General features: G+C 60.5%; 52 protein-coding genes (2 of these 52 cut by a window edge). 17 read left to right on the top strand and 35 right to left on the bottom strand.

The annotated features are described in order from the left end of the window. From tssK to tssA, 16 genes are all read right to left on the bottom strand, one after another. A protein-coding gene (gene tssK, locus DXT77_RS04960) for a type VI secretion system baseplate subunit TssK (RefSeq protein ID WP_085708838.1) crosses the window boundary here: on the bottom strand, positions 1 to 47 show its start. Its footprint begins 1285 nt before the window's first position; the window shows 47 of its 1332 coding nt (coding positions 1–47); the start codon lies at positions 45 to 47; its stop codon lies beyond the left edge, outside the window. 2 nt (positions 48 to 49) lie between these two features. Next, positions 50 to 550, bottom strand: coding sequence for a type VI secretion system lipoprotein TssJ (gene tssJ, locus DXT77_RS04965; protein WP_085731356.1), 501 nt, complete (start codon positions 548 to 550; stop codon positions 50 to 52). A gap of 5 nt (positions 551 to 555) precedes the next feature. Continuing rightward, positions 556 to 1749 carry a type VI secretion system-associated FHA domain protein TagH gene (gene tagH, locus DXT77_RS04970; RefSeq protein WP_119426829.1) on the bottom strand — a complete coding sequence of 398 codons (1194 nt, stop codon included), beginning with the start codon at positions 1747 to 1749 and terminating at the stop codon, positions 556 to 558. 18 nt (positions 1750 to 1767) lie between these two features. Then, on the bottom strand, positions 1768 to 1908 hold the full coding sequence (locus DXT77_RS04975; RefSeq protein WP_003229566.1) for a hypothetical protein: 141 nt from the start codon (positions 1906 to 1908) through the stop codon (positions 1768 to 1770). A gap of 93 nt (positions 1909 to 2001) precedes the next feature. After that, positions 2002 to 3522: a sigma-54-dependent Fis family transcriptional regulator gene (locus DXT77_RS04980; protein ID WP_119426830.1), complete on the bottom strand. Its 1521-nt coding sequence runs from the start codon at positions 3520 to 3522 to the stop codon at positions 2002 to 2004. 10 nt (positions 3523 to 3532) lie between these two features. Continuing rightward, positions 3533 to 6190, bottom strand: coding sequence for a type VI secretion system ATPase TssH (gene tssH, locus DXT77_RS04985; RefSeq protein ID WP_119426831.1), 2658 nt, complete (start codon positions 6188 to 6190; stop codon positions 3533 to 3535). Positions 6191 to 6201: 11 nt separating this feature from the next. Beyond that, on the bottom strand, positions 6202 to 7209 hold the full coding sequence (gene tssG / locus DXT77_RS04990) for a type VI secretion system baseplate subunit TssG (protein ID WP_085708833.1): 1008 nt from the start codon (positions 7207 to 7209) through the stop codon (positions 6202 to 6204). Beyond that, a complete protein-coding gene (gene tssF / locus DXT77_RS04995; RefSeq protein ID WP_007954380.1) occupies positions 7173 to 8960 on the bottom strand; it encodes a type VI secretion system baseplate subunit TssF in 1788 nt (595 codons plus the stop codon). Before tssF ends, tssG begins: the two co-directional genes overlap by 37 nt. A 46-nt stretch (positions 8961 to 9006) precedes the next feature. Next, complete coding sequence (locus DXT77_RS05000; protein ID WP_119426832.1) at positions 9007 to 9441, bottom strand: hypothetical protein; 435 nt, start codon at positions 9439 to 9441, stop codon at positions 9007 to 9009. A gap of 3 nt (positions 9442 to 9444) precedes the next feature. Then, positions 9445 to 9870, bottom strand: a complete 426-nt coding sequence (locus tag DXT77_RS05005; protein WP_119426833.1) for a hypothetical protein — start codon at positions 9868 to 9870, stop codon at positions 9445 to 9447. A 2-nt stretch (positions 9871 to 9872) separates the two neighbouring features. After that, complete coding sequence (locus DXT77_RS05010; RefSeq protein WP_119426834.1) at positions 9873 to 10805, bottom strand: DUF6402 family protein; 933 nt, start codon at positions 10803 to 10805, stop codon at positions 9873 to 9875. Positions 10806 to 10874: 69 nt separating this feature from the next. Next, complete coding sequence (locus tag DXT77_RS05015) at positions 10875 to 11399, bottom strand: PAAR domain-containing protein (RefSeq protein ID WP_119426835.1); 525 nt, start codon at positions 11397 to 11399, stop codon at positions 10875 to 10877. Positions 11400 to 11410: 11 nt separating this feature from the next. Continuing rightward, complete coding sequence (gene tssE, locus DXT77_RS05020) at positions 11411 to 11818, bottom strand: type VI secretion system baseplate subunit TssE (protein WP_102688426.1); 408 nt, start codon at positions 11816 to 11818, stop codon at positions 11411 to 11413. Positions 11819 to 11827: 9 nt separating this feature from the next. Continuing rightward, positions 11828 to 13303: a type VI secretion system contractile sheath large subunit gene (gene tssC / locus DXT77_RS05025; protein WP_085708829.1), complete on the bottom strand. Its 1476-nt coding sequence runs from the start codon at positions 13301 to 13303 to the stop codon at positions 11828 to 11830. Positions 13304 to 13331: 28 nt separating this feature from the next. Continuing rightward, positions 13332 to 13835, bottom strand: coding sequence for a type VI secretion system contractile sheath small subunit (gene tssB, locus DXT77_RS05030; RefSeq protein ID WP_003229587.1), 504 nt, complete (start codon positions 13833 to 13835; stop codon positions 13332 to 13334). 32 nt (positions 13836 to 13867) lie between these two features. Then, the gene (gene tssA / locus DXT77_RS05035; RefSeq protein WP_119426836.1) at positions 13868 to 15430 is read right to left on the bottom strand and encodes a type VI secretion system protein TssA; all 1563 of its coding nucleotides are present in this window, start codon (positions 15428 to 15430) and stop codon (positions 13868 to 13870) included. 717 nt (positions 15431 to 16147) lie between these two features. Between tssA and tssI the strand changes: the two genes are divergently transcribed. The 3 genes from tssI to DXT77_RS05050 all read left to right on the top strand — a co-directional run bounded on the left by tssI (position 16148) and on the right by DXT77_RS05050 (position 21008). Then, positions 16148 to 19507: a type VI secretion system tip protein TssI/VgrG gene (gene tssI, locus DXT77_RS05040; protein ID WP_119426837.1), complete on the top strand. Its 3360-nt coding sequence runs from the start codon at positions 16148 to 16150 to the stop codon at positions 19505 to 19507. Continuing rightward, a complete protein-coding gene (locus DXT77_RS05045) occupies positions 19500 to 20168 on the top strand; it encodes a DUF2931 family protein (RefSeq protein ID WP_119426838.1) in 669 nt (222 codons plus the stop codon). Before tssI ends, DXT77_RS05045 begins: the two co-directional genes overlap by 8 nt. 168 nt (positions 20169 to 20336) lie before the next feature. Beyond that, positions 20337 to 21008 carry a DUF2931 family protein gene (locus DXT77_RS05050; protein WP_119426839.1) on the top strand — a complete coding sequence of 224 codons (672 nt, stop codon included), beginning with the start codon at positions 20337 to 20339 and terminating at the stop codon, positions 21006 to 21008. A gap of 43 nt (positions 21009 to 21051) precedes the next feature. On the opposite strand, the gene DXT77_RS05055 is transcribed toward DXT77_RS05050, so the two are convergent. The 5 genes from DXT77_RS05055 to DXT77_RS05075 all read right to left on the bottom strand — a co-directional run bounded on the left by DXT77_RS05055 (position 21052) and on the right by DXT77_RS05075 (position 24945). Then, on the bottom strand, positions 21052 to 22359 hold the full coding sequence (locus DXT77_RS05055) for a type II toxin-antitoxin system HipA family toxin (protein WP_119426912.1): 1308 nt from the start codon (positions 22357 to 22359) through the stop codon (positions 21052 to 21054). Next, positions 22359 to 22733, bottom strand: a complete 375-nt coding sequence (locus tag DXT77_RS05060) for a helix-turn-helix transcriptional regulator (RefSeq protein ID WP_114886394.1) — start codon at positions 22731 to 22733, stop codon at positions 22359 to 22361. Before DXT77_RS05060 ends, DXT77_RS05055 begins: the two co-directional genes overlap by 1 nt. A 406-nt stretch (positions 22734 to 23139) precedes the next feature. Next, positions 23140 to 23415: an HU family DNA-binding protein gene (locus DXT77_RS05065; protein WP_003213368.1), complete on the bottom strand. Its 276-nt coding sequence runs from the start codon at positions 23413 to 23415 to the stop codon at positions 23140 to 23142. Positions 23416 to 23607: 192 nt separating this feature from the next. Beyond that, positions 23608 to 24756: an NAD(P)/FAD-dependent oxidoreductase gene (locus DXT77_RS05070; protein WP_119426840.1), complete on the bottom strand. Its 1149-nt coding sequence runs from the start codon at positions 24754 to 24756 to the stop codon at positions 23608 to 23610. A 21-nt stretch (positions 24757 to 24777) separates the two neighbouring features. Beyond that, entirely contained in the window at positions 24778 to 24945 is a 168-nt protein-coding gene (locus DXT77_RS05075; protein WP_007954349.1) for a rubredoxin, read from the bottom strand. Between the two features lie 199 nt (positions 24946 to 25144). On the opposite strand from DXT77_RS05075, the gene DXT77_RS05080 reads away from it, so the two are divergent. Further along, a complete protein-coding gene (locus DXT77_RS05080) occupies positions 25145 to 25696 on the top strand; it encodes a chorismate lyase (RefSeq protein ID WP_119426841.1) in 552 nt (183 codons plus the stop codon). Then, positions 25696 to 26586, top strand: coding sequence for a 4-hydroxybenzoate octaprenyltransferase (ubiA, locus tag DXT77_RS05085; RefSeq protein WP_119426842.1), 891 nt, complete (start codon positions 25696 to 25698; stop codon positions 26584 to 26586). Before DXT77_RS05080 ends, ubiA begins: the two co-directional genes overlap by 1 nt. A 63-nt stretch (positions 26587 to 26649) precedes the next feature. Here ubiA and DXT77_RS05090 read toward each other — a convergent pair whose 3' ends face one another. Further along, entirely contained in the window at positions 26650 to 27033 is a 384-nt protein-coding gene (locus tag DXT77_RS05090; protein WP_119426843.1) for a hypothetical protein, read from the bottom strand. 151 nt (positions 27034 to 27184) lie between these two features. Here DXT77_RS05090 and phoB point away from each other — a divergent pair, with 151 nt between their 5' ends. The 3 genes from phoB to DXT77_RS05105 all read left to right on the top strand — a co-directional run bounded on the left by phoB (position 27185) and on the right by DXT77_RS05105 (position 30687). Beyond that, on the top strand, positions 27185 to 27874 hold the full coding sequence (phoB, locus tag DXT77_RS05095; protein ID WP_003229608.1) for a phosphate regulon transcriptional regulator PhoB: 690 nt from the start codon (positions 27185 to 27187) through the stop codon (positions 27872 to 27874). 74 nt (positions 27875 to 27948) lie between these two features. Continuing rightward, positions 27949 to 29235 (top strand): phosphate regulon sensor histidine kinase PhoR, encoded by a 1287-nt coding sequence (gene phoR, locus DXT77_RS05100; RefSeq protein WP_240789170.1) that lies wholly within the window; start codon positions 27949 to 27951, stop codon positions 29233 to 29235. Between the two features lie 111 nt (positions 29236 to 29346). Further along, positions 29347 to 30687 (top strand): hemolysin family protein, encoded by a 1341-nt coding sequence (locus DXT77_RS05105; RefSeq protein WP_007954342.1) that lies wholly within the window; start codon positions 29347 to 29349, stop codon positions 30685 to 30687. Between the two features lie 6 nt (positions 30688 to 30693). Here DXT77_RS05105 and DXT77_RS05110 read toward each other — a convergent pair whose 3' ends face one another. The 8 genes from DXT77_RS05110 to DXT77_RS05145 form a co-directional block, all read right to left on the bottom strand. Next, entirely contained in the window at positions 30694 to 31590 is an 897-nt protein-coding gene (locus tag DXT77_RS05110) for a M23 family metallopeptidase (RefSeq protein ID WP_119426844.1), read from the bottom strand. Positions 31591 to 31797: 207 nt separating this feature from the next. Further along, on the bottom strand, positions 31798 to 32754 hold the full coding sequence (locus DXT77_RS05115; RefSeq protein ID WP_114886407.1) for a response regulator: 957 nt from the start codon (positions 32752 to 32754) through the stop codon (positions 31798 to 31800). Between the two features lie 177 nt (positions 32755 to 32931). Beyond that, the gene (phoU, locus tag DXT77_RS05120) at positions 32932 to 33693 is read right to left on the bottom strand and encodes a phosphate signaling complex protein PhoU (RefSeq protein WP_007954334.1); all 762 of its coding nucleotides are present in this window, start codon (positions 33691 to 33693) and stop codon (positions 32932 to 32934) included. Positions 33694 to 33758: 65 nt separating this feature from the next. Further along, entirely contained in the window at positions 33759 to 34592 is an 834-nt protein-coding gene (pstB, locus tag DXT77_RS05125) for a phosphate ABC transporter ATP-binding protein PstB (RefSeq protein WP_065258233.1), read from the bottom strand. Between the two features lie 82 nt (positions 34593 to 34674). Continuing rightward, positions 34675 to 36345, bottom strand: coding sequence for a phosphate ABC transporter permease PstA (gene pstA / locus DXT77_RS05130; protein ID WP_119426845.1), 1671 nt, complete (start codon positions 36343 to 36345; stop codon positions 34675 to 34677). Positions 36346 to 36360: 15 nt separating this feature from the next. Beyond that, on the bottom strand, positions 36361 to 38643 hold the full coding sequence (locus DXT77_RS05135; RefSeq protein ID WP_119426846.1) for an ABC transporter permease subunit: 2283 nt from the start codon (positions 38641 to 38643) through the stop codon (positions 36361 to 36363). A 174-nt stretch (positions 38644 to 38817) separates the two neighbouring features. Further along, on the bottom strand, positions 38818 to 39819 hold the full coding sequence (locus tag DXT77_RS05140) for a phosphate ABC transporter substrate-binding protein PstS (RefSeq protein ID WP_085708814.1): 1002 nt from the start codon (positions 39817 to 39819) through the stop codon (positions 38818 to 38820). A gap of 231 nt (positions 39820 to 40050) precedes the next feature. After that, the gene (locus DXT77_RS05145) at positions 40051 to 41349 is read right to left on the bottom strand and encodes an MFS transporter (RefSeq protein ID WP_119426847.1); all 1299 of its coding nucleotides are present in this window, start codon (positions 41347 to 41349) and stop codon (positions 40051 to 40053) included. A gap of 379 nt (positions 41350 to 41728) precedes the next feature. Here DXT77_RS05145 and DXT77_RS05150 point away from each other — a divergent pair, with 379 nt between their 5' ends. Together DXT77_RS05150 and DXT77_RS05155 are read left to right on the top strand one after the other, a co-directional pair. Beyond that, a complete protein-coding gene (locus DXT77_RS05150) occupies positions 41729 to 42133 on the top strand; it encodes an acyl-CoA thioesterase (RefSeq protein WP_003229628.1) in 405 nt (134 codons plus the stop codon). A gap of 59 nt (positions 42134 to 42192) precedes the next feature. Then, on the top strand, positions 42193 to 43092 hold the full coding sequence (locus DXT77_RS05155; RefSeq protein ID WP_119426848.1) for a D-hexose-6-phosphate mutarotase: 900 nt from the start codon (positions 42193 to 42195) through the stop codon (positions 43090 to 43092). Positions 43093 to 43219: 127 nt separating this feature from the next. Here DXT77_RS05155 and DXT77_RS05160 read toward each other — a convergent pair whose 3' ends face one another. From DXT77_RS05160 to DXT77_RS05180, 5 genes are all read right to left on the bottom strand, one after another. Further along, on the bottom strand, positions 43220 to 43756 hold the full coding sequence (locus DXT77_RS05160) for a DUF3299 domain-containing protein (RefSeq protein WP_064379774.1): 537 nt from the start codon (positions 43754 to 43756) through the stop codon (positions 43220 to 43222). 90 nt (positions 43757 to 43846) lie between these two features. After that, a complete protein-coding gene (locus DXT77_RS05165) occupies positions 43847 to 44092 on the bottom strand; it encodes a GlsB/YeaQ/YmgE family stress response membrane protein (protein ID WP_065260866.1) in 246 nt (81 codons plus the stop codon). Positions 44093 to 44204: 112 nt separating this feature from the next. Next, positions 44205 to 45287 carry a 5-(carboxyamino)imidazole ribonucleotide synthase gene (locus DXT77_RS05170; RefSeq protein ID WP_114886417.1) on the bottom strand — a complete coding sequence of 361 codons (1083 nt, stop codon included), beginning with the start codon at positions 45285 to 45287 and terminating at the stop codon, positions 44205 to 44207. A 10-nt stretch (positions 45288 to 45297) separates the two neighbouring features. Continuing rightward, a complete protein-coding gene (gene purE / locus DXT77_RS05175) occupies positions 45298 to 45789 on the bottom strand; it encodes a 5-(carboxyamino)imidazole ribonucleotide mutase (protein WP_007954291.1) in 492 nt (163 codons plus the stop codon). A 212-nt stretch (positions 45790 to 46001) separates the two neighbouring features. Further along, complete coding sequence (locus tag DXT77_RS05180) at positions 46002 to 46910, bottom strand: LysR substrate-binding domain-containing protein (RefSeq protein WP_119426849.1); 909 nt, start codon at positions 46908 to 46910, stop codon at positions 46002 to 46004. A gap of 180 nt (positions 46911 to 47090) precedes the next feature. On the opposite strand from DXT77_RS05180, the gene aspA reads away from it, so the two are divergent. The 7 genes from aspA to DXT77_RS05215 form a co-directional block, all read left to right on the top strand. Continuing rightward, a complete protein-coding gene (aspA, locus tag DXT77_RS05185) occupies positions 47091 to 48515 on the top strand; it encodes an aspartate ammonia-lyase (protein WP_085708808.1) in 1425 nt (474 codons plus the stop codon). A gap of 499 nt (positions 48516 to 49014) precedes the next feature. Continuing rightward, positions 49015 to 50460, top strand: a complete 1446-nt coding sequence (locus tag DXT77_RS05190) for a sodium:alanine symporter family protein (protein ID WP_119426850.1) — start codon at positions 49015 to 49017, stop codon at positions 50458 to 50460. Positions 50461 to 50630: 170 nt separating this feature from the next. Then, complete coding sequence (locus DXT77_RS05195; protein WP_119426851.1) at positions 50631 to 51635, top strand: asparaginase; 1005 nt, start codon at positions 50631 to 50633, stop codon at positions 51633 to 51635. Between the two features lie 87 nt (positions 51636 to 51722). Further along, complete coding sequence (locus DXT77_RS05200) at positions 51723 to 52721, top strand: AraC family transcriptional regulator (protein ID WP_119426852.1); 999 nt, start codon at positions 51723 to 51725, stop codon at positions 52719 to 52721. A gap of 132 nt (positions 52722 to 52853) precedes the next feature. Beyond that, positions 52854 to 53879: a histone deacetylase family protein gene (locus tag DXT77_RS05205; RefSeq protein ID WP_114886422.1), complete on the top strand. Its 1026-nt coding sequence runs from the start codon at positions 52854 to 52856 to the stop codon at positions 53877 to 53879. Beyond that, positions 53876 to 54976: a polyamine ABC transporter substrate-binding protein gene (locus DXT77_RS05210; RefSeq protein ID WP_119426853.1), complete on the top strand. Its 1101-nt coding sequence runs from the start codon at positions 53876 to 53878 to the stop codon at positions 54974 to 54976. The genes DXT77_RS05205 and DXT77_RS05210 overlap by 4 nt, the downstream gene beginning before the upstream one ends. A 164-nt stretch (positions 54977 to 55140) precedes the next feature. Next, positions 55141 to 57671, top strand: the 5' portion of a protein-coding gene (locus DXT77_RS05215) for a hypothetical protein (protein WP_119426854.1). 2038 nt of this gene lie beyond the right edge of the window; only the first 2531 of its 4569 coding nucleotides appear in the window; its start codon is at positions 55141 to 55143; the stop codon falls past the right edge of the window.

A 57671-nucleotide genomic window follows, 5' to 3' on the forward strand; every position in this document is an offset into this window, starting at 1 on the left:
GGACGCAGCAGCATGCCTTCCTGCCAGATGACTTTATGGGTATTCATGATCAGTCATCCGCCTTGGCGAGCACTTCGTTGGTCTTGCGGATACCGGCCTGATCCAGGGTCAGATCGGCTTCGGTGACTTCCAGCGGCGTGATCGGGAACGTGTGGCGCCATTTGGTTTCCGGCAGGTCACGGTACGCGGCGAGGATGCCGATGTAGCGGCTGCCCTCCTCCACGCTGAGTTTCAGTTCCACGGTTTCACCCGGGCGCAGTTCGAGTTCTTCGCTGGCCACAAGATCCGGGTTGAGGGATTCCTTGGCGCGCTCGTAGAGGCTGAAGAAATCGGCGTTCTCGAAAGTCACCGGGTGCTTGAGTTCGAACAGGCGCACCACGATCGGCGACGGACGACCGTTGAGGTCCGGGTTCAGCTGATCGCTGCCGGTCAGCTTCAGGTTGATCTTGGTCACTTTCGAATACGGCGACAGCGACGAGCAACCGGCGAGCAGCACCAACAGGGTGAGCGCGGTCAGCGTCTTGAAAAAAGCGGTCGAGCGGCGAGACATGCGCATCATCCTTGGTGGTCGGTGTGGAGGGTGGAGATCAGGCGGATCTGTTCTTCGTAGGCCTGGGCGAAGTCGCGGGCCAGCAGGCGCTCGCTCCAGTCGTCGTCCTGACGCAGCGCATGGTGGTAGCGGTTGAACGCTCTCCAGCGGCCGCCGGCGGTGGCGAGCAACGGCTTGTTGTCGCGCTCGAAACGCAGGGTCAGCTGCTCCGGCGAGAAGTGCTCCAGGGTGCCGCGCACCGCCGCGCGGCTGGCGGTCAGCAGCGCCACCTGATGCGCCTGCAAGTCGCGGAACGCACGGGAGATCGCCTGCTCGGCCGGCAAGTGGCCCGGCTTGTGCGGCTGCAACAGGATGTCCAGCGCTTCGCTCGGATCGACGGCGAATTTCAGCGGATTTTTGTTGGTGCCTTGCACGGTGGTCTGGGCCAGCCGCAGTTCGTTCTTAAGCTCCGAACGGGTGCGCAGGCTCTGTTGCAGACCACCGATGCTCTGGCGCAGCAGACGTGCAGCATTGACCGCCAGCGCCTCGCGCTCGTCATGGCTCAGGCCTTTCAGATCGACACCCAGTGCCGCACCGAAGTGATCCCAGAAACCCTGTGGCTGACGCTCGACTTCTTTCGGAGCCGGCGCAGGTTCCGGCTTGGGCTCGACGATCAGCTCCGGCACCATCAGGCTTTCCATGTCGATGCGCGCGTAGTCGGCGCGCTGACGGGAGTCTTCCGGGTCGGTGGTCGGCGCGAGCATTTCCTCGAATTCCGAGTACACGCGCTCTTGCTGCTCCAGCGATTTCAGCGGGTCGAGGTCGAGGAACGCGTCATCCGGAATGATGGTGCCGGCGGCCCGTGGCAGGCCTGCTTCACCGTCAAAGGTCGCCGGATCGCGCACCAGTCGCGCACGAATCTCGAAGTCGCCCAGCACGTAGGTGCTGCCGTGCTCGATGCGCACCGGTTCGCCCTTGTGCAGGCGTGCGCCGCTGTCGCCGTCCTGGACACCGTTGCTGCTGGTGTCGGTCAGGAAGAACGTGCCCTCGCGATAACTCACGATGGCGTGGTGGTTGGACAAGTGACGCTTGCGGTCAGGGATGATCCAGTCGCAGTCCTCACCCCGCCCGATCACGCCGCCGGCCTGTTTGAAGGTCCGCTGGCACAGCTCGGTGGGCACGAACTGCTTGGTGTTCAGCATTTCGAAAACCAATTCCATGTTTGATGCTCCTTGCGGTCACTTGCCGCGATTGACCGCCTGCGGATCACCCAATGGGCGGTAATCGTTATCGTTGAATTTGTAATTGCCGCTACAGCCGCCGAGGCCGCATAGAACGACGAGGGTCAGCAGGACAGCGTGCCAGTGACGAACAGACATCAGAGGGTCTCCAGGTGTAGACAAAGCACAAAGCGCCGACCCTTTCGGGCGGCGCTGATAGAAGCGGACGAGGTGAAACCGACGGACTTTTGCCTACCCATCGAAGTCACCCAGATTGATGTTCAAACGGCCGAGCCGATACAGCAGCGTGCGCCGGGGCAGGCCCAGTTCGCGGGCGGCGAGCGTCTGGTTGCCGTCGTTCTTGCGCAGGCAATCGAGCAGCAACGTGCGCTCGACTTTCTCCAGGCGTTCGCGCAGGTTCAGGCTGCTGTCGTCCTCCAGCATCGGTTCCATGCGCAGGGCAAAATGCTCGGCCAGCAGCTCGCCGCCTTCGCACAGCAGTACGGCACGCTCGACCAGCGCCTTGAGTTCACGGACGTTGCCGGGAAAGGTGTAACCGGACAGATGCTCGAGCGCCGAATCGGACCAGCGCACCGGGTCCCGCTGCAAATAGGCACAGGCCTTCTCGGCGAAATGCTTCGCCAGATCGAGGATGTCGCCTTCGCGTTGACGCAGGGCCGGCAGGACAATCGGGAATTGCGCGAGGCGGTAATACAGGTCCTCGCGGAATTTGCCTTCGCTGACCAGCACCGACAGATCGCGGTGGGTGGCGGCAATGATGCGAACGTCGATCTTGTGGGTATCGTTGGAACCCAGCGGGCGGATCTCGCCTTCCTGCAACACGCGCAGCAGTTTCGATTGCAGCGATAGCGGCATGTCGCCGATTTCATCGAGCAACAGCGTGCCGCCGTTGGCTGCGTCAAACAGCCCGGCGCGGTCGCGGTCGGCGCCGGTGAACGCACCTTTGCGATAGCCGAACAGCTCGCTTTCCAGCAGGTTTTCCGGGAACGCCGCGCAGTTCTGCACAATGAACGCCTGGGAACGGCGCGGCCCGCAATCGTGGATCGCCCGCGCGACCACTTCCTTGCCGGTGCCGGTTTCGCCGCGCAACAGCACGGTGTACGGGCTGTGCAGGACCTTGCTGATCAGTGAATAGGTCTGGCGCATGGCCGCGCTTTTACCGATCAGGCCGTAGCCGCTGATGCTCGGCACGCTGCGAACCGCCGGTGCAACGGTGTCCACCGGCTGACGCAGGCGTTGCAGCAAATGCAACTGACCGAGCACGAAGGAACCGAGTTGACCGAGGGAATCGGCGAAGCCTTGCAGGTCGGTATGACGACGGCTGGCGCACAGCAACAGACCCTCGACGGCCTTCTGCTGATTGACCAGCGGCACGCACAACAGCGACTGCCACGGCGTGGCCGACGCCGGCAGGAAACTGGTTTCGTGCAGGCTGCCGCCCAGGTCGTCGAGGCACACCACGCGGTTCTGGCACAGGGCGAACTGCAGCAACTGCTCGCCGTTGTAGTCCGCCGGCAGGCTCGCCGCGCCGCGTGGTTGCAGCAAGCCGTCGAGGCACTCGGCGTTCATCCCCAGGCACGTGTGGGTGGCATCGAGCAGATACAGTTGCGCCAATTCGCAGCCACTCAACCCGGCCACGCCGCGCACGAAGTCACCCAGCAGCGCAGCACCGTCCGCCGAACGCGACAGGCTGGCGAACTGCGCCAGCAACGCTTCGGCATAGAGCAGTGGCTGCGGCACTTGAGTGAACATCACACTCACCTCAGGCGAACTCGCAGGTCACGCTGGCTTCACCATCGAGCGTCGCATGCACACGCTTGAGGCTTTCACCGGTGGCCATGGCGTCGAGCAAGCGGTCGGCCACCAGCGGCAGCACGTGCTGGTCGAGCAAGTGGTCGATCAGACGCGCACCGCTTTCGCTCTGGGTGCAGCGCTCGGACAGGTGATCGACGAGGTTCTGGCACCAGCTGAAATCCAGCTGACGACGGTTCAGGCGCTCGCCCAGACGACCGAGTTTGATCTCGATCAGTTCGCGCAGCACCGGGCCGCCCACCGGGTAGTACGGCACCACTTTCATCCGCGCCAGCAGCGCCGGTTTGAAGTGTTTGCTGAGCACCGGGCGAATGGTTTCTTCCAGCACTTCGGCGGTCGGGCGCGCGCCGTCTTCGCAGAGGTCGCTGATCTTGTCGCTGCCCAGGTTCGAGGTCATCAGGATCAGCGTGTTGCGGAAGTCGATCTCGCGCCCTTCGCCGTCGTTGGCCACGCCTTTGTCGAAGATTTGGTAGAACAGGTTGAGCACGTCCGGGTCGGCCTTCTCGACTTCATCGAGCAGCACCACCGAGTACGGCTTCTGCCGCACGGCCTCGGTGAGCATGCCGCCCTCGCCGTAACCGACGTAGCCCGGCGGTGCACCGATCAGGCGGGAAACGGTGTGCTTCTCCTGGAACTCGGACATGTTGATGGTGGTGATGAAACGGTCGCCGCCGTACAGCAGGTCGGCAAGTGCCAGGGCGGTTTCGGTCTTGCCGACACCGCTCGGGCCGACCAGCAGGAACACGCCGACCGGTGCGTCAGGCTTGTTCAGGCCGGCAGCGGTGGCGCGCATCGAGCGATCCAGCGCGTGCACGGCTTGTTCCTGACCGCGGATGCGGGTGCGCAGGTCGGTGGCGAAGCTTGCGACCTTGGCGTTGTGTTCGCGGGCCAGTTGCGCCAGCGGCACGCCGGTCCAGGCGCTGATCACTTCGGCCACCAGACGCGGGCAGACTTCGAAGCTGACCAGACGTTCCTTGACCTGAGCGGCGGTCAGGGCGCTGTGGGTTTCGTTGAGTTGGGCTTCCAGCGCTTCGACGCTTTGGCCTTCTTCAACCTCAGCGACCACGGTTTCGATCACCGTGCCTTCGGCGTCTTCCTCGACGCTGACGGTTGGCTCGATGGCGGCAGCTTCACGAGCCTTGGCCAGTTGCTGACGCAGCTCCAGCAGGCGCTCGGCCAGTTGTTTCTGCTCGGTCCACAGGGTTTCCAGTGCGACCATTTCGGTTTCCGCTTCGTCCAGACGCGCTTCCAGTGCCTCCAGCGCTTCGTGGTCGATCAGCAGACCGGCTTCGGCGTCGCGGCGCAGGGCCTGACGCTGACGGCCACCTTCAGCCAGTTCACCACGCAGGCGCTCCAGGCTTTCCGGGGCGGCGGCGAGGCTGATGCGTACGCGGGCACAGGCGGTGTCGAGCACATCGACGGCCTTGTCCGGCAGTTGCCGACCAGCGAGGTAACGGGCGGACAGTTCCGCTGCCGAGACCACCGCGTCATCGCGCAGGTAGATGCCGTGGCTCTTCTCGTAGACCTGAGCCAGGCCACGGAGGATGGTCACCGCCTCGCTCACGGTCGGTTCGTGCAACTGAACCGGCTGGAAACGACGGGCCAGCGCCGGGTCTTTCTCGAAGTATTTCTTGTACTCGGCCCAGGTGGTGGCGGCGATGGTGCGCAGTTCGCCACGGGCCAGCGCCGGCTTCAGCAGGTTGGCCGCATCGGAACCGCCGGCATTGCCGCCCGCACCGATCAGGGTGTGGGCTTCGTCGATGAACAGGATGATCGGCTTCGGCGAGGCTTTGACCTCGTCGATCACGCCTTTCAGACGACGTTCGAATTCACCTTTTACGCTGGCGCCGGCCTGCAGCAAACCCATGTCCAGCGACAGCAGTTCAACACCTTTCAAGACCTGCGGCACTTCACCGGCGGCGATGCGCGAGGCCAGGCCTTCGACGATGGCGGTTTTACCGACACCGGCCTCACCGACCACGATCGGGTTGTTCTTGCGGCGACGGGCGAGGATGTCGACCATCTGACGGATCGCGCCATCGCGGCACAGCACCGGGTCGAGTTTGCCGTCGCGGGCCTGTTGGGTCAGGTTGTGGGTGAAGCGCTCCAGCAGCGATTCGCCCTGGGCGGCCGGTTTGCCGTTGGCCGCGGCCTGAGGCTGTTGCGACAGGGCAAATTCTTTCAGGCGATCGATGTTCAGTTTGGCGAGCAACGGCTGGTAGCGGCTGCCGGCGTATCGCATCGGGTTGCGCAGCAGCGCGAGGATCAGCGCCGCGTCTTCCACCGAGGTCTGGCCCAGTTCAAGGTTGGCCACCAGCAGTGCGTCCTGCAGCCATTGCACCAGCTCCGGGGCGAACACCGGGTTGCGCGAAGCGCTGTGCTCGACCCGCGATTGCAGCGCGGCGCTCAGTTCGCCAGCGTCAACGTCGGCATCCTGCAACGCGCGGGAGAGCAGACCGTTCGGGCGCTCCAGCAGGCCGAGCATCAGGTCTTCGACCAGAATCTTGCTGCCGCCACGGGCGACGCAGCGCTCGGCCGAACGCTCCAGATCGCGACGGGTTTCGGCGTCCAGCGCCTGGATGAGTTGTTGCAGGTCTACGTTGATCATGGCTCACGTCCTTAATGAATTTTGCTGCCCAGGGTCACCACGCCGTCTGCTTTTTCGCAGCCCAGCCAACTGGTCCAACCCAGGCGACAGTCGTTCTTCTCGCCAATGCGCAGTTCGCGGATTTCTTCCGGGCGCAGCACCAGGCGAATGTCGTAATCGAGCGGGTCACGCAAGGTGAACCGCACCAGCGCGCAGAGCGGCTGGTAACCGAAACCGATGGGCAGGAATTCGTGGAAGCGTTCCCAGTCGAGTTCGGTGATGTGAATGCGGAACTTGCCGCTGCGGTCGCGCACGTGCTCGCCCAGCACCAGGTCTTCACCCAGCACGCTGTTGGCGAAGCCGAGGCGGTTGCGCTGTTCTTCGAGGATTTCCACGCGGCGCTCGATGCACTGCTCGATGACCAGGTCTTCGTGTTTGAAGTAGTAACGCAGCACCGCTTCGATCAGCGCCGCCGAGTGGGCCCGCAGGCTGAGCAGGCCGAGGTACGGCAGCAGGCGTTTCCAGTTCAGCTCCTTGGCCCGACGAATCTCGTCGCCACCGAGGCCGATCAGCGCAAACAGCTGCGACGAAAACGGATCGACCGCGCCGCTCTGGAAGCTGGCGCGATAGCGGTATTTGCGCCAGATCGGCAGCATCAGCCGTTGCAGGCGATGGTGGAACAGATCGAGGAAATTGCGCGTCGGGTTGCCGTCTTCGCTGTCGCCCAGGGCTTGTTCGCCGTAGAACGCCGGCAGCGGCGAACCGGAACCGACCAGGCCGATCAGGTTGAAGCGCAGGCGCGCACGCATCTGCCCGTGCTCTTCGAAAAACTCCACGCGGTCGACATCGCTGCGCGGAAATCCAAGGCTCGGGTTGGCCTGGAATTCCACCTGGTCGTACAGATCCTCTTCGCTCAGGTACGGGTGCGCCTCGCGCAGCCGGTCGATCACCAGCAGCACGGCCTGAAACAGCGAGTACTCGCGTATTACCTTCGTCAGCCCGCTTAAAGCAGGGGCTGCAGGCCCATACGTGGTGTCCATTGGTACACCTCTCCCTGTGTGCTTTTTACCCGCAGCTCGTGGAATGAATTGAGACTGGCGTAAAGCGCGAAAAACTCGTTGAGAACCGAGGCGAAGACGAACAGGTCGCCCTCGCCGATATACCCTTCCGGGTCGATGGTCAGTTCGGTGCGCAGACCACGCACCGGCAGGCCACGGTGCAACCGGTCGACGTGGTGATGCTTGATCAGTTTCAGACCGCCGAGCAGGCGTTTGCTGACCTTCTCCGCGTGCTGGTCGTAGTAGCGCGGCAGGTCGTAGGTTTCGAGAATCACCTTCAACGCATTGACGTCGGCCAGCGACAGATAGTTGAGCGACATGTTGCTGATCAGCTTCCACAGGAAGTCACGGTTCAGCGGCGGCGCGAAACTGGAAGTGGCCGGGGTGATGTTGCGGAAACTCAGGAACTCCGGGGTCTCTTCGCAGGCCATGCAGATCTGCCCGAGCTTGAGCTTGCGCGGCAGGTTCTGGTTGGTGCAGACCAGCTCGATCGACAGGGTTTCGTGCGCTTCGGTATGGCGAATGCCGAAGGACAGGTAGGTGTCGAGACCGTCGTGCAGCAACGACGAACGCTGGCGGATGCTGTAATGCGGACGGCTGTTGGGCACGTCGAAACTCGGGTCGTGCTCGAAGGATTCGAACGGCACGTACTCCTGATAACCGAGGCCGCCGGGCTTCCAGCCGGTCACGGTTTCCACCGAGAACACGCCGCAGTTTTCCAGATCGAATTCCGCCGGCAGCAGCAGGTATTCGTCCTGCTTGCCGTCGAGGCGGATCGGCAGTGCGTCGTGCTTGAACAGGTTGACGATCGGCGTGCAGAACAGCTTCACGTTATCCGTCGTCGGACGCATGCGCATGATGCCGCTCTTGCGGATATCGAAGCGCAATTCCAGACCGCGCATCTGCTTGAGGGTGTCTTCCGGCAGCGCCTTGAGAATGTCCAGACCGTGGACATCGACGAACAGGAACTTGTCCTGGAAGGCGAAGTATTCCTGCAGGTAGCGATAGCCCCGGAAGGTGTTCAGCGGATACGGGATCAACGCTTCTTCTTCGGCAAAACCCACCGGTTTGACCCGGTCACCCGGAATCTTGAACGCCATCGGCTTGCCGCTCACGCCGTCGATTGGCTTGCCGGCGCCGTCGAGGGGGATAAGTTCGATACCGTCGAGGTTGCGCAGCAGGCTCAGGTAGAGCATCTGGCTGATGTAGCGCTCGCCGGCAAAGTGCAGGCGCAGTTTGCTCAGCTCCAGCTCGCCGAGGTGGCCGTCGGCACTCATCTCCAGGCGCAGGCTGAGCAACGAGCCGTCGCCCTTCACCGAGTAGTTCAGCGCGGCCAGATCCAGCGCCATGACTTCGGTCGGGTAGCACGTGCGGAAGCGGCAGCGCACGTCTTCGATCGGCACGCTTTCAATCGGCGTATCCCGCTCGACCTTCAGCGCCGGCCCCGAACGCTTGAGCGGATCGAACTGCAGAATGCTGAACGCCGGCAGCGGCCGCATGTAGTTCGGCCACAGCAACTGCATCAGCGAATGGCTGAGCTCCGGCAACTCGTCATCGAGCTTCTGGCGCAAGCGCCCGGTCAGAAACGCAAAGCCTTCCAGCAACCGCTCCACATCCGGATCCCGCCCAGCCTGCCCCAGGAACGGCGCCAACGCCGGACTACGCTCGGCGAAACGGCGGCCCAGTTGGCGCAGTGCGGTGAGTTCGCTTTGGTAGTAGTGGTTAAAGGACACGGGTTACCTGCCTGGTAGTGGATTCACTGTGCATCACGACTGCCCATCAATTTTCCAGATGTACATATGGCGTATTGCTGATAAAAAGATTTAACCAATGCCACTCCCACTGCGGCATGGCTATCTCAAATGTTTTTTCTTCTTTATTGAAATACAGCCAATAGACACCCACAGATTTATCATCTTCAAACAAGCGCATATCCAGCGACTGGGTGGAATACAGCGGCGTCCGATAAGCTCTCTCTGGATGTTCCTTATCAACAACCCGAAGATAAGCCATTCCCCCCAGGCCTAAAATCCCGCCAACGGGCACATTCTGTAAAATGTAACGGCCAGAAGTATCGATATTTGTAACGTTAGCGGGAAAATTGCAGATCTTATTGACAACGACGATTAACAAGGCCACCAACACAACCAACAACAACGCACCACGAAATATTGCGTTCTTGTGTTTTGAAAGTCCTACGCCACTCAAAAACATAACTTACTTTCCACTCTCGACAATTGGCTCAACACTATAAGGTGCATTAGCAACAAATCGATTCAGCCAATGCTCCCTCAAGTAGGTCGAATGAATAACAAAAGACTTTTTTTCGACACTGAACTCAAGGAAAGGTGTTCCAATCCTGCCTGAACCAAAGGCCTGTTCCATATCAATTTCCTTTATTTCAAATAAAGGACTTCGATATATTTTTCTGGGTTCATTCAAATCGGTCACGCGTAGAAACGCCAGATTGTCATCGAAAGGAAACAGCCGAAACGGAACTCTCTCCAGGACATACTGACGCGTCGCGCTTAAATCAATGACATCGGGTGAACGTTGGGAGAGTCCGTCCACGAAAATGTACGGCACTATTACCGCCGAAAGTAAAAATGTAAAAATACCAAGACAAATCCATTTCAAACGCATGATCAGCTCGATATCGCAATAGTTGTGGGCGAGATGGTTTCGTACTTGATGTCAGACAGCACCCTGAAATCCCCGCCTTTACCATGGCACTGCCGATAATCTACAAAGTCACTGTTTTGAATCAGGTAGAAACGAGCGCCCTCCAGTTCTTTGAACACCTCTGCCACGTCGGCAGGGCTCACGGCGCCTGTTTCCATCATTGCTGTCTGGTTGGAATTGATACTGATATTGCGCGCAATTGCCTCAGGCGGAATTGCAGTCCCGTCAAAATTCCAGAAGCCAAGAGGCTGACTGATGAAATCGGAGCCATCTCCAAAGTCATAGCTGTCTTCAATATAGAATCCAAGCTTGCTTACCAGAAATTCAATTTTCTTTGAAGCGATGACAACTTCACCTTCTGCTATCACCCTCAAATTAAAATTCGCGAGCGCCCCTCTTAAATCATCCAATACATCTATCCGCCACTGCGCCATTTTGACGGACACTGTATTACTGTACCCAAACTCCTCAGCTTCCCGAGCACTACCAAATGCCAATGGATATTTCCCATCGGGCTTATCTTTAAATTTTTTAAGTATTGCTGCGCGTATTTGCTTTTGCCCATTTGGGCTATTCCACACTGACTTTAAATGTGCGTACTCTTTACTGGCTCGTTCAAAGCTCAAGAGCCAGCTCATCTTGACTATCGCGTCGTCGATGTACTCCTGTGGCGCTTGTTTAAGGTGATTCTTGGTGAGCTCATCCATCCCTCCATCGGAGGTAGACCAAGGCTTACCAGCAAACCATCGACGCATCAGAGCGGCAGATGTCGGCCACTTCATCTTGTCCATAGCTGCAGGAATGTCGGTGACACCAAATTTGCGCTTTGCAATTGCACACTGGCCAGTCTTGTTACTAGCAGGAGTCATGCTTGCAGTTACTGTGGCACCCGTCATATCAACATCCTTGCAAAATAGATTCGACAACCCTCAGGTATGGCGCTTACCTGAGAAACAATGGGCTGATTACGCAATTGCAACCTTTGTCTGCTTCTCGATCACCAGTTCGATGGTTTCCGCTGTCGCAGAGAAAACGCGCTGTGTCTTCCCATCCTTATCGGTGACTCCATTGATGATCTTTCCTGAAGCGGTTTTCAGCGTGTATTCCACGCCAGCCAATGGCACTCCAGTGTCCTGACAATTGATCACGAAGTGCTCGTTGAAGGGCCACTGAATCTCCACCGGCAACGGCGGCACAAACGGCGCCGGCGAATGCGAATTGCCGATAATCACCGTCCCTGATCCGGCCGTGACTTTATTGCCGTGAGAACCAACCGAACCAACGGTGGCAGCCGGCTTGCCATTGATCAGAACCGTCGTCGCCAGATCGCCTACCAACGCACCACCACACGCGGAGGCATCGCCTTCGCGGGCGGCCGCGAGGCCGTCGAAGAATACGTCGCCGGAACCGGCGGCAATCGGGTTGGTGCCGTGGCCGGGGAGCGGGCAAGCGGTGGGGTCGGATACGCGTGCTGCGGGTTTGCCAGACATCGGGGTTCTCCTTAGGTGACCTTCACTTGACCGCTGCCATCCAGGCGCGCGGCGAAACTGACCTGACGCTTGAAGCCCTCGACTTCCAGCAGGCCTTCGATGCTGAAGGCCAGGCGGAGCTGGTCGTGGTCTCGCGGCAGGGAAATGACACGCACGTTGCTCAGGCGCGGTTCGTAGGCTTCGATGAAGCTTTCGATGGCCAGGCGGGCCTGACTCAGGGAGTCGTGCAGGCTCAGGCGCATGTCATTGAGATCGGGCAACCCGTAGTCGGACAGCGTTTGCACGCTGCCGGCCCGGGTGCTGAGCATTTTGGCCAGATGGGCAGCCACCGACGCCATGGCAGAAGCCTCGAGGCTCTTGCCCTTGCGTAGTTCCGCATCGCCGTTGAGGCGTTCGAAAAGGCTGCCGTATCCGTCCATGAGTCGCTCTTACTCTTTGTCCAGCTTGCCAACCAGCGACAGGGTGAAATCGGCACCCATGTACTTGAAGTGCGGACGCACGTTCAGGCTGACGCGGTACCAGCCCGGCTCGCCTTCAACGTCGCTGACGATCACTTGCGCAGCGCGCAGCGGACGACGGCCACGTACTTCGGCGCTCGGGTTTTCCTGGTCGGCCACGTACTGGCGGATCCACTTGTTCAGTTCCAGCTCGAGGTCGGTACGCTCTTTCCACGAACCGAGTTGCTCGCGCTGCAGCACTTTCAGGTAGTGAGCCAGGCGGTTGACGATCATCATGTACGGCAGTTGGGTGCCGAGCTTGTAGTTCAGCTCTGCAGCCTTGCCTTCTGCGCTGATGCCGAAGAACTTCGGCTTCTGCACGGAGCTTGCGGAGAAGAACGCCGCGTTGTCGGAGCCTTTACGCATGGTCAGGGAGATGAAGCCTTCCTCGGCCAGTTCGTATTCACGACGGTCGGAAACCAGAACTTCCGTAGGAATCTTGGTTTCGATTTCGCCCATGCTTTCGAAGTGGTGCAGAGGCAGATCTTCAACGGCGCCGCCGCTCTGTGGGCCGATGATGTTCGGGCACCAGCGGAACTTGGCGAAGCTGTCGGTCAGCTTGGTGCCGAACGCGTAAGCGGTGTTGCCCCACAGGTAGTGCTCGTGGCTGTTGGCAACGTTTTCCTTGTACACGAACGATTTGACCGGGTTTTCTTCCGGATCGTACGGGTTACGCAGCAGGAAACGCGGAACGGTCAGGCCAACGTAGCGGGAGTCTTCCGAGGTACGGAAGCTCTGCCATTTGGTGAATTGCGGGCCTTCGAAGTGATCTTTCAGATCCTTCAGGTCCGGCAGGCCGGTGAAGCTTTCCAGACCGAAGAATTTCGGGCCGGCAGCGGCGATGAACGGCGCGTGGGACATGCAGGATACGCTGGCCACGTACTGCATCAGTTTCACGTCCGGCGAGCTTGGGGACAGGTAGTAGTTGGCGATGATCGCGCCAACCGGCTGACCACCGAACTGGCCGTATTCAGCGGTGTAGATGTGCTTGTACAGGCCCGACTGCATCACTTCCGGCGAATCTTCGAAGTCGTCCAGCAGGTCGTCCTTGGAGACGTTGAGGATTTCGATCTTGATGTTTTCGCGGAAGTTGGTGCGGTCGACCAGCAGTTGCAGGCCACGCCACGACGATTCCAGCGCCTGGAAGTCCGGGTGGTGCAGGATTTCGTCCATCTGACGGCTGAGCTTGGCATCGATCTCGGCGATCATGCGGTCAACCATGGCTTTCTTGACCGGCTCACCGTTGTTCTGCGGCTTGAGCAGCTCTTCGATGAACGCCGACACACCGCGCTTGGCGATGTCGTAGGCTTCGTCGTCCGGCGTCAGGCGGGTTTCGGCGATGATGCTGTCGAGAATGCTGTATTCGCCGTTTTCGGCGGCGTTCTGTTGTGCTGCGCTAGTGCTCATTGTGTTGGCTTCCTTGGCTGCTGTGGGCTCAGGCGTCCGGGGCTGCGGCGTTCAGGCCCAGCTCACCGAGTACGCGACCGCGGGATTCGTCGTCGGCGAGCACGCCTTCGATGGCTTTACGGAACGCAGGTGCGTTACCCAGCGGGCCTTTGAGGGCCACCAGCGCATCGCGCAGTTCCATCAGTTTTTTCAGCTCAGGCACTTGCTCGACCAGGCTGGCCGGGTTGAAGTCCTTCATGGAGTTGACGCGCAGTTGCACGGCCAGCTCGTCGGCCTCGCCATCTTCCTGCAGACGGTTCGGCACGCTCAGCGTCAGACCCAGCTCTTGCTTGGCCAGCACTTCGTCGAAGGTCATCTTGTCGATGCTGATCGGCTTGCGATCCTCGATCTTGCGATCGTCCTTGCGGTGGGTGTAGTCACCGATTGCCAGCAGCTTCAGCGGCAGTTCAATCTCTTCCTGAGCACCGCCGGTGGCGGGTTTGAAGGTGACGTTGATGCGTTCCTTGGGGGCTACCGAGCCTTCTTTGGCCATGGCTTTTCTCCTTGCGGTTGTGGCCCTGGGGCCTATTCGAGTACCACTTCGAGGTCGAGGTGGCACAGCCTGCGATAAATCTCTTCCTTGCGTTCACGTACGGCATGGTTCTGCGGCAGCAACTCGCAGCAACTGTGCAGCAGGTGCAGCACTTCCAATGCAAGATCGGGCTCCCAGGCGTGCAGGCCTGAGTCCTGTAATGTCTGATCGAGGGTTTCGAGCTGGTTCTTGGCGAGTTCGTATTTCTTGGCCAGGAAACACAGCCGCGCGAGAGCGAACTGCCAGAAGAAGCGTTCGCGGCCGCCGTGCGCCGATTGCAGACCCTGTTTGAGGATCTGTACCGCCGGCTTGAGGCCTTCCTTGCGCAGGATCGGCTGGACTTCTTCCAGGGCCTTTTCCCAGGCCGGCTGGGTTTCGACGTTCTCGGTTTCGACCTTGCGCGGCGCGCTGGCGCTTTGCAGGTGCGGCATGACGTTGCCGGCGATCCACGCCCGGGTGGACGGATCGGCGAACGGCGCGCCGTCATGGAAACGCAGCTCGATGATGCCGGGCAGGCGCTGAATCAAAAGCGCGAAGTGGATTTCCACTTCGCGCATGGCCAGCTCGGCGTTGAGGTTCTGAAGACACTCCCAGACCATCCTCTGGCCATCGAACCAGAACGGCGCCTTTGCCAGGCTCGCCTCCAGCTCCACCAGCAGGTCGGCGTATTTGCCCTGATCGAAACGGTCCTGATACTGCTTGAGCTTGTCGACCGGCAAGCCGCGCAGCACGGTGATCTGCTCGGCATTGCGCTCGGGCACCGCGTCGATGGTCATCCACAGCAAGGTGCGGTTGAGGCGCAGGGCACGCAGGTCTGTTGCCTTCTGCTTGAGCCACCAGGCGCACAACGGACGGGCGCTTTCCTGCTGGGCGCGCAGGGCCTTGTGGGCTTCTTTTTCGTTGTCGATGGGTGCGCCCGGCGCCAGCAACTGGCTGGCAGCCTGCTTGACCTGAGCCACCGCCGCGCCCACCACGCCGGGAGCCGGCTGGTTGTCGGCGGCGCGCTGGATCATGGTTTTCAGGCGGCGGGAGAGCGGCAGCAACAGCGGCGCGTCATCGCCCAGATGTTCGGTGCAGGCCGCGTCCAGGCCGGACAGGTGCTCGGACAACTGCCGGAACATCGGCAGCTGTTCCTTGATCGCGATGTTCTCGGTGATCACCTGCTCCAGACGCGGCACCAGCCAGCCGATGGCGGCGGCCCGGGTGCGGGGCTTGAGCGGGTGAACGTCGGCCCAGTTATTTTCCGACAAGTGGTGCAGCAAACCGAGGCCGGCGAGGAGCCCGGGGAAGGATTCACGCTGGTACAGCGACCAGGTCAGCCAGGCGCCGACCCGCAGATCCTTGGATTGGGTGCGCAGCAGGTTTTCGCTGTTTTCGCGGATTTTCAGCCAGTCGACCTGCCCGCTTTCGTGCATCGACGAGGCTTTGGCCAGCTCGCTTTCCAGCGCCTCGAATTCGCTCGAGAAACGAACGTCTTCGCCCGCAAAATTCTCTTTGGAAACAGAGACTTTAGCGAGTTCGAGGTAATGGGCGGAAAGTTTGCTTGAGTAGGACATCCATGGCCTTTATTTGGATTACGGTCGTACGCCTATTGGAGTTGCAGCGGCGCGGGGACAGTATCGAAGAGCATTGGGGAAACTCATCCAATTGAGTGTGTGCTCTTTCAAGTGCGCGCATCGTAATCACTATGATGGCCACTAGCAAGCATCCGATTAAACAACAAGACGAACTGTTCATTGGGGTGTGTAGGAGATCGCCCTATATGTCGCAGGGGTTTCCCTGATATCGGTTTATATTTCACATTTTCGGCCTGCTGCCCCGTAAGCATTGATCTAGAGCGCCCGGTGAAAGCCATCAACAATGATGGCACGGCCGTTCCATAAATACGGATGAAAGCATGACAAAAACGGAAAAAATTTGAAGTAGGACGCTTCCGAAAATACACGCTCATCTATTAACAAATGACTGGCGACAACTGCAAACAATAAAAGTGCCATCAAATTGATGGCAATTCATATGTTGAATATTGTTGGAATACCTGCACAGACAGGACTATCGCAGGGTCTCCTTATCGCCTTGAATCACTTTCCGACAGGCATTTCCCACCATCCTGGCGCTGTTTTACAACGCGGAATGTTCCGACTTAAACCAAGGACTCTTCTTACATAAATTTGTTTCACGCCTTGTTAGCGTGCCGGGCAATGTTCGCGTGCGCTGACCAGGGAGGGTTTCGACATCACGCCAGATTTCCCTCTCTGCTTAAGGACAAGCGTATGTCTGGAGCTGTCAGTTCTGCGCGCTTTACGCTGCAGATTCCCGCCGTTCGCAACGACTTCAAGGTGCTGGCTTTCGAGGGTTCCGAGGCCGTCAGCACGCTTTATGCCATCAAGGTAAAACTCGTCTGCGAGGTTCATGATTTCGACATGGAACCTTTGCTTGGTCAGCCGGCGTTCCTGCGCTTCGGACTGGATGGCGAAGGTATTCACGGGTGCATCGAGGACGTACAGGCCGGCGAGTCGGGAAAGCGCCTGTCGCACTATGGCCTGACACTGGTTCCAGTCCTCCACTATTTGCAGTTCAGTCGCGATCAACAGATTTTCCAGAACCAGACTGTCCCGCAAATCATCACCCAAGTGCTCAAACGTCACGGCATCCTTGCCGATGCGTTCAGGTTCCATGTCCAAACCTTGCCACCACGCGCGTACTGCACCCAGTACGGTGAAAGCGATTTCGAGTTCATCCAGCGCCTGTGCGCCGAAGACGGCATCACATGGCATCACCAGCACTCTGTGGAGAGGCATTTGCTGGTGTTCACCGATGACACGGTGTTCCTGCCGACATTGCACGCAACAACCTACCGGCAAGACAGCGCGATGGTGGCGGAGCACCCGGTGGTCCACCGGTTTTCCTGGCACGCCCGAACACGTACCAGCCGCGTCACCCGTCGGGACTACGACCTGAAGCGCCCGCACCTGTTGCTTGAAAGCCGCTTTGTCGCCGATTTCACACCCGGACTTGAGGACTATCGCTATCCGCTGGCGATGGAGAACGAAAAGCGCGGCAAACAACTTGCCCGTCAGGCCCTGGAACGTCATCGCGCCGATTATGAAACGGCCGAGGGTCAGAGCAACCAGCCAACCCTGCGCTGTAGCCACCTGTTCGAACTGACCGAACATCCCCGCAAGCAATGCAACGGACTGTGGCAATTACTTGAGGTCACTCACACCGGGCGACAACCTCAAGTTCTGGAGGAACACGCTACACACGAAACCGCTTCTGCAGACGGTTTTACCCAGGGATATCGCAACAGCTTCCGCGCCATACCTGCCGAAGTGGTTTTCCGCCCGCCTCTCTCTGCGCGCCGTCCTCCGTTGGTGAGCCAGACGGCTCGGGTAACCGGGCCAAAAGGTGAAGAGATCTACTGCGATGAGTTCGGTCGCGTGAAGATCGAATTCCACTGGGACCGGGCCGAGCTGAACAGCGAGCGCAGCAGTTGCTGGGTACGAGTGTCGTCGAACTGGGCCGGAAACGGTTTTGGCGCAATGACCCTTCCCCGCGTGGGAATGGAAGTCGTGGTGACCTTTCTGGAGGGCGACCCCGATCAACCACTGATTACCGGTTGCGTGATCAACAAACTCACGCCCGCGCCTTACAGATTGCCCGAGCACAAGACCCGCACCGTGCTGCGCAGTCGCAGCTCGCCCGACACCGGCGGCTACAACGAACTGACGCTAGAGGACCGTGCCGGCCAGGAACTGGTTTACCTGCGCGCCCAACGCGACATGGAGCTGCAGATCCTCCATGACAGTCGACTGGAGGTCGGACGCGATCGACGGGAAAGCATCCAGGGCAGCAGCCAGACATCTGTCGGCAAGGTCATTGCCGTCGAGGCGGGACAGCACGTGCAGATCAAGGCCGGTGCCAATGTGGTGCTGGATGCGGGCGCCAGCATCACGCTGAAAGCGGGCGGTCATCACATCGTGATCGACGAGGGCGGGATCTTCAGCAGTACCGAGATTGTCATGGGCGGCGAGGTATCCAGGGATGAATCTGCCAAGCGTTTTGCGTCGCAGGCCACGGGTAATCCGGCAGCGAGACAGACGAACGCCTCGCAACCCTCCCCAGAGGAAAGCGAGCTCGAAGAAGAGGAAGAAGAAGTCGAGCTGGAGGATGAAACGCCTGCCGGGATTACGTTGAGGATTGGCGTGTTTTTCGATGGAACGGGGAACAACAAGGCCAACAGCGAAACGGTCGCGGCTTGCTATGCGCCAGATGCCAATCTGGCGGAGGCAGCCGAAGAGATCCAGAAGCACTGCGCCGCCCATGGGTACGACGGGAATGGCAACTCGCCGGATAACAGTTATGGCAATGATGTGAGCAATATCGTGCGGTTGCATGAGCTGTATACGGACCATGCGTTCGAGGTACTGCCGGAGAAAACGAAACAGGCTTCCTTGCGCGTATACATCGAAGGCATTGGTACGACAGCTGATGGAGGCGATTCACTTTACACCCAGGCAACCGGCCGAGGCGAAACGGGTGTCCTGGCTCGTGTGGAGCAGAGCCCGGAAAAAATAATGGAGCAAATTCGATCACTGATTGATAGCAACCCCAACGCGCTAATAGAAAAAATCGAGTTCGATATTTTCGGCTTCAGTCGAGGCGCCGCCGCTGCACGGCACTTCGCAAACGAAGTGCTCAAAGGCAAGCGCAGCATTCTTGCAAAGGCGCTGCCAGCGGGCTCTCCGTCTTTATCCAGTAGCTTTGACTGGGATCCACAATCCTGTATCGGCATCAATTTCATTGGTCTGTTTGATACCGTCGCGGCAATCACCAATCCATGGTTGCTCGACTTCACAGGCGCCAACAGCAGAAATCCCGGGCTGGACTTGAAGCTGCCGGAAGGTTGCGCCAGCAAAGTGGTGCACCTGGTGGCTCGTGATGAATATCGCGAGAACTTTGCCCTTAACAGCCTGGGTGAGATTGATCTGGTATTACCCGGCGCCCACTCGGATCTGGGAGGTGGTTATCTGCCCAGAGCCAGGGAGAAACTTCTGTTGAGCAGTCCGGTCACCAGCACCATCAGCCGAAGCCACGAAGCGACCCGTAGCGCAGCCTATGTCGCTGCCGAAAAGGAGGCGTTTGCCTGGTATACGAAAGGCGTCATCGAAGATGACGCTCCAGGCAATCAACTGCGGGTTGCACTCTGGGAGACCCCTGTAATTCAACGATTGGAAAGGGGCCGATCCACACCGGATCCCCAGAAGCGGGTTTATGCTGCGGCCATGATTGAACGCCCGGTACACGGTGAGTTGTCGCTGGTGTATTTACGCATCATGCGTGAGCTGGGGGTCAGACATGGTGTGCCATTTGAAGCGATTGACAAAAACGATTCAAAACTTTCGCTGCCTGAGGAACTGATCCCGATCCACACCAAGCTTGAGGCTTATGCGCTTGGAAATTCATCCGTTGAGGGACTGACCATCAAAGAACGGGCTTTGTTACGCAGTCGCTATATCCACCTTTCTGCGCACTGGAACGCAGCCAAAGATTTCAACAGCAGCGACATAAGCATTGTTTTCATAAACCGACCGACAAAAGACAAACAACGAGTGATACACCCCCATGAATAAATTCACTCGGTCCATCAAAAAAAACACGGGATTCGTCTTCGGATTGCTGTTGGTGCTTTGCAGTCAAAGCCACGCACAACCAATCCCCAAACGGCCCTGGTACCTCGGCTTCGGAGCACCTGCCTACATGGAGGTCTGGATTGAAACGGCAGACGTGGTGGATATACGTGAACGTGTGTTCAAACGCGCCGGCGCCGGGATTGTCTCGGTAAACACCCCAGCCGACAACAAGGGCAAGCCTGCGGGCTGGCCAGAAAGCCCCGGTAGCGGCTCGGGGCGTCACGTCACCGGAGCCGATCTCCCCCGTTTGATCTATGTGCGTTGGCAATCCTTGGCAGAGCCTCAAACCTATGAGGCCTACATTGTGATTCCCGAATCTGCGCGGGAAATCATGCACAAACCGGAAAAGGCGTACTGCAGACTGGATGGTAAATGGATCACGGATTACCGCGACCGCGTAACTATTGGCTTGGCGCCCGGGGGAATTGCCAAGGTGTGGCTGAGGGGGCCGTGCTTGAAGCCAGTAGAAATTACCCGAGTCGAAGGAACTATCAATCCCAAAGGTCCCTATGACGGTAAATCCGGAGGTAAACATCGACCTCTCAAAGACGCATCCAAAACCTACATCGAAAAATACGGCATCCCCTTCGGGAGCTGGTAAGGCATCACATCCCCTTCAGTCAGTGGTGCGACCGTTCATTGTCGTTACGCAGTCGCTATATCCATCTTTCTGCGCACTGGAACGCAGCCAAAGATTTCAACAACAGCGACTGGAGCGTTGTTTTTATCAACCGCCCAACAAAGAACAAACAACGAGTGGTGCACCCCCATGAATAAATTCACTCGGCCCGTCAAAAAACACACGGGGTTCGTCTTCGGATTGCTGTTGGTGCTTTGCACTCAAAGTCATGCACAACCGATCACCAAACGGCCTTGGTATCTCGGCTTCGGAGCACCCGCCTACATGGAGGTATGGATTGAAACGGCCGACGTGGTGGATATCCGTGAACGTGTGTTCAAACGCGCCGGTGCCGGGATTGCCTCGGTAAACACCCCCGCCGAAAACAAAGGCAAGCCCGCAGGCTGGCCTGACAGCCCCGGCAGCGGCGCCGGACGTGACGTCACCGGTGCCGATCTTCCCCGCTTGATCTATGTGCGATGGCAATCACTGGCTGAGCCTCAAACTTATGAGGTCTACATTGTTATTCCCGAGGCCGCGCGGGAAATCATGCGCAAACCGGAAAAGGCTTTTTGCAGACTGGATGGCAAATGGATCACAGACTACCGCGACCGCATAGGTATTGGCTTGGCTCCCGGCGGCATTGCCAAGGTCTGGCTGGGGGCGCCTTGTCTCATGTCTGTCGAGATTGCTCGGGTTGAAGGGAGCATCGTCAAGCAGGGGCCGTATCAAGGGAAAAATGGAGGACGCTACGCGCTACCTCTTTCTCCGGAGTCCAAAGCCTATATCGAAATGTTCGGGATTCCATATGGCTCTTGGTAAATCCGATGACCAGATTAAAGATTGGTACTTCGTTTCTACCTGATCAGACAAGCGCCTCACCGAGATAGAGACGATGCGTCTTCTCGATCTCATCGATCAATCGCGGCGCAACGCCTACCGATCCCGCGATCTCGCGCCAGCGCTTAACCGCCGCGCAAACCTCCTTGATGATGGCCGGCGCGTCGATGCCCCGGATCTGTCCGGCCACCGCCTCCAGGTCCGCGAGTTCGAAGTTGTCGCGCTTGCCGTTGATCGTCATCTGGTGGGTAGCCACCCAAAAGCTGCCGGGCTGGTACGACCAGGAAACGTCATAAGCCGGGGAAAGAGACCAGGTGCCTGTCCGATCCATCAGGAAGCTGGTGTTCTTGGTGTGGTCATCCTGATTGCGGCCCACCACGTTGAAAACCATGCGGCGGAAGTACTCTACGGCGTCACGGCGCGGCAAACCAAGAACCCGCATGACCCCGAACGCCTCCTCGTAGGAGTAGCCGCCCGGCTGTTTGTAGTCGGCATGATCCATGGCACACAGAGTGGCCATGTGGATCTTTTCTCCATCATCGGTACGATCAAAGCGTTTGGTCAGAAAGTGCGCGCGGCCACCCTCTTCCAGCAATTCACACGGGCTCATGGTGATGCCGGCAGCTTTGGCCATGAGCGAATAGGCGTACTCAACGCGGCCGAAGCCTTGCGAGTCGGCCAGAACGTCAGTGTTCTTCGCAACGTCGAACTTCAGCAGCCAGTAGGAAAACCCTTTGGGCGCCTTGACTTGCCCCGAGCGGATCTCGCCAGCCGCATTCATCGCGATAACCGCTTTGGCCCGGGCACCGCCAGCGCTGGTACCGACCTGGATCAAACGTTTCAGTGCCTCGTCATCGACTTCGGTGTCGTGATGGGCGAGGCGATCGGCCAGACTTTCCCGTTGCGAGAGCACTTCGCTGGCGAGCTCTACCAGCGCATCAATCTGAATACGTTCACTGGCATTTACTGAACCGCTGAGAGCGGGCCGGTATTCGAGTCCGCCCATTCCGCGCGAGCCCTGATACAGAACCCTTTCAACCGGGGTGAACGTCGCTTTGTCTCGGCCCTCCTTGGCGAGCCAGGCATCGATCAGTGCGTTACCGAAATCATCCGGCAAGGAGTCCGCCAGGATGGCCGGAAGGCCTTTGTAGGTTTCCCGGTTCAGGCCGGGAAAGGCGTATGTCTGATTGGCGGCCAATGGCATATGGATGGGCGAGATTTCGATACCGGTCTTGACGAATTCAGGATCGTATTCGAACAAACCCAGCTGGGTGCCCTCATCCCAGAGCAGCCCCCCGACAAACCGCTCGAAGAGATAGACCTTTGCCGTAATCACCAATCAACCTCCTTTTTGACTTCGCTGCCGGACACCGGCTCGCCTGCGCTCCCCGCCGAGGCCTTGCCCACCGCCCGCGTGCCGGTTGCCCGCATACGCCGGGTTCCGGCCATCTTGATCACTTGCAACGGGCTCGGTCGAACGGGCTCCACGAGCGAGGCTGCTCTTTCCAGCTCGCCGATGACACGCAGGACGGCCAGCAGATTCACCAGGGTGCCTTTGCCATGGAGAAGATTGATCAAGGTCTGGCGGCTGATGCCGGCTTCCCTGGCGACATGCTCCTGGCTGAGATTTTTCTTCAGGCGCAATTCCTGGAGCCGGGCACCAATGGCACTGGCAATCGCATCGTCGGTCATGGCTTGAAGGCGCATAGTGTCTGAATTCCTGGAGCGAATGTGCAAATCACGAAGTGTGTGTATTCAATACTAGACATTGCAGAAGGATCGATCTGCATGACAGCCAACGCCAACCCTGCGTACGTGAATCTGGTCACTAACTGATGAAACGTACCTTATGTCTCGATTCAAAGGCATTGGGTTTAAGCAATATCTACGATACATGCAACATCATCAACGCCTAGATAGCTAGACAATAAAAAGGATAATGGCTGATAACGTATGCATATCAAGACAAAAATAGCTCGATCGATACATGTATGAAGGCAAGAAGAGAACCTGCGGCCTCGGGATTCTCCGGACACAAAAAATGGGCACCCGACCGCAATCGGTGTGCCCATTTTTTTTACGGTTTTCCCCGCTATTCAGGGATGCGCCGCAATTATGGATTGACGCTGTCTTTCAACGACTTGCCCGGCTTGAACGCAACAGTGTTGCTGGCCTTGATTTTGACGGGCTCACCGGTTTGCGGGTTTTTGCCGGTGCGGGCACCGCGATGGCGTTGCAGGAAGGTGCCGAAGCCGACGAGCGTGACGCTGTCCTTGCGGTGCAGGGCGCCGGTGATTTCTTCGAGGACGGCATTGAGAACGCGGTTGGCCTGCTCTTTGGTCAGATCCGCTTTTTCAGCGATTGCAGCGGCGAGTTCTGGTTTACGCATTAGTGAAGCCCCTTTGAGTCGGTTTTTTGTTGTTATGTCCGTGCTGCTCTCGTTGGAACAGCGCCCAAGGCGCCGCAGGCTCTACTCTGCGGCAGACGGGAGTGAGAATGGCACGCGGATAAGGGCGGCGCCAGTCTCCCCGCGACCTTTGTGGGGGCAAAAGCGGGGTGATTCCGACAGAACGACCGGTATTTACGCCAGCAAGGCCGGAAGCTGTTTGTTCAGCGCGAGTTTTTCCATCACCGCCGCGCCGGTCAGGGCGTAACCGAGCAATTGCCCTTGCGCGTCGTGACACAGCGCCTTGACGTCGGCGCCCTGCCCTTCGACAGTCCAGACGCCTTCGCGGCCCCGTGGCGGCGGCGAAACCACCAGCGGGCAGACCGGGGTTTTCACGGTGATCGGCATCGGTCCGTAGTTCACCACGGTCGGGTTGCCGACCAGGGTCTGTGCCAGCGCTCGCGCACAACTCATGAGGGGCATGACGTACAGAAGATTCAGCCCGTCGACCTCGGCGCAGTCGCCCAAGGCGTAAATATTGGCGTGAGAGGTTTGCAGATGACGGTCGACCACCACTCCGCGGTTGGTCTGGATGCCGGCAGCCGCTGCCAGATCGATACGCGGGCGCAGGCCAATGGCCGACACCACCACATCGCACGGGATGACCTGACCGTCGGACAGGTGGGCTTCCAGTCCATCGGCGACTTTCTGCAAACGGGTCAGCACCGGACCGAGGTGGAAACGCGCGCCCAGGCTTTCCAGCCCGGCCTGCACCGCTGCGGCAGCGGACGGGTGCAACAGGGTCGGCATCACCTGCTCGCACGGCGCAACCAGTTGCACTTCGTAGCCGCCGAGGATCAGATCGTTGGCGAACTCACAGCCGATCAGACCGGCACCGAGCAGCAACACCCGACGCTTGCCTGCCGCCGCGGCGCGAAAACGTGCGTAGTCTTCGAGATCGTTGATCGGGAACACCAAATCCCCTCCATCGCCTTCGATCGGCACACGCACGGTTTCGGCGCCCCAGGCGAGGATCAGGTCGCGATAGCTCACCGCTTCCTCGCCGATCCACAGCCGCTTGTGGCCCGGATCGATGCCGCTGATGCGGGTGTGGGTGCGGATCTCGGCCTTCAACTGCTCGGCCATGGCGCCCGGTTCGGCCATGCTCAGGCCGTCGGCGTCCTTGTTCTTGCCGAAACCGGTGGAGAGCATCGGCTTGGAGTAGGAACGACCGTCATCGGCAGTAATCAGCAGCAGCGGGGTTTCGCCATCGAGTTTGCGAAACTCGCGGGCCAGGTTGTAACCCGCAAGCCCGGTGCCAACGATTACGACAGGTGCGCTCATGCCCTACTCCTCAGTGTTTTCTCAGTTGATTTCGATCATTTCGAAGTCCATCTTGCCGACGCCGCAGTCCGGGCACAGCCAGTCTTCCGGCACGTCCTGCCACAGGGTGCCCGGCGCAATGCCGTCATCCGGCCAGCCGTCGGCTTCGTTATAGATCAGGCCGCAGACCACACATTGCCACTTTTTCATTCAGGTACTTCCTCAGGATTCAGGCTTTAGCCGGCGCGGACGGTCGATGGTGCAGCGCTGCCATCCGGCTCAGGGCGTTTTGTACTGATGGTACCGGCCAGATGCAAGCCTGTTCGGCGCAATGGCGGCCCGGATCAATCAAATTCGCGGTGCGCCATGGTAAGCTCGCCGCCTCATTTGCTGCCAATAATGACTCATTGTGCAACTCAAAAACGCCCCGCTGTGGCGCCCGCAAAGCCACCTGACACCCCTCCCCGACACGTCCACGCTCGACTGGCTGTTCGACGAAGGCTCCCTGACCCGCCGCCTGACCCGCCTGTCCGATGACGGCTTCAGCGTCACGCCGCTGTTCGAAGGCTGGCAGACCCTGCGCGACGACGAATGCGCGGCGCTGGAACTGGCCGAAGGCAGTGAAGGCTGGGTGCGCGAGGTGTATCTGCGCGGTCATGGCGAGGCCTGGGTTTTCGCTCGCAGCGTGGCGTCGCGCAGTGCCTTGCAGGGCGACGGGTTGCATATGGATGAGTTGGGCAGCCGCTCGCTGGGCGAACTGCTGTTCTGCGATCACGCGTTCCAGCGCCGTGCCATCGAAGTCTGCCATTACCCGGAACATTGGCTGCCCGAGGATTCTCGGGCCAACGGTCTGTGGGGCCGCCGTTCGCGTTTCGACCGTGGTGCATTGAGCGTACTGGTGGCGGAGATTTTCCTGCCTACGCTGTGGGAAGCCGTCCGCGCCCGTCCGGAGAACTGCTGATGTATCAAAGCCTGCTCAAATCCCTGAATCGCCTGAACCCGCGCGCCTGGGACTTCATCCAGTTGACCCGCATGGACAAGCCGATCGGCATTTACCTGCTGCTGTGGCCGACGCTCTGGGCGCTGTGGATTGCCGGCAAAGGTTCGCCGTCGCTGGCCAACGTCGTGATTTTCGTCCTCGGCGTGGTGCTGACCCGTGCCGGCGGCTGCGTCATCAATGACTGGGCCGACCGCAAGGTCGACGGCCATGTGAAGCGCACCGCCGAACGCCCGCTGGCTGCCGGCCGGATCAGCTCGAAAGAGGCGCTGGTGTTCTTCGCCCTGCTGATGGGCGTGAGTTTCCTGCTGGTGCTGTGCACCAATGCCGCGACGATCTGGCTGTCGCTGGGCGGTCTGGCGCTGGCGTTCACCTATCCGTTCATGAAGCGCTACACCTATTACCCGCAAGTGGTGCTGGGTGCGGCGTTTTCCTGGGGCATGCCGATGGCGTTCACCGCCGAAACCGGTGAGCTGCCAGCGACGGCCTGGCTGCTGTGGATCGCCAACCTGCTGTGGACGGTGGGCTACGACACCTATTACGCGATGACCGACCGCGACGATGACTTGAAGATCGGGGTGAAATCGACGGCGATCCTGTTCGGCGAGGCGGACCGGGTGATCATCCTGACCTTGCAGGCGCTGTCACTGGGCTGCCTGTTGCTGGCCGGATCAAAGTTCGAGTTGGGGATGTGGTTCCACCTCGGCCTGCTGGCGGCGGCCGGGTGCTATGCCTGGGAGTTCTGGTACACCCGTGACCGGGACCGGATGCGCTGCTTCAAGGCGTTCCTGCACAACCACTGGGCCGGTTTGGCGATCTTCGTCGGGATCGTGCTGGATTACGCGTTGCGCTGACCTCAAGGCATCGCGGCCCGAGGCAATGCCTGCGGGCCGCGATGCTGTTTCACTGCCGATGGCTTACTTGTGCTCGTGAACCACGTGCCACGCGTCCATCTTGCCGTCACCCATCATGTCACCCGGCTTGGCGTCCATCTTGAAGGTATACAGCGGCTTGCCGTCGTAGGCGTACTGCATCTTGCCGTCATCGCGCTTGATCACCGTCCACTTGCCTTCCGCCTTCGCACCGGCCGGCGCCATCATCGGAGGCCAGTTTTCGGCGCACTTGTCATTGCACATCGACTTGCCGCCAGCGTCCTTGTCGAACGTATAAACGGTCATGCCTTTGTGATCGACCATCATGCCGTCTTTCATCATCGCCGGCTCGGCCGCCATCGCAAGGCCGGGCAGGGTCACGGCAGCAGCCATCAGCAGAGCTTTAAAGGAAGCAGTCATTTGAGTCATGGAAACCTTCTTTTGTGGTTGTCAGGATTCGGACTTAGAGCTTAGTTCAGGATTTGCACAATCGCCGCTGGACTAAAATACTGTCACACGACTGCAATAATTCCGTTATCTAATGCGGCGCAAGACAGTTAAATGACAAGAGGATTAAGGCATGGTTGGCAGGAGCATTCTGATCGTCGACGACGAAGCGCCCATTCGCGAAATGATCGCCGTTGCGTTGGAAATGGCCGGCTATGACTGCCTCGAGGCAGAGAACTCGCAGCAGGCGCACGCCATTATCGTCGACCGCAAGCCGGACCTGATCCTGCTCGACTGGATGCTGCCCGGCACCTCCGGCATCGAGCTGGCCCGCCGCCTCAAGCGTGACGAGCTGACCGGGGACATCCCGATCATCATGCTCACCGCCAAAGGCGAGGAGGACAACAAGATCCAGGGCCTGGAAGTCGGCGCCGACGACTACATCACCAAACCGTTTTCCCCACGCGAACTGGTGGCACGCCTGAAGGCTGTGCTGCGCCGCGCCGGCCCGACCGATGGCGAAGCGCCGATCGAAGTCGGCGGCCTGCTGCTTGACCCGATCAGCCACCGCGTGACCATCGATGGCCGTCCAGCCGAAATGGGCCCGACCGAATACCGTCTGCTGCAATTCTTCATGACCCACCAGGAGCGCGCCTACACCCGTGGCCAGTTGCTGGACCAGGTCTGGGGTGGCAACGTCTATGTTGAAGAGCGCACCGTCGACGTGCACATCCGGCGCCTGCGCAAGGCCCTCGGCGACGCCTACGAAAATCTGGTACAAACCGTGCGTGGCACCGGCTATCGGTTCTCCACCAAGGCCTGAGCCGACCGCCAGACTCGCTGACAAGGACCGTATTTCCCGTGAATCAAAACTGGCATGGCACCCTGATTCGCCACATGCTGTTGCTGGTCACCGGCTGCCTGGTGATCGGCCTGATCACCGGCTATTACGGCTGGAGCCTCGCGGCGGGACTGGGCCTGTACCTGGCCTGGACGCTCAAGCAACTGCTGCGCCTGCACGAATGGCTGCGCCTGCACCAACCCGATGAAGCACCGCCCGACGGCTACGGTCTGTGGGGTGAAGTGTTCGACAGCATCTACCACCTGCAACGCCGCGACCAACGGGTACGCGGACGCCTGCAAGCGGTGATCGACCGCGTTCAGGAGTCCACCGCCGCGCTGAAAGATGCGGTGATCATGCTCGACAGCGACGGCAACCTGGAATGGTGGAACCGCGCCGCCGAAACCCTGCTCGGCCTCAAGACCCCGCAAGACAGCGGCCAGCCAGTGACCAACCTGGTCCGCCATCCGCGCTTCAAGGAATACTTCGAGCAGGAAAACTACGCCGAGCCGCTGGAAATCCCCTCGCCGACCAACGACCGCGTGCGCATCCAGATGTACCTCACGCGCTATGGCAACAACGAACACTTGATGCTGGTGCGCGACGTCACGCGCATCCATCAGCTGGAACAGATGCGCAAGGACTTCATCGCCAACGTATCCCATGAGCTGCGCACCCCGCTGACGGTGATCTGCGGCTACCTGGAAACCCTGCTCGACAACGTCGAGGAAGTGAATCCGCGCTGGAGCCGCGCCCTGCAGCAGATGCAACAGCAAGGCGGACGCATGCAGACCCTGCTCAACGACTTGCTGCTGCTGGCCAAACTGGAAGCCACCGATTACCCGTCGGACAACCAGCCCGTGCACATCGACACCCTGTTGCAGTCGATCAAGAGCGATGCACAGCAGCTGTCGGGGTCGAAAAATCAGAAAATCACCCTGGAAGCCGACGCCAGCATCCTGCTCAAGGGCAGCGAGGCGGAACTGCGCAGTGCGTTTTCCAACCTGGTGTTCAACGCCGTCAAATACACCCCGGCCGAAGGCAACATCCGCATCCGCTGGTGGGGCGACGATCAGGGCGCACACCTGAGCGTGCAGGATTCCGGGATCGGCATCGACAGCAAACACCTGCCGCGCCTGACCGAACGCTTCTACCGCGTCGATTCCAGCCGCAACTCCAACACCGGCGGTACGGGCCTGGGCCTGGCCATCGTCAAACACGTGTTGCTGCGCCATCGCGCGCGGATGGAGATCAGCAGCGTGCCCGGCCACGGCAGCACGTTCACCTGCCATTTCGCCCCGGCGCAGGTCGCCCAGGCACGGCTCATCAGCGCCGCCGAGTAATGCCGGACTAGGCAATCGCCAGGTCAGCCGCTACATTGGCAGACTTGCGCCTGCCTTTCAGGCGCGATTTCTTCTCTCTTACGAATCACACGGAACCCGCAAAACTCCATCATGGACCCTTCCCCTGGCTTGTCCCTCGCAACAATATTCGCCGATTTCGGCATGATTCTTTTCGCTCTGATCCTGGTTTTGCTCAACGGCTTCTTCGTTGCGGCGGAATTCGCCATGGTCAAACTGCGCTCGACCCGGGTCGAAGCCATCGCTGAACAACACGGCTGGCGCGGGCACATCCTGCGCACCGTACACAGTCAGCTCGATGCGTACCTCTCGGCGTGCCAGCTCGGTATCACCCTCGCCTCCCTCGGCCTGGGCTGGGTCGGTGAGCCGGCGTTCGCGCACATTCTCGAACCGCTGCTGAGCGCGGTCGGCGTGCAGTCGGCGGAAGTGGTCAAAGGCATCTCGTTCTTCACCGCGTTCTTCATCATTTCCTACCTGCACATCGTGGTCGGCGAGCTGGCACCCAAGTCCTGGGCGATCCGCAAACCCGAGCTGCTGTCGCTGTGGACGGCGGTGCCGCTGTACCTGTTCTACTGGGCCATGTACCCGGCGATCTACCTGCTCAACGCCAGCGCCAACACCATCCTGCGCATTGCTGGCCAGGGTGAGCCCGGCCCGCATCACGAGCACCATTACAGCCGTGAAGAACTGAAACTGATCCTGCACTCCAGCCGTGGCCAGGACCCGAGCGACCAAGGCATGCGCGTGCTGGCCTCGGCGGTGGAAATGGGCGAACTGGAAGTGGTCGACTGGGCCAACTCCCGGGAAGACCTGATCACCCTCGAATTCAACGCCCCGCTGAAAGAAATCCTGGCGATGTTCCGTCGCCACAAGTTCAGCCGTTATCCGGTGTACGACAGCGAACGCAAGGAATTCGTCGGCCTGCTGCACATCAAGGACCTGCTGCTGGAACTGGCGGCGCTGGACCACATTCCCGAGTCGTTCAACCTTGCCGAACTGACCCGCCCGCTGGAGCGCGTGTCGCGGCACATGCCGCTGTCGCAGTTGCTTGAGCAGTTCCGCAAGGGCGGCTCGCACTTCGCCGTGGTTGAAGAAGCCGACGGCAACATCATCGGCTACCTGACCATGGAAGACGTGCTGGAAGTGCTGGTCGGCGACATCCAGGACGAACACCGCAAGGCCGAGCGCGGCATCCTCGCCTACCAGCCGGGCAAACTGCTGGTGCGGGGCGATACGCCGCTGTTCAAGGTCGAGCGCCTGCTGGGTATCGACCTGGACCACATCGAAGCCGAAACCCTCGCCGGGCTGATCTACGAAACCCTGAAACGGGTGCCGGAAGAGGAAGAAGTGCTGGAAGTCGAAGGGCTGCGCATCATCATCAAGAAGATGAAAGGCCCGAAAATCATTCTGGCCAAGGTGCTGATGCTCGACTGACGGGGATTACCGCTTGCCCAACGCAAAGTTGGGCAATGCGCCCAGCGGCTGGTTGAACTGATACGGAATCGACACCAGTCCCCCTCCGGTATTGCGCTGCACCACGAAGTGCAGGTGCGGGCCGCTGCTGTTGCCGGTGTTCCCGGACAACGCCAGCGGACTGCCTACCGCCACACGCTGCCCCTCCCGCACACTCACCGACCCTTGCTTGAGATGCAGGTACACACCCATCGTGCCGTCGTCGTGCAGCACCCGCACGAAATTGCCGGAAGGATCGGTGCCGCGCCCGTTCTGCGAGTTCTCGGTCTTCACCACCACCCCGGCCCGCGCCGCAATGATCGGCGTACCGACCGGCATGGCGATGTCCATCGCGTATTTGTTCTTCGGCCCGTAGTGGCTGTAGTCGCCGTTGGCGCCCTGACTCAGGCGGAAGGGACCGCCCCGCCACGGAAACGGATAGCGATAGCTCTGGGCGGCGCCAGCGGGGTCGCCGAGGGAGTACTGGAACTGCGGCGTATACACCAACGGTTTGCCGCCGGACACCGCCGTCAGCAACGCCAGCCGCGTATTGCTGCGCGCCGGCAGCACCCGGCGGATCGTTTCCGTTGGCGCGCCACGCACGTTACTCATCCCGGTGAACGCCAGTGCGACCTCCACCGGTGCATACAGGTCGTTGCGCACGAACACCACGTCGGTGCCCTTCTGCTTCTTGATGTCGAGATAGACCTGGCGTTCGAGGCGCTCGACCATCCGGTCCTGAAACACGAACACCTGGGAGCCTTTGCTCGGACGGTCGCTGTACGAAACCACTCCGTTGGCATCGGTGGATTTGTAGATCGTCATGGCCACGGTCGAGGTGGAGGCCATGAACAGACCACAGAAAAACAGCAGGCGCAGGGGCATGGGCAAAAGTTCTGTCGAGTAAGGCCTGGGAATGAGCCTAGCAGCTGAAGCAGACCAGGCTAGTCGACAGATGTTTCAAATTGGGCAACGCGAAAGATGGGTGGTGCTTTTGATGGCCCCATCGCCAGCAGGCTGGCTCCCACAGATTCGGTGTTATCCCTGTGGGAGCCAGCCTGCTGGCGATGGCGGACCGTCAGGCGACGAAGATCAAGCGCCCGGAACGAAGTGCTTCTGCGCCGTGCCGCGGGCGATCAGGCGGGAGATGTAGTCGAGCTTCTGCGCGTCCTGGTCGACGAAGCGGAAGGTCAGTTGCAGCCAGTCGCTGTCAGGTTTCGGCTCGTGGGCGACCACGGCGTGCAGGTAACCGTTGAGGCGGGCGATTTCGGCGTTGTCGCCCTGCTCCAGATCGAGCACGGCGCTGTCGAGGATCTGCGGCAGGGTGTCGGTGCGCTTCACTACCAGCAGCGCTTCCTTGATGCTCAGGGCCTTGATCACGCATTGCTGGGTACCGCTCGGCAAACGCAACTGGCCCTGGCCACGGCCGCTGGCCGGAGCAGCAGAGGCTGCCGGGGCTTTCACGGGCGGGCTGTTGAGCAGGCCACGCTGTGGCGCGGCGGCAGGTGCCGGGGCGGCAGCGGCAGGCTTGGCAAAAGGGTTGGCCGCAGGCGCAGCCGGGGCGGAGCCGACCACTGCGGCCTTGCCGCCGGTCAGTGCGCTCAGGGAGTCGTTGCCGAATGCCGAGTTCATCTTGGTCGGGGCGCTGTTCATCAGGGCATCGAGCTTGCCGATCTTGTTCAAGGCCTGCTTGACCTTGGTCAGCAACTGTTCGTTGGTGAACGGTTTGCTGACGTAGCCGGAAACGCCGGCCTGAATCGCCTGCACCACGTTTTCCTTGTCGCCACGGCTGGTGACCATGATGAACGGCATGGTCTTGAGGTTGTCCTGCTCACGGCACCAGGTCAGCAGTTCGAGACCGGACATTTCCGGCATTTCCCAGTCGCACAGCACCAGGTCGAAAGCTTCCTTGGCCAGCATGGCCTGGGCTTTTTTACCGTTGACGGCGTCCTCGGTGCGGATCCCCGGGAAGTAATTACGCAGGCACTTTTTCACCAGGTCACGAATGAACGATGCATCGTCCACGACCAACACACTGATCTTGCTCATCCAACACCCCTATTAAAATCCCGGCAAGCATAACGCTGGCTGATGGCACATTGCCAAAACTCTTCAGTCACGCCGGGACTTTTCGTTCACGGGTGCTGCTTTTTAATTCGGTTCTGCCTATGAAAAGCAGAAACAAAAACGCCCGGCCAAAGGGCCGGGCGCTTTTCTCAGGCAATCTTACTTATCGTCAGCATCGCCCGGAACATTAGCGGTTTCGCCGCTTGTCCCTTCAACTTCTTCCTTCATGCGCTTGAGGCCCATGTGGCGCACGTCGGTGCCGCGCACCAGGTAGATCACCAGCTCCGAGATGTTGCGAGCGTGGTCGCCGATCCGCTCCAGCGAACGCAGCACCCAGATGATGCTCAAGACCCGCGAGATAGAGCGTGGGTCTTCCATCATGTAGGTCGCCAGCTCGCGCAGGGCGGTCTTGTATTCGCGGTCGATGATCTTGTCGTACTGCGCCACCGACAGCGCCAGATCGGCGTCGAAACGGGCGAACGCGTCAAGCGCATCGCGGACCATGTTGCGCACCTGGTCGCCGATGTGACGCACTTCGACGTAACCGCGCGGCGCTTCACCTTCTTCGCACAGCTGGATCGCGCGGCGGGCGATCTTGGTCGCTTCGTCGCCGATGCGCTCCAGGTCGATCACCGACTTGGAGATGCTGATGATCAGACGCAGGTCGGACGCCGCCGGCTGACGACGGGCCAGAATGCGCAGGCATTCTTCGTCGATGTTGCGCTCCATCTGGTTGATCTGGTCGTCGATTTCGCGCACTTGCTGGGCCAGGCCCGAGTCGGCCTCGATCAGCGCGGTGACCGCGTCATTGACCTGCTTTTCGACCAGCCCGCCCATGGCCAGCAGGTGGCTGCGCACTTCTTCCAGTTCGGCGTTGAACTGCGCGGAAATGTGATGGGTAAGGCCTTCTTTACTAATCATGTTGGCGTCCTTGGAGCGTCCGGTAAGGTGCGAGCGTCAATTCAGTGAGCGACAACCAGCGTCTGCTAGCCGTAACGACCGGTGATGTAGTCTTCGGTCTGCTTCTTGGCCGGATTGGTGAACAGGGTATCGGTGTCGCCGAATTCCACCAGTTTGCCCATGTACATGAACGCCGTGTAGTCGGACACCCGCGCCGCCTGCTGCATGTTGTGGGTCACGATGACGATGGTGAACTTGGATTTGAGCTCGTAGATCAGCTCTTCGACTTTCAGGGTCGAGATCGGGTCGAGGGCCGAGCACGGTTCGTCGAGCAGCAGCACTTCCGGTTCCACGGCGATGGTACGGGCGATCACCAGACGCTGCTGCTGACCACCGGACAGGCCGAGTGCCGAGTCATGCAGGCGGTCTTTCACTTCGTCCCACAGGGCCGCGCCCTTCAGTGCCCACTCGACGGCTTCGTCGAGGATGCGCTTCTTGTTGATGCCCTGGATGCGCAGGCCGTAGACCACGTTTTCGTAGATGGTCTTCGGGAACGGGTTGGGCTTCTGGAACACCATGCCGACCCGGCGACGCAGCTCGGCCACGTCTTCGCCCTTGCGGTAGATGTTGTTGCCGTACAGGTTGATCGCGCCTTCGACGCGGCAGCCGTCCACCAGGTCGTTCATACGGTTGAAGGTACGCAGCAGCGTGGACTTGCCGCAGCCGGACGGGCCGATGAAGGCAGTCACGCGCTGTTTCGGGATGTTCATGCTGACGTCGTACAGCGCTTGTTTCTCGCCGTAGAACAGGCTCAGGCCCGGCACTTCGATGGCCACGGTTTCCTGTTCGAGGTTCAGGCTTTGCTTGTCGCGGCCCAAGGCAGACATGTTGATGCCGTGGGTATGTGTTTCGTGCTGCATGGGAGATCCCCTGTGCTAACAAATTCGGTTCGGTTGGCTGCCGGGAATAAGGCCGGCAGCCCTTCAATTCTTGTGACGGCGATCAGCTGTCCAGCGCCTTGTACTTCTCGCGCAGGTGGTTACGAATCCACACTGCCGACAGGTTGAGCACGGCAATCACCAGCACCAGCAGCAACGCGGTGGCGTACACCAGCGGTCGTGCGGCTTCAACGTTCGGGCTCTGGAAGCCGACGTCGTAGATGTGGAAGCCCAGGTGCATGATCTTCTGGTCCAGGTGCAGGTACGGGTAGTTGCCATCCACCGGCAGCGACGGCGCCAGTTTCACCACACCCACCAGCATCAGCGGCGCCACTTCACCGGCGGCACGAGCCACCGCTAGGATCATGCCGGTCATCATGGCCGGGCTGGCCATCGGCAGAACGATCTTCCACAGGGTTTCAGCCTTGGTCGCGCCGAGGGCCAGCGAGCCTTCACGCACGGTACGCGGGATACGCGCCAGACCTTCTTCGGTGGCCACGATCACCACCGGCACCGCCAGCAGCGCCAGGGTCAACGAAGCCCAGAGCAGACCCGGCGTACCGAAGGTCGGTGCCGGCAGCGCTTCCGGGAAGAACAGACGGTCGAGCGAGCCACCCAGCACGTAAACGAAGAAGCCCAGACCGAACACGCCGTAAACAATGGCCGGAACACCCGCCAGGTTGTTCACCGCGATCCGGATCACCCGGGTCAGGGTGTTCTGCCTGGCGTATTCACGCAGGTACACCGCCGCCAGCACGCCGAACGGGGTCACGATCATCGCCATGATCAGGGTCATCATCACGGTGCCGAAGATCGCCGGGAAAATCCCGCCTTCGGTGTTCGCTTCTCGCGGGTCGTCGGACAGGAACTCCCAGACCTTGCTGAAGTAGAAACCGACCTTGGTAAAGGTACCCATGGCGTTTGGCTGGTAGGCGTGAACCACTTTGCCCAGGCCGATTTCGATTTCCTTGCCGTTGGCATCGCGAGCGGTCAAGGCATCGCGGTTGAACTGCGCGTGCAGATCGGCCAGACGCGCTTCAACGTCCTGATAGCGGGCGTTCAGCTCGGCACGTTCGGCGTCCATGTCCGCTTGCGCAGTGGCGTCGAGCTTGCCTTCCAGTTCCAGTTTGCGACCGTGCAGACGGATCCGCTCGAGACCGGCGTTGATCGCACCGATGTCGGTTTTTTCCAGGGTCTTGAGTTGCGCGGCGAGGCCGTTCACACGGTTGATCCGCGCTTGCAGCTCGGGCCAGGCCGCTTCGCCTTCGGCGATCACCTTGCCGTCCTGTTTGACGTTGACCAGGTAGCCGTAGAAGTTGCCCCACTCACGACGTTCCAGCGCCATCAGCTCCGGCGGGTTCTTCTGGTCGGTCAGCCACTCGCCGACGATCCAGGTGAAGTCGTTGCCGTTCAGGTCGCGGTTGCCGACCTTGATCAGCTCGCGGGTCATGAATTCCGGGCCCTGGTCAGGCACCGGCAGACCGGCGCTCTTCAGGCGTGCGCGGGGCACTTCTTCCTTCTGCACCACCTCGCCGATGACCAGGTGATTGCCCTGGCCCGGGACGTTGTAGCTGGCGTGGATCAGGTCCGCCGGCCAGAAGTGACCCAGACCGCGCACGGCAATCACCGCCAGCAGGCCAATGGTCATGATGACCGCGATGGACACCGCGCCACCGCTGATCCAGACGCCCGGGGCGCCGCTCTTGAACCATCCATTCAGGGAGTTCTGTTTCACAGACTTCTACCTTTCTTAAAGCGACGAGTATTTCTTGCGCAGACGCTGACGAATCAGTTCCGCGAGGGTGTTCATGACGAAGGTGAACAGCAGCAGCACCAGCGCCGAAAGGAACAGCACGCGGTAGTGGCTGCCGCCGACTTCCGACTCCGGCATTTCCACCGCGACGTTGGCCGCCAGGGTGCGCAGGCCTTCGAACAGGTTCATTTCCATGACCGGGGTGTTGCCGGTGGCCATCAGCACGATCATGGTCTCGCCGACTGCACGGCCCATGCCGATCATCAGGGCCGAGAAGATGCCCGGGCTGGCGGTCAGGATCACTACGCGAGTCATGGTCTGCCACGGTGTGGCACCGAGGGCCAGCGAGCCCAGGGTCAGGCCGCGCGGCACGCTGAACACGGCGTCTTCGGCGATCGAGTAGATGTTCGGGATCACCGCGAAGCCCATGGCCAGACCGACCACCAGAGCGTTGCGCTGGTCGTAGGTGATGCCCAGGTCGTGGGAGATCCACATGCGCATGTCACCGCCGAAGAACCAGTTCTCCATGAACGGGCTCATGTACAGCGACAGCCAGCCCACGAACAGGATCACCGGGATCAGCAGCGCACTTTCCCAACCGTCCGGGACTTTCAGGCGGATCGATTCAGGCAGGCGGCTGAAGGTGAAACCGGCGACCAGAATGCCGATCGGCAGCAGCATCAGCAGGCTGAAGATGCCCGGCAGATGCCCTTCCACATACGGCGCGAGGAACAGGCCGGCGAAGAAGCCGAGGATCACCGTCGGCATCGCTTCCATCAGTTCGATCACCGGTTTGACCTTGCGGCGCATGCCCGGGGCCATGAAGTACGCGGTGTAGATCGCAGCGGCAACCGCCAGCGGCGCAGCCAGCAGCATCGCGTAGAACGCGGCTTTCAGGGTACCGAAGGTCAGAGGCGACAAGCTCAGTTTCGGTTCGAAATCGGTGTTGGCCGCAGTCGATTGCCAGACGTATTTAGGCTCGTCGTAGTTCTCGTACCAGACCTTGCTCCACAGCGCGCTCCACGACACTTCCGGGTGCGGATTGTCGAGCAGCAGCGGTTGCAGCTTGCCGCCGGCTTCGACGATCACACGGTTGGCCCGTGGCGACAGACCGAACAGGCCCTGGCCTTCGACCACCTGATCGACCAGCAAGGTGCGGTGCGCGGTGCTGTGGAACACGCCGAGCTTGCCGGAAGCATCCAGGGCAACGAAGCCCTTGCGGCGCTCTTCGGCGGTGATTTCAACGATCGGCGTCTTGCCCATCTGGAAGGTGCGGATTTGCTTCAGGCGCAGCTCGCCATCGGTGTCACGGGCCATGAACCACTGGGCCAGGCCACCGGTGGAGTCGCCGACGATCAGCGAGATGCCGCCTACCAGTTGAGTGGCGGCAGTGACTTGCGCGTCAGCGTTTTCCAGCAGTTTGTAGCGACCGTTGAGGCTCTTGTCGCGCAGGCTGAACACGTCGGCCTGCGCGCGACCGTTGACCACGTACAGCCATTGCTGGCGCGGGTCGACGAAGATGTTTTTCACTGGCTCGGTCATCTGCGGCAGATCGATACGCTTCTGCTCGTTGGTGACTTCGCCGGTCATCATGTTTTCTTCGCTGGTCAGCGACAGCACATTGAGTTGCGAACCGGTGGAGCCGACCAGCATCAGGGTCGAGTCGGTGGCGTTGAGGCTGACGTGCTCCAGCGCACCGCCGCTCTCGTTCAGCGCAATCGGCGCTTCGCCGTACGGGAACTCGATCGCCGGGGTGATGGTTTTCTTGCCTTCCGGGTAGCTGACTTTATAAGTGTGACGGAACACCAGCGCCTGACCGTTGGACATGCCCACGACCACCAGCGGATGGCCCGGCTGGTCTTCACCGATGGAGGTCACACTGGCGCCTGCCGGCAACGGCAGATCGACGCGCTTCAATTCAGCGCCACTGTCGATATCGAAGAACAGCGCCTGGCCCTTGTCGGAAACGCGCATGGCCACCTGATTCTGCTCTTCGAGCGAAATCATCAGTGGCTTGCCGGCGTCCTGCATCCAGGCCGGGGTGATAGCGTCTTTCGCAGTCAGGTCAGCGCCCTTGAACAGTGGCGCGACGACGTAGGCGAGGAAGAAGAAGATCAGGGTGATGGCTGCCAGCACCGCCAGACCGCCGACGAGGACGTACCAACGGGTGAAGCGATCCTTGAGCGCGCGAATGCGGCGCTTGCGTTGCAACTCAGGCGTATTGAAATCAATGCGCTTGGGAGGGTTCGTAGTCATTTTGGAATTGGCCAGATCATTCATGCGCACACCCTAGCGATCCTGTATGACAGAAAGATGACAATGCAGTGACGCACCAAATCCGCCGCCAGCAGGGCACTGGCAGTGGATAAAAGAATTCGGGGAGTGTGGGGCCGGGCCGCTTGCGGGCCGGGCCCCACACGGGAGTCAGGCGGGGTTCACCCCTGACTCAGTTTGTTACTTTTTTGCGACTTCAGCGCCGCCTTCCTGCAGACCCAGGTCAGCCAGTGCTTTTGCAGCAACCTTGGCCGGCAGCGGGATGTAGCCGTCTTTCACTACCACTTCCTGGCCCTGTTTCGACAGAACCAGTTTCACGAACTCGGCTTCCAGCGGGGCCAGAGGCTTGTTCGGGGCCTTGTTCACGTACACGTACAGGAAGCGGGACAGTGGGTACTTGCCGTTCAGGGCGTTTTCTTCGCTGTCTTCGATGAACTCGGTGCTGCCTTTCTTCGACAGAGCAACGGTTTTCACGCTGGCGGTCTTGTAGCCGATGCCCGAGTAACCGATGCCGTTCAGCGAGGAGCTGATCGACTGCACGACCGAAGCCGAACCTGGTTGTTCGTTGACGTTAGGCTTGTAGTCGCCTTTGCACAGGGCTTCTTCCTTGAAGTAGCCGTAGGTGCCGGATACCGAGTTACGGCCGAACAGTTGAACCGGCTTGTTGGCCAGGTCGCCGGTCACGCCCAGGTCGCCCCAGGTTTTGACGTCGGCCTTGGCGCCGCACAGACGAGTGGACGAGAAGATTGCGTCAACCTGTTCCATGGTCAGGTGCTGGATCGGGTTGTCCTTGTGCACGAAGACAGCCAGGGCGTCCACGGCAACCGGGATAGCGGTTGGCTTGTAGCCGTATTTCTGTTCGAAGGCCGCCAGTTCGGTGTCCTTCATCTTGCGGCTCATCGGGCCCAGGTTGGAGGTGCCTTCGGTCAGCGCAGGTGGCGCGGTGGCGGAGCCAGCGGCCTGAATCTGGATGTTTACGTTCGGGTATTCTTTTTTGTAGTTCTCGGCCCACAAGGTCATGAGGTTGGCCAGGGTATCGGAGCCGACGCTGGACAGGTTGCCCGACACACCAGTGGTCTTGGTGTAGCTCGGGATCGACGGGTCAACAGCGGCGAACGCGTTGGCGGTCGCAACGCCAGCAGCGACAAAAGTCATTGCCGCCATCAAACGCTTCAGTTTCATGCCTTACTCCTAGCAGATAGGGGGTGTTAAGTCGGGGCCAAGTATCAGCAGGCCGTGTGAACACTCTATGGCTGAAATATGACAATTGGATGAAAGGCCAGCATTGAGGTTTTACCGAATGATACGGGCGGCCCAAATCGCGAGCAGGCTCGCTCCCACAGTTGAAATGCATTCCAGTGTGGGAGCGAGCCTGCTCGCGATGGGGCCGGTATCAGCGAAGAGAATTGCGGGTCAGCGGCCCTTGCTCCACAGCCAGGCGCCGACCAGAATCCCCATCCCGCACAGCACCGCCACATAGTAGGCAGGCCCCATCGCACTTTCTTTCAGCAGCAGGCTGACCACCATCGGGGTCAGGCCGCCGAAAATGGCGTAGGCGACGTTATAAGAGAAGGACAGACCGCTGAAGCGCACCACCGGCGGGAACGCCTTGACCATCACGTACGGCACCGCACCGATGGTGCCGACCAGGAAACCGGTCAGCGCATACAGCGGGAACAGCCAGTCCGGGTGATCGGCGAGGCTGTGATAGAACGTCCAGGAGCTGGCCAGCAAACCCAGGCAGCCGAACACAAACACACGACCGGCGCCGAAGCGATCCGCCAGTGCGCCGGAAATGATGCAGCCCAGGCTCAGGAAGACGATGGCCAGGCTGTTGGATTGCAGCGCCATCGTTGGCGAGAAGTGATAGACCGTCTGCAGCACGGTCGGGGTCATCAGGATCACCACGACGATGCCGGCGGACAGCAACCAGGTCAGCAGCATCGAGACTGCGATGGCCCCGCGATGGTCACGCAGCACTGCGCGCAGCGGCACTTCTTCGGCCAGTGCCTTGCGCTGTTGCAGTTCAGCGAATACCGGGGTTTCGTGCAGCCAGCGGCGCAGGTAGACCGAGAACAGGCCGAACACGCCGCCGAGCAGGAACGGAATCCGCCAGGCGTAGTCCGAAACTTCCACCGGCGTATAAATGCTGTTGATCGCGGTGGCGACCAGCGAACCCAGCAGGATGCCCGCCGTCAGGCCGCTGGTCAGGGTGCCGCAGGCATAGCCGACATGCTTTCCGGGCACGTGTTCGGAAACGAAGACCCATGCCCCTGGCACTTCACCGCCAATCGCCGCGCCCTGGATCACGCGCATCAACAGCAGCAGGATCGGCGCCCACATGCCGATCTGCGCATAGGTCGGCAGCAGACCCATGATCAGGGTCGGCACGGCCATCATGAAGATGCTCAGGGTGAACATCTTCTTGCGCCCCAGCAGGTCGCCGAAGTGCGCCATCACGATCCCGCCCAGCGGCCGCGCGAGGTAGCCGGCGGCAAAGATGCCGAAGGTTTGCATCAGGCGCAGCCACTCGGGCATGTCGGCGGGGAAGAACAATTTGCCGACCACGGTGGCAAAGAACACGAAAATGATGAAATCGTAAAACTCCAGCGCACCGCCCAGGGCCGATAGCGACAGAGTCTTGTAGTCATTGCGGGTCAAGGGTCGTGCGGGTTGGTCCGGCTGCGCGATGCTCGAGGGCGCTGTGGTCATGGCAAGGTCTTCTCTTATAGTCGGATCTGCCGCCACAACAACGCTGGCTGTGGCTCGGGCAGGTTCGGCACCATAGCAAATTGTTCGAAAAAGCACATAGAGGCGCGTATTTGACGGTCGAAATGAGAACCGGATGGTCGTCGCGGAGTCTACCGACCGATATACTCGCAATCCTGCTCCGGCTTGTAAGGGGTTGCTGTGCGAAAACGTTGCTGGCCGCCTTATCGCGTTGAACCAGCCGGTTTCGCAGAGTTTCCCCTTCAGTTGCCTTATGGAAAACGTGACGAACGTAGTATGTTCGGTGCTGAATCGTTTTTCCTGAAGACGGCTACCACCAGCAATACCCAACGAAGAGTCACGGGTCAGAGGCACCCCCGGCATGATAGAGCTCGAACAAGAAGATCCGATCCCGCAAGGCGACCTGGCCCTGCAAATCACCGCGCTTCCCCGCGAAACCAATGGCTTCGGCGATATTTTCGGCGGCTGGCTGGTAGCGCAGATGGACCTGGCCGGCACTGCAATGGCCAGCCGCGTCGCCGGTGGCCGTGTCGCGACCGTTGCCATTGACCGCATGGCGTTCCTGGTGCCGGTGGCCGTCGGTGCGCAATTGTCCTTCTATACCCAGACCCTGGAAATCGGCCGCAGCTCGATCCAGATGATGGTCGAGGTGTGGAGCGACGACCCGCTGTCCAGCGAGTGGCGTAAAGTGACCGAAGCGGTGTTCGTGTTCGTGGCCATCGATGGCAGCGGTCGCACCCGTTCGGTTCCGCCACGCGCACGTTAAACCTCGCGGCCGTTTCAAGGTCGATAGTCGTCCCAAGTTGCTGATTCGAGAGTTGTCCCATGAACACGCCCATCGTTGAAGCCGTGAAACTGGATGAACTGAACTGCTGGCGCATCCGCCACGGTCAGGCCGAAGTGCTGGTGGCCCAGCAAGGCGCGCACATCCTCAGTTATCAGGTGGACGGCCAGCCGCCACTGATCTGGCTGAACGACAAGGCGGTGTTCAAGGCCGGCAAGAGCATCCGCGCTGGCGTGCCGGTGTGCTGGCCGTGGTTCGGTGTCTTCGCCCGCAACCCGCAGAGCGTGCAGGCGATGCGAGTCAGCGAAGAGCCGGCCACCGCTCACGGGTTTGTCCGGGCGATGGATTGGGAGCTGGGCGGTATCGAAACCGAGGGCGAAAGCCTGAAGGTCGAGTTCACTCTGCCCTACCCCGAAGGCGGCTTTCCGGGCTGGCCGCATCAGGTCGACCTGACCCTGACCCTGCGCCTCGACGATCATCTGCACATCAGCCTGACCAGCCACAATCGCGGTACCGACACCGTCAGCATCAGCCAGGCGCTGCACAGCTATTTCGCCGTCAGCGATGTGCGCAACGTGCGCGTCGAAGGCGTGGACGGCCTGAGCTACATCGAGACCCTGGATGACTGGAAGACGCACACCCAGCAAGGCGACCTGCGTTTTGCCGGGGAAACCGACCGCATCTACCTCGACGCTCCGCCGCAACTGAGCATCGTCGATCCGGCCTGGGAGCGGCGCATCGCGCTGACCGCTACCGGCTCACGCACGGCAGTCATCTGGAACCCGTGGATCGACCGCGCCGCCGCGTTCAGCGACATGGACAACGACGGCTGGCAGCGGATGCTGTGCATCGAGACCGCGAACGTGATGGATGACATCGTGACCCTCGCGCCGGATGCCAGCCACACCATGGGTGTCAGCGTCGGCAGCAAGCCACTTTAACCAGTACCGTAAAACAAAATGTGGGAGCGAGCCTGCTCGCGAATGCGTTATGTCAGCCACCCTTTTAGTGTCTGATACACCGCTTTCGCGAGCAGGCTCGCTCCCACAGTTGTTTTGGGGGTAACTATTAGAGATCGGACTCCTGCACCACCCGCACCTTGTCCGCTTCCAGCGCATAGGCCGCATCGGCCAGGTCATTGCTGACCTTTTCGATCTTCAGCGTGCCGGTCACCCAAAGCGGCGTGTAGATGTCGTCCAGCTTCAAACCCTTGGGGTAGCGCACCAGCACGAGTTGATTCGGTGGCGGTGGCGGCACGTGGATGCAGGCGCCCGGGTACGGCACGAGGAAAAACAGCGTGCTGCGGCCCTTCGCGTCCGACTCCAGCGGCACCGGGTAACCACCGATACGGATGTGTTTGTCGTTCATCGACGCCACGGTCTTGGTCGAGTACATCACCGCCGGCAAGCCCTTGGCCTGCTTCATCCCGCCTTTCTGGGTGAAGGTGCCGGTGGCTTCCGGAGAGTTGTGGTCGATTTCAGGCATGGCCTCGAGGGCTTTCTGATCCGACTTGGGCATCAGTTCCAGCCAGTCGGTTTCCGGCAGTTCGCCGGCGTGGGCCAGACCGCTGCCCAGCAAAAGGAGAGTCAACAGAAGACGGCGCATGAAGATGCTCGTAGGAAAAAGGAAACAGTAAATCGCCGAGCATTCTAGCCCTCTCCACCGGTTTGGCAGAGAGGGCTTTGTCGCTTTGGATCAGTTCTTTTTGATCAGGCCGTAGATCACCAGCAGGATGATCGCGCCCACCAGCGCACCGAAGAAGCCGGCGCCCTGACCTGCCTGATAAATGCCCAGGGCCTGGCCGCCGTAGGTGGCTGCCAGCGAACCGCCGATACCCAGCAGGATGGTCATGATCCAGCCCATGCTGTCATCGCCCGGCTTGAGGAACCGTGCCAGCAGGCCGACGATCAGGCCGATAAAGATGGTTCCGATAATTCCCATGGCATTTCCCTCTGAAATTGGTCGATATGCGAAAGCCTAGTCAGACTTTGGCATCCTGCCATCAGAGAACGGCGGCCCTTAATGGTTCCGCCGCTGCCAGATGAAACTCTCGTTACTCGGCGATCAGCGCCTCGACCTTGAGGATCTGCTGTTCGAGGGTCGCCTTGTCCTTGCAACGCAGGTTGGCGTGACCGACCTTGCGCCCGGCCTTGAAGGCCTTGCCGTAGTGATGCAGATGGCAATCGTCGATGGCGATGACCTTCTCGACCGGAGGCACGACGCCGATGAAGTTGAGCATCGCGCTCTCGCCGACCTTGGCCGTCGAACCCAGCGGCAGACCGGCAACGGCCCGCAGGTGGTTTTCGAACTGGCTGCACTCGGCGCCTTCGGTGGTCCAGTGCCCGGAGTTGTGCACCCGCGGGGCGATTTCGTTGGCCTTGAGGCCACCGTCGACTTCAAAGAACTCGAACGCCATCACGCCGACATAGTCCAGCTGCTTGAGGACGCGGCTGGAGTAGTCTTCAGCCAGGGCCTGCAGCGGGTGATCGGAACTGGCGACCGAAAGCTTGAGGATGCCGCTGTCGTGGGTGTTGTGCACCAGTGGATAGAACTTCGTCTCGCCATCGCGGGCACGTACGGCGATCAGCGACACTTCGCCGGTGAACGGCACGAAGCCTTCCAGCAGGCAAGGCACGCTGCCGAGTTCGGCGAAGGTATCGACCACGTCTTCCGGCTTGCGCAGGACTTTCTGACCCTTGCCGTCGTAACCCAGGGTGCGGGTTTTCAAAACGGCAGGCAGGCCGATCGAAGCGACAGCGGCGTCCAGATCGGCTTGCGACTGGATGTCGGCGAACGCCGGGGTCGGAATCCCCAGGTCTTTGAACATGCTCTTCTCGAACCAGCGGTCACGAGCGATGCGCAGAGCTTCGGCGCTCGGGTAGACCGGCACGAACTGCGAAAGGAAGGCCACGGTTTCCGCCGGGACGCTTTCGAACTCGAAGGTCACCAGATCGACTTCATCGGCCAGTTGACGCAGATGATCCTGATCGCCGTAATCGGCCCGCAGGTGTTCGCCCAGCGCAGCGGCGCAAGCGTCCGGCGCAGGGTCGAGGAAAGCGAAGTTCATGCCCAGCGGGGTGCCCGCCAGGGCCAACATGCGACCCAACTGGCCGCCACCGATTACACCGATCTTCATCTCAACAACCTCAGGCAATACGTGGGTCTGGATTGTCCAGGACGCTGTCCGTCTGCTCGGCACGGAAGGTCTTCAGTACCGCGTGGAATTGTGGATGCTTGGCGCCCAGGATGCTCGCCGACAGCAGCGCGGCGTTGATCGCACCGGCCTTGCCGATGGCCAGGGTGGCAACCGGAATGCCGGCCGGCATCTGCACGATCGACAGCAGCGAGTCGACGCCCGACAGCATGGCCGACTGCACCGGCACGCCCAGCACCGGCAGGTGGGTCTTGGCCGCACACATGCCTGGCAGGTGGGCCGCGCCACCGGCACCGGCGATGATCACCTCGATGCCGCGGCCTTCGGCCTCTTCAGCGTACTGGAACAGCAGATCCGGGGTGCGGTGGGCAGAAACCACCTTGACCTCGTACGGGATGCCGAGCTTTTCCAGCATATCGGCGGTGTGGCTAAGGGTGGACCAATCGGACTTGGAGCCCATGATCACGCCAACCAGTGCACTCATCGTCGCGCCTCTTCTCTCTGGGCGCCCGCAGGCGCGTCAAAAACAACAAGCCACGCAGATTGCGTGGCTTGTTGTAGGAAAAATGGCCGGACGAACCGGCCGAAGGCCGCGCAGTATACCGCAAAGAAAGCAATAAACAGCCCCCATGGCGACCATCTGTCAAATGAGCCAAAGCCCCGGTTTTATTGACTCAAAGGTCAGCGCCAGCGCATTCAGGAAGATTGTGCAGCACCGCCTTCAAGCTTGCGCCACAACAACCGCACGTTGGCCTTGCGCACCAGCGCGCAGCGGTACAGGCGAATCTCCAGCGGTACATGCCATTGCGGGCCGCCGCAGACCACCAGTTCGCCCCGGGCCAGTTCGGCGCGCACGCTCAATTGCGGCACCCAGGCAATGCCGAGGCCTTCCAGCGCCATGCTTTTAAGGCTGTCGGCCATGGCTGTTTCATAGATCGTGGTGAAGCGCAGCTGTCGCTGGCGCAGCAAACCGTTCACCGAACGTCCGAGGAAGGCTCCGGCGCTATAGGCGAGGAGCGGCACACTGTGCTCACCTTCCAGATCGAACAACGGCTTGCCATTGGCATCCGCCGCACACACCGGAAGCATTTCGGTCTGGCCCAGGTGCAGTGACGGGAAAATTTCCGGGTCCATCTGCATCGCTGCGTCCGGGTCGTAGAACGCGAGCATCAGATCGCAGCCACCCTCACGCAAAGCGTGCACGGCATCGCCGACGTTAGTCGCCACCAGCCGCGTGGCGATGTTCAGGCCTTCGTTGCGCAGTTGTGCGATCCAGCGCGGGAAGAAACCCAGCGCCAGCGAGTGCGCCGCCGCCACCTGGATCACTTCACCCTGCCCGCCTTCCAGGTGATGCAAATGGCGCAGCACCTCGCCGAGCTGTTCAACCACAGTGCGCGCGGTCACCAGAAACAGTTGCCCCGCTGCCGTCAGCTCGACCGGCGTGCGTGAGCGGTTGACCAGCGTCAGTCCGAGCGCGGCTTCCAGGCTGCGGATCCGCCGACTGAAGGCCGGCTGGGTCACGAAGCGCCGTTCGGCTGCCTGCGAGAAGCTGCGGGTGGCGGCCAGGGCACTGAAGTCCTCGAGCCATTTGCTTTCCAGATTCATCACGTCCTCCCGGACACGCACCAAAACAGGTCACACGTCTGCCGCGCACGCGGCGTCACACGGGCATTATGCCGAATGTGCATAGGGCAGTGTTTAACAGCATTGGCCCAAAAATTCCCACAAGCCTAGCATTCGCAGCGTTCCGGCACAGACCGGGTCCATATCGAGATGATTTCCATCATGTCCTCCGCTGCATCTTTCCGCACAGAAAACGATCTGCTTGGCTCCCTCGAAGTCCCTGCTCAAGCGTATTACGGCATCCAGACCCTGCGAGCGGTGAACAACTTCCGCCTCTCAGGCGTTCCGATTTCGCACTACCCGAAGCTGGTTGTCGGTCTGGCGATGGTCAAACAGGCCGCCGCTGACGCCAACCGTGAGCTGGGTCACCTGAGCGAAGCCAAGCACGCTGCCATCAGCGAAGCCTGTGCACGTCTGATCCGCGGTGATTTCCACGAAGAGTTCGTGGTCGACATGATTCAAGGTGGCGCCGGTACCTCCACCAACATGAACGCCAACGAAGTGATCGCCAACATCGCGCTGGAAGCGATGGGTCACCAGAAAGGCGAGTACCAGTACCTGCACCCGAACGACGACGTGAACATGGCGCAGTCGACCAACGACGCCTACCCGACCGCGATCCGCCTGGGTCTGCTGCTGGGTCACGACGCGCTGCTGGCCAGCCTCGACAGCCTGATTCAGGCGTTCGCGGCCAAGGGTGAAGAGTTCAACCACGTCCTGAAGATGGGTCGTACCCAGCTGCAAGACGCCGTTCCGATGACCCTGGGTCAAGAGTTCCGTGCTTTCGCCACCACCATGGGCGAAGACCTGGCCCGTCTGAAGACGCTGGCCCCGGAAGTCCTGACCGAAGTGAACCTGGGCGGCACCGCGATCGGTACCGGCATCAACGCCGACCCACGCTACCAGGCCCTGGCCGTACAGCGTCTGGCCCTGATCAGCGGTCAACCGCTGGTTCCGGCTGCCGACCTGATCGAAGCCACCTCCGACATGGGCGCCTTCGTGCTGTTCTCCGGCATGCTCAAGCGCACCGCGGTCAAGCTGTCGAAGATCTGCAACGACCTGCGCCTGCTGTCCAGCGGCCCACGCACCGGCATCAACGAAATCAACCTGCCGGCGCGTCAGCCAGGCAGCTCGATCATGCCAGGCAAGGTCAACCCGGTGATCCCGGAAGCCGTGAACCAGGTTGCGTTCCAGGTTATCGGTAACGATCTGGCGCTGACCATGGCAGCCGAAGGCGGCCAACTGCAACTGAACGTGATGGAGCCGCTGATCGCCTTCAAGATCCTTGACTCGATCCGCTTGCTGCAGCGCGCCATGGACATGCTGCGCGAGCACTGCATCGTCGGCATCACCGCCAACGAAGCGCGCTGCCGCGAACTGGTCGAACACTCGATCGGTCTGGTCACCGCACTGAACCCGTACATCGGCTACAAAAACGCCACCCGCATCGCCCGTATCGCCCTTGAAAGCGGCCGTGGCGTGCTGGAACTGGTGCGCGAAGAAGGTCTGCTCGACGACGCCATGCTCGCCGACATCCTGCGCCCGGAAAACATGATTGCTCCGCGTCTGGTGCCTCTGAAGGCCTGATCCGACGCGTTACTTGTAGCACCGCTCACCAGGTCGAGGGACTAGACACCTCTCACCTTTTGAGGGCTTGGGGATCATTCTCCAAGCCCTTTTTTTTAACTATTGAGTAGCAAAATCGTCTTCTGTGGGAGCGAGCCTGCTCGCGATAAACGATTACGCGGTTTGCCTGTTGAACCGCAGCGTCTGCATCGCGAGCAGGCTCGCTCCCACAAGAGCCCGACGCCGGTAACGTCGGGTGTTTCAAAGCTTCGTTTCGTCGCTTGCACCACAACCGTGCAGACGGGCGCCGCACTGATCGGTATAGTGCCGCCCCTCTTCGCGTGAGCGGTCGTCGGTAACGAGGCCATAACCCATGCGAAACCCGAACTAATAACAAACCCGCGATATGGATCCGGGACGAAACCCTCGCCTCGCCCGTTGTGCCGCGCGCACACCGGTGTAACGCGATGTTTCCGACCATCCAGCATTTGCTTACACAATAAACAGCGAGGAAAAATCCATGCTCGAAGTCATCAACGACTTCCTCTCAGGGAAAGTACTGATCGTGCTCATTGTCGGGCTCGGTAGCTACTTCACGATTCGCTCGCGTTTCGTTCAATTGCGCCACTTCTTCCACATGTTCGCGGTGTTCCGCGACAGCCTCAAAGGCAGCGCCGGTCAACTCAGCTCGTTCCAGGCCCTGATGCTCAGCCTCGCCGGCCGCGTCGGTGCAGGCAACATCGCCGGTGTCGGCATCGCCGTGACCCTGGGTGGTCCGGGTGCGGTGTTCTGGATGTGGGTAACCGCACTGGTCGGCATGTCCAGCAGCTTCTTCGAATGTACTTTGGCCCAGGTCTACAAGCGTGCCGATGGTGATGGTCTGTACCGTGGTGGTCCGGCCTACTACATCCAGCACGGCCTGAAGCTCAAGGGCATGGCGGTGGTGTTCTCGATCCTGCTGCTGGTCACCTACGGCTTCGCCTTCATCGGCCTGCAGTCCTACACCGTGACCCACTCGCTGCAGAACGCCTTTGCGTTTGACCCGCAACACACCGGCATCGTCCTGGCGGTGCTGCTGGCCATCACCTTCATCGGTGGCATCAAGCGCATCGCCTCGGTGTCCGACCTGCTGGTACCGGTCAAGACCCTGGCCTATATCGCCGTGACCCTGTACGTGATCGGCACCCAGATCGAACACGTACCGGCCATGCTGGTCACCATCTTCAAGAGCGCCTTCGGTCTCGACCCGGCCTTCGGCGGCCTGCTCGGCAGCGCGATTGTCATGGGCGTGAAGCGTGGCGTGTTCGCCAACGAAGCGGGCCTGGGCAGTGCGCCGAACGTCGCCGCCGTGGCGGCCGTGAAGCACCCGGGCGCCCAGGGCGTGGTTCAGGCGTTCAGCGTGTTCCTCGACACCTTCGTAATCTGCACCTGCACCGCGCTGCTGATCCTGCTGTCGGGCTTCTACACCCCGGGCTTCGAAGGTGACGGCATCGTCCTGACCCAGAACTCGCTGGCCGCCGTGGTCGGTGACTGGGGCCGCATGTTCGTCAGCGTCGCGCTGTCGCTGTTCGTCTTCACTTGCATCCTCTACAACTACTACCTGGGCGAGAACAGCCTGCAATTCCTCACCCGCAACCGCGTTGCGCTGATGACCTTCCGTGGTCTGGTGCTGGCGCTGGTGGTCTGGGGTTCGATGCAGGACCTGTCGACCGTGTTCGCCTTCGCCGACATCACCATGACCTGCCTGGCGTTCGTCAACCTGGTGGCCCTGGCCCTGCTGTTCAAGGTCGGCATGCGTGTGATGCGCGACTACGACGAACAGCGCCGCGCCGGCGTCGACCAGCCTGTGTTCGACTCCAGCAAATTTGCCGATCTGGACCTGGACCTGAAGGCCTGGCCAACCAGCCCGTCGACTGCTGCCAAGGCTGACGCTCAGACGCAAGGCATCCCTGCAGCGCAACGCTGATGGGTGAATGACGGGCGCATCCCCTGCGCCCGTCAGTTAAAGTGCAATGCATTACCTGTGGGAGCGGGCTTGCTCGCGAAGACGGTGAATCAGTCGAAACATCTTTAGCTGACACACCGCATTCGCGAGCAAGCCCGCTCCCACATGTCATCTCTTGTGGAGACCTTCAGATGATTGCCAATTCCTACCCTGCCGCCCAGCACGTCATGGTGCTGTACACCGGTGGCACCATCGGCATGCAGGCCAGCGCCAACGGCCTGGCCCCGGCCTCCGGTTTCGAAGCGCGGATGCGCGACTACCTGCACAGCCAGCCTGAACTGGTCGTACCGCAGTGGCGCTTTCGCGAGATGTCGCCGCTGATCGACAGCGCCAACATGACCCCGGCCTACTGGCAGCAACTGCGCGAAGCCGTCGTCGACGCCGTCGATGTGCAAGGCTGCGATAGCGTGCTGATCCTCCACGGCACCGACACCCTGGCCTACAGCGCCGCCGCCATGAGCTTCCAGCTGCTCGGCCTGCATGCCCGCGTGTGCTTCACCGGTTCGATGCTGCCGGCCGGCGTCACCGACAGCGACGCCTGGGAAAACCTCAGCGGCGCGCTGGTTGCCCTCGGCCACGGCCTGGCACCGGGTGTGCATCTTTACTTCCACGGCGAGCTGCTCGCTCCGACCCGCTGTGCGAAAGTGCGCAGCTTCGGACGTCACCCGTTCAAGCGCCTGGAGCGTCAGGGCGGCGGTGTGAAAGCCACGTCCCTGCCGGCAGCGCTGAACTACAACCAGCCCAAGCAACTGGCCAAAGTTGCCGTGTTGCCGCTATTCCCGGGCATCGGCGCCGAGATCATCGACGGCCTGCTCGACAGCGGCATTCAGGGTCTGGTGCTGGAGTGCTACGGCAGCGGTACCGGGCCGAGCGACAACCCGGAGTTCCTCGCCAGCCTCGGCCGGGCGCGGGATAAGGGCGTAGTGGTAGTTGCGGTTACGCAGTGCCATGAAGGCGGTGTGGAACTGGATATCTACGAAGCGGGCAGCCGCTTGCGTGGCGTCGGTGTGTTGTCCGGTGGCGGCATGACTCGTGAGGCGGCGTTCGGCAAGTTGAATGCTTTGCTGGGGGCAGGTCTTGAGACGGCTGAAGTGCGGCGTCTGGTCGAACTCGACCTGTGCGGCGAGCTCAGCTGATCGCAACCGGCTGTGGGAGCTGCTCTGCTCCCACGGCCCGGCATGCAACTTGCTGCCGTTTCCAGCACCTCAAGGCTGGAAGATCCTATGCTCCACTCCCACCTCACCACGCTCAATGCGGTCTCGCTGATCCTCAACACGTTCAAGTCTGAAGGCTTGTCCAGCGAAGCACTGCTCGCCGGCAGCGGCATCAGCGCGGCGGATCTGAGCCGGGCCGACACCCGCATCACCACCAATCAGGAGATGCAGGTCTGCGCCAACGCAGTCGCGCTCAAGCATGACATCGGCCTGGAACTGGGCCGGCGCATGCACGTTTCCTGCTACGGCATCCTCGGTTACGCGCTGCTGACCTGTGCCACCTTCGGTGACGCTTTGCGCCTGGCGATCCGTTATCCGGCGCTGCTGGGAACACTTTTCGAGCTGAGCCTGGAGGACGACGGCCAGCGCGTCTGGTTTGTCGCCGCCGATTACCGCGAGAGCCCGGCGATGGCGGTGTTCAATGCCGAGTTCTGCCTGGTGTCGCTGAAAGTCATCTGCGACGACCTGCTCGGTCATCCGCTGCCACTGCTCGCCACCCGCTTCGAACACGCCGCGCCGGATTACCGCGACAGTTACGCCGAACACTTCAAGGCGCCCCTGCATTTCGGCGCCAAGGACAACGCCTTCGCCTTCGACCGGCGCTGGCTCGATCAACCGCTGCCGCTGGCCGACATCATCACCCATCAAGCCATGGCCGAACGCTGCCGCAAGCAGAACACCGAGTTCACTGGCCGTCAGGCGTGGCTCGGGCGGATCCGTCAGTTGCTGACCGCCCAACTCAATGCCGCGCCGGGGCTGGAAGGTCTGGCGCAGCAGATGAACTGCTCGCCGCGCACCTTGCGTCGGCATCTGAAAGACATGGGTTGCAGCTATCAGGAACTGCTCGACGAACTGCGTTTCGAGCGGGCCAAGCAGATGCTTTGCGAAGATCAACTGCCGATCTACCGCATCGCCGAAACCCTCGGCTTCAGCGAGACCGCAAGCTTCCGCCATGCCTTCGTGCGCTGGAGCGGCGTGGCGCCGAGTCAGTTCCGTCCACACGGTTAAACCGTCGAGGGGCGATATCAGGTCAGTATTTTTGGCCACATCGATCCCCTTTTGGCCTCTCTGGCCGTTCTCCGATTCGCCCCGCGCCGCAACACTGGAGCCAACCGAATCAGCCCCTGCGGAGAACAACAAATGCTGACGATCTACTCTGACGATCATCACCTGCACCATGGCCGCTGCGAATTGATCGACGGCCAGCTCAAGCCTTGCTTCGAGATGCCGTCCCGTGCCGACCACGTGCTGCAACGGGTAAAAAACCAAAACCTCGGCCCGGTCGAGGCGCCGAAGGATTTCGGCCTCGGGCCGATCGAGCGCATCCACAGCCGCGACTACCTCGACTTCTTCAAAGGCGCCTGGGCGCGCTGGACCGAATTCAACACCGACGGCGATTTGCTGCCTTACACCTGGCCCGCGCGCACCCTGCGTCAGGTCAAACCCACCAGCCTGCACGGCCAGCTCGGTTATTACAGCTTCGACGGCGGCGCGCCGATCACCGCCGGCACCTGGCAAGCGGCGTACAGCGCGGCGCAAGTGGCGCTGACCGCCCAAGCGGAAATCCAGCGCGGCGCCCGTGGCGCTTTCGCCCTGTGCCGTCCACCGGGACACCACGCCGCCGGCGATTTGATGGGCGGTTATTGCTACCTCAACAACGCTGCCATCGCCGCCCAGGCATTCCTTGATCAGGGCCACAAGAAGGTCGCGATCCTCGACGTCGACTACCACCACGGCAACGGCACCCAGTCGATATTCTACGAGCGCAGCGACGTGCTGTTCACCTCGATCCACGGCCACCCGGAAGCGGAATTTCCGTTCTTCCTTGGCTACGAAGATGAGCGCGGAGAAGGGGCCGGCGAAGGCTTCAACTTCAACTATCCGCTGCCGGCCGGTTCCGGCTGGGATGTCTGGAGTGCGGCGCTGGATCAGGCCTGCGCGGAGATCGACAACTACGGCGCCGACATCATCGTCGTGTCGCTGGGCGTCGACACCTTCAAGGACGACCCGATCTCGCAGTTCAAGCTCGACAGCCCGGACTACCTGGCCATGGGCAAACGCATCGCCGCCCTCGGCAAGCCGACTTTGTTCGTCATGGAAGGCGGCTACGCGGTGGAAGAGATCGGCATCAACGCGGTGAACGTGCTGGAAGGTTTCGAGTCATGAAAAGTCTCAAGCACTTCATCGCACCCGCGCTGTGCGCAGCGTTGCTGAGCGGCGCCGCACACGCCGAAGAACGCACCCTGCGCGTCTACAACTGGTTCGACTACATCACCCCAAAGGCCCTGGAAGATTTCAAGGCGCAGAACAGCCAGACCAAACTGGTCTACGACATCTTCGACACCAACGAAGCACTGGAGGCCAAGTTGCTGACCGGCAACTCCGGCTATGACGTGGTGGTGCCGTCCAACGTGTTCCTCGCCAAGCAGATCGAGGCCGGGGTGTTCCAGCCACTGGATCGCAGCCAGTTGCCGAACTGGAATCACCTTGACCCGAAACTGATGAAGCTGATCGAGGCCAACGATCCGGGCAACAAGTTCGCCGTGCCGTACATGTACGGCACCATCCTGATCGGCTTCAACCCGGCCAAGGTCAAGGCAGCGCTGGGGGACAACGCGCCGGTGGACAGCTGGGACCTGATCTTCAAGGAAGAGAACATCAGCAAGCTCAAGCAGTGCGGCGTGGCCCTGCTCGATTCGCCGTCGGAGATCCTGCCGCTGGCCCTGCAACACCTCGGCCTGGATCCCAACAGCAAGAACCCGGCGGACTACGCCAGGGCCGAAGCGTTGCTGATGAAGATCCGTCCGTACGTGACCTACTTCCATTCGTCCAAGTACATGGCCGACATCGCCAACGGTGACATCTGCGTCGCGGTCGGCTATTCAGGCAGCTTCTCGCAAGCCGCCAACCGCGCCAAAGAGGCGAAGAACGGTGTGGTGGTCGACATGCGCCTGCCGAAGGAAGGCGCGCCGATCTGGTTCGACATGCTCGCCATCCCGAAAGGGGCGAAAAACCCGCAGGACGCCTACACCTTCATCAACTACCTGCTGCAACCGCAGGTGATCGCGCCGGTCAGCGATTTTGTCGGCTATCCGAACCCGAACAAGGACGCCACCGCGCAGGTCGATCCGGCGATCCGCAATAACCCGAACCTGTACCCGACCGATGCGGCGATGAATACGCTGTACACCCTGCAACCGCTGCCGCGCGATGCGGAGCGGGCACGGACGCGGGCGTGGACCAAGATCAAGTCCGGTACCTGACTGCCGACCGGCAATGCCTGACAACATGGATGACCCGCGCCTGCGCGGGTCTTTCTCTGACGGCCATATTTATCTACCGCACAACCGCTGTCGCTGCCCGCTAACGTCTCCCCCCGACTCATCGCTGTGCCCTCCACGGCGTTCCTCACAGTCAGGAGACTACGATGCCCGAAATCCCTCACCAGAAAGAACTGGATCTACTGACCGAACTGGTCACCGGCCCTTCGGTCAATGAAGTCGCCGCTCATTTTCTCAGGCCCGAACTCGATGCACTGTATCCGCAGCTGAAGATCGATCCGATGCTGGCCATGGTGGTTACGCCGACCTGGCTCATCACCGAAGATCGCGTCGTTCCTGGAAACAACCTGTATGAGTCTCTCACCCGCGTACTGGTGAAACTCGCCTATGCAGAATCCGTCGTGAACTACATCGACGGTGAACACTTTCTGACGCTGCATCCGGGCGACGAGTCCAGGCCTCATCTGGCAGTAAAAATCGATGCGATCGGTCGACTGCTCAATTCGCTCGCCCCGCTGCTTTTCAATGCCTGGCAGCAGCAACAGCTGGATTACTGGAACCAGGAAACAACCCCTTCAACGCCACGCTGGCATCAGCTCTCGCGGTCTTTGCAGGCGATCTGGAACCTTGATCCGGCGCTCGACTGGAGCGAAGACGAAAAAGCCATCGCACGGGCGGTGTTCGACCAACCCGACCGGGTAACACGGCGCGCCAAGGACAAGTACCTGAGCAGAGCCTGCCTGATCGATTGCGACAGTGTCATTGACGGAGCGAGCAGGCACGCGTGGATTCTGGACGTCGCCGTCCTTGTTGGAACCCTGGGCGACCGTACTTTTGTAATCACCCATTCCATTGTCGAGGGATTCAGACGTTACGACTCCATCGAAGCACTAGGTGGACGTCTGCCAACCCGACACGACCTGCAGTGGCGACTGTATGAACCTGATGGCAACTTTTTCCACCATCAGGCCTGCGCGCTGATCGGGTTGGAAACCGAAGCTATCGGTGAGTTGAATATGACCGATGACGCTGCCGCTGTTTTGCCTCCTGGTCGTGCTTCCCCCGGAAACCCGACCATCAGGGAACGGCCTTCGCCTCTATTCGACAACCTTCAGAATCAGATCCCGGACTGGCTGGAAAATGCATCGAGCGCGGACCTTACCCGCTATAGCAGGCATTTGATGGACCTCGCCAATTTACGCGAGCAGGACGCCGGCAAATCCTTCCTCGACGATATTCCGACGCTGCAGGCGTTTACCCTGCAAAAACTGCGCGAGCAGATGATCAAGGATCAGCCGGGGGCATCGGCTCTGAAACTCGAGAATGTCGAAATCCGCGTCACCAGCCTGATCGTGCTCGGAACGTTCATCGTGCCCGGCCAGACACAGACCCTCAACCTGTCGCTGGTGGAGCTTGCACTGCAAAATCTGATAGCCCTTCCTGTGGGTAACAAGACGGTGCAATACAAAAACGGTGACGCCACGCCAGAATGGATGACACCTGCCTATCTGGAAACGCTCGTTGCCCGGATCGACGTGGGCGCAACTTATCCCGCACTGATCAGGCAAAAACTGCTTTCCGATCCGCAGGAAACCTTGCGTCGGCAGAACCTATTTGGTCGCCATCTGCAGATTCAGCTGCCGTTGCAGGCTCTGCAATTCAAGATCCGGGGTCAGGCCGGCATTGATGAGCGCGGCTACCAGTACGTGCTTGCGGTGATGCAGGAAAACCCGGCGGACCGCTGCGTGGACGGGCAGGAAATCATCATCCGCCCGCTGGCATTCACTCATGGAAACACTCCTGAAAACACCGCAGACAGCGTCGCCAACATGTTTGTGATCGGTCCGCGACTCGCGACCAAAGGACCTTGTCTGCTTTACCGGCCACTGCTCGACCCTCCGTTATTGCAGTACCCGGGTGAGGCGAATCTGCTGTATGCGATCAAACGCGACAAGCCGCTTCGCCAATCGGTCCTGGCCTGGTTACCGGATGATGTTCGTTTCAATTACTCGCAATACGTGTTCCCCGGTGAACTGCCTTCAGTCTGGACAATCGGACAATGGCTGGTCGAGCCCGGCTCGCTGCTGGGGAAAATGGCCAGCGTGACGTTCAGTACAAAGTTGCTGGAAGGCGAAATCTTCGCTTATCTATTCAAGGCGAATGCCGATGCGATGATCACTCTGGCCGACCGCCAGTCGGTCTCCAACGCCGAAGCCCGCTGGGAAACACTGAAGCAAGGCGCCTGGAAGCTGTTCAATGGCGCACTGCCCTTTCTGGGTCGCACTGTCGGCACGGCTGCCTGGATCTGGCAAATCATGGACGACCTGCAGCAGGCCGTCGATGCAAAGGAAAACGATGACAGCCAGGGAGCCTGGGCAGCCTTCACGGATTTGTTGCTGAGCCTGGGCATGGTGCTCGCCCATCAGGCCGCTCGCCCCCGTTCGCCCACGCCGCAAACCGAAAAAAGCGAAGTCACGCGTCCCCTCCCCCAAGCCTCACCATCCCCCAAGGCGACAGTGACTCGCCTGCCTGATTGGCAATCCGGCCAGCCACCGGCGTCCCATGAGTCCTCGCTGCACGCACTCGGCGCATTGACACCCAAAAGTCTGGGGGCGCTACTCGATGCACTGAGTACTGAAAAACCGGCTGGCCTGAACACACCCTCGCGCGACAGCGG

The sequence above is a fragment of the Pseudomonas sp. 91RF genome (genome assembly GCF_003576265.1).
Taxonomy (GTDB): Bacteria; Pseudomonadota; Gammaproteobacteria; order Pseudomonadales; family Pseudomonadaceae; genus Aquipseudomonas; species Aquipseudomonas kribbensis.

Excerpts from the sequence above, each read along its gene's own strand:
- tssJ (WP_085731356.1), bottom strand. The coding sequence starts at position 550 with ATGTCTCGCCGCTCGACCGCTTTTTTCAAGACGCTGACCGCGCTCACC.
- tagH (WP_119426829.1), bottom strand. The coding sequence starts at position 1,749 with ATGGAATTGGTTTTCGAAATGCTGAACACCAAGCAGTTCGTGCCCACC.
- DXT77_RS04975 (WP_003229566.1), bottom strand. The coding sequence starts at position 1,908 with ATGTCTGTTCGTCACTGGCACGCTGTCCTGCTGACCCTCGTCGTTCTA.
- DXT77_RS04980 (WP_119426830.1), bottom strand. The coding sequence starts at position 3,522 with ATGTTCACTCAAGTGCCGCAGCCACTGCTCTATGCCGAAGCGTTGCTG.
- tssH (WP_119426831.1), bottom strand. The coding sequence starts at position 6,190 with ATGATCAACGTAGACCTGCAACAACTCATCCAGGCGCTGGACGCCGAA.
- tssG (WP_085708833.1), bottom strand. The coding sequence starts at position 7,209 with ATGGACACCACGTATGGGCCTGCAGCCCCTGCTTTAAGCGGGCTGACG.
- DXT77_RS05000 (WP_119426832.1), bottom strand. The coding sequence starts at position 9,441 with ATGTTTTTGAGTGGCGTAGGACTTTCAAAACACAAGAACGCAATATTT.
- DXT77_RS05005 (WP_119426833.1), bottom strand. The coding sequence starts at position 9,870 with ATGCGTTTGAAATGGATTTGTCTTGGTATTTTTACATTTTTACTTTCG.
- DXT77_RS05010 (WP_119426834.1), bottom strand. The coding sequence starts at position 10,805 with ATGACGGGTGCCACAGTAACTGCAAGCATGACTCCTGCTAGTAACAAG.
- DXT77_RS05015 (WP_119426835.1), bottom strand. The coding sequence starts at position 11,399 with ATGTCTGGCAAACCCGCAGCACGCGTATCCGACCCCACCGCTTGCCCG.
- tssE (WP_102688426.1), bottom strand. The coding sequence starts at position 11,818 with ATGGACGGATACGGCAGCCTTTTCGAACGCCTCAACGGCGATGCGGAA.
- tssC (WP_085708829.1), bottom strand. The coding sequence starts at position 13,303 with ATGAGCACTAGCGCAGCACAACAGAACGCCGCCGAAAACGGCGAATAC.
- tssB (WP_003229587.1), bottom strand. The coding sequence starts at position 13,835 with ATGGCCAAAGAAGGCTCGGTAGCCCCCAAGGAACGCATCAACGTCACC.
- tssA (WP_119426836.1), bottom strand. The coding sequence starts at position 15,430 with ATGTCCTACTCAAGCAAACTTTCCGCCCATTACCTCGAACTCGCTAAA.
- tssI (WP_119426837.1), top strand. The coding sequence starts at position 16,148 with ATGTCTGGAGCTGTCAGTTCTGCGCGCTTTACGCTGCAGATTCCCGCC.
- DXT77_RS05045 (WP_119426838.1), top strand. The coding sequence starts at position 19,500 with ATGAATAAATTCACTCGGTCCATCAAAAAAAACACGGGATTCGTCTTC.
- DXT77_RS05050 (WP_119426839.1), top strand. The coding sequence starts at position 20,337 with ATGAATAAATTCACTCGGCCCGTCAAAAAACACACGGGGTTCGTCTTC.
- DXT77_RS05060 (WP_114886394.1), bottom strand. The coding sequence starts at position 22,733 with ATGCGCCTTCAAGCCATGACCGACGATGCGATTGCCAGTGCCATTGGT.
- DXT77_RS05065 (WP_003213368.1), bottom strand. The coding sequence starts at position 23,415 with ATGCGTAAACCAGAACTCGCCGCTGCAATCGCTGAAAAAGCGGATCTG.
- DXT77_RS05070 (WP_119426840.1), bottom strand. The coding sequence starts at position 24,756 with ATGAGCGCACCTGTCGTAATCGTTGGCACCGGGCTTGCGGGTTACAAC.
- DXT77_RS05075 (WP_007954349.1), bottom strand. The coding sequence starts at position 24,945 with ATGAAAAAGTGGCAATGTGTGGTCTGCGGCCTGATCTATAACGAAGCC.
- ubiA (WP_119426842.1), top strand. The coding sequence starts at position 25,696 with ATGTATCAAAGCCTGCTCAAATCCCTGAATCGCCTGAACCCGCGCGCC.
- DXT77_RS05090 (WP_119426843.1), bottom strand. The coding sequence starts at position 27,033 with ATGACTCAAATGACTGCTTCCTTTAAAGCTCTGCTGATGGCTGCTGCC.
- phoB (WP_003229608.1), top strand. The coding sequence starts at position 27,185 with ATGGTTGGCAGGAGCATTCTGATCGTCGACGACGAAGCGCCCATTCGC.
- phoR (WP_240789170.1), top strand. The coding sequence starts at position 27,949 with ATGCTGTTGCTGGTCACCGGCTGCCTGGTGATCGGCCTGATCACCGGC.
- DXT77_RS05105 (WP_007954342.1), top strand. The coding sequence starts at position 29,347 with ATGGACCCTTCCCCTGGCTTGTCCCTCGCAACAATATTCGCCGATTTC.
- DXT77_RS05110 (WP_119426844.1), bottom strand. The coding sequence starts at position 31,590 with ATGCCCCTGCGCCTGCTGTTTTTCTGTGGTCTGTTCATGGCCTCCACC.
- DXT77_RS05115 (WP_114886407.1), bottom strand. The coding sequence starts at position 32,754 with ATGAGCAAGATCAGTGTGTTGGTCGTGGACGATGCATCGTTCATTCGT.
- phoU (WP_007954334.1), bottom strand. The coding sequence starts at position 33,693 with ATGATTAGTAAAGAAGGCCTTACCCATCACATTTCCGCGCAGTTCAAC.
- pstB (WP_065258233.1), bottom strand. The coding sequence starts at position 34,592 with ATGCAGCACGAAACACATACCCACGGCATCAACATGTCTGCCTTGGGC.
- DXT77_RS05135 (WP_119426846.1), bottom strand. The coding sequence starts at position 38,643 with ATGAATGATCTGGCCAATTCCAAAATGACTACGAACCCTCCCAAGCGC.
- DXT77_RS05140 (WP_085708814.1), bottom strand. The coding sequence starts at position 39,819 with ATGAAACTGAAGCGTTTGATGGCGGCAATGACTTTTGTCGCTGCTGGC.
- DXT77_RS05145 (WP_119426847.1), bottom strand. The coding sequence starts at position 41,349 with ATGACCACAGCGCCCTCGAGCATCGCGCAGCCGGACCAACCCGCACGA.
- DXT77_RS05150 (WP_003229628.1), top strand. The coding sequence starts at position 41,729 with ATGATAGAGCTCGAACAAGAAGATCCGATCCCGCAAGGCGACCTGGCC.
- DXT77_RS05155 (WP_119426848.1), top strand. The coding sequence starts at position 42,193 with ATGAACACGCCCATCGTTGAAGCCGTGAAACTGGATGAACTGAACTGC.
- DXT77_RS05160 (WP_064379774.1), bottom strand. The coding sequence starts at position 43,756 with ATGCGCCGTCTTCTGTTGACTCTCCTTTTGCTGGGCAGCGGTCTGGCC.
- DXT77_RS05165 (WP_065260866.1), bottom strand. The coding sequence starts at position 44,092 with ATGGGAATTATCGGAACCATCTTTATCGGCCTGATCGTCGGCCTGCTG.
- DXT77_RS05170 (WP_114886417.1), bottom strand. The coding sequence starts at position 45,287 with ATGAAGATCGGTGTAATCGGTGGCGGCCAGTTGGGTCGCATGTTGGCC.
- purE (WP_007954291.1), bottom strand. The coding sequence starts at position 45,789 with ATGAGTGCACTGGTTGGCGTGATCATGGGCTCCAAGTCCGATTGGTCC.
- DXT77_RS05180 (WP_119426849.1), bottom strand. The coding sequence starts at position 46,910 with ATGAATCTGGAAAGCAAATGGCTCGAGGACTTCAGTGCCCTGGCCGCC.
- aspA (WP_085708808.1), top strand. The coding sequence starts at position 47,091 with ATGTCCTCCGCTGCATCTTTCCGCACAGAAAACGATCTGCTTGGCTCC.
- DXT77_RS05190 (WP_119426850.1), top strand. The coding sequence starts at position 49,015 with ATGCTCGAAGTCATCAACGACTTCCTCTCAGGGAAAGTACTGATCGTG.
- DXT77_RS05195 (WP_119426851.1), top strand. The coding sequence starts at position 50,631 with ATGATTGCCAATTCCTACCCTGCCGCCCAGCACGTCATGGTGCTGTAC.
- DXT77_RS05200 (WP_119426852.1), top strand. The coding sequence starts at position 51,723 with ATGCTCCACTCCCACCTCACCACGCTCAATGCGGTCTCGCTGATCCTC.
- DXT77_RS05205 (WP_114886422.1), top strand. The coding sequence starts at position 52,854 with ATGCTGACGATCTACTCTGACGATCATCACCTGCACCATGGCCGCTGC.
- DXT77_RS05210 (WP_119426853.1), top strand. The coding sequence starts at position 53,876 with ATGAAAAGTCTCAAGCACTTCATCGCACCCGCGCTGTGCGCAGCGTTG.